This window comes from Paenirhodobacter sp. YD-8, from assembly GCF_056590935.1.
Window position 1 is genome coordinate 2,322,274 of record NZ_CM152649.1, and the last position, 52,575, is coordinate 2,374,848.

The window sequence follows — 52,575 nt, forward strand, 5'->3', positions numbered from 1 at the left end:
AAGATCAGCGGCCGGTCGTGATCGGTGAAGCCCAGCACCCGCCCGTCCCGGCGCACGATCGCCCAGGCCCGCGCCATCGTCGTCGCGCCGCCGGCCAGATGCGCCATCAACTCCTCGGGATAGGCCATCAGATCCGCACCTCCACCACCGGCACCTGCGGCAGGTCGCCCGCCCGGAACGACTGCACCGACACCTGGATCGTGTCGGTGTCGAAGCGCACCGGCACATCGAACTCGAACCCCGCGGTCACCCGCACCCCCTCGACCGGCGGGTCGAAGAAGGTGATGATGCCGGTGGCGGTGTCGATCCCGAAATGCACCGCCTCGGCCAGGCTGTCGCCCTGCACCCCGACGACGACCGTCCCCGCCACCGGCTTGGTGATCGGGCGCACGTAATCGACACCGCCCGAGCTGTAGGTCTTCTTCAGCCCGAAGGCCGTGGTCACCCCGTCGCCGGTGCCGATCAGCTGATCCTCGAACCGCGGCGCGCGCGAGGCCGGACAACTCTTGTAATCGGCCCAGTCCCTCCAGCGAAAGCCATGCAGCTGCCCGGCCCGCGCCTCGAAAAAGGCAATCAGCCGCTCGACGTCATCGAGACTGCGCAGCCCCACCCCCGCGTCATAGCGCCGGCGCGAATGCGCCCAGGGGGTGTTGCGCTCCTCGAAGCCGTTCGCCATCGTGACGATCTCGGTGCGCCGCTCGGGCCCGCCAACTGAGCCGAAGCTCAGGTTCGCGGGGAAACGGATCTCGTGAAAGGCCATCCTCCCCTCCTCAGCTGTTGCGGCTGCCGCGCGCCAAGGCGCGGTTGATCTGCGCCGCGATCTGGCTCTGGCTGCGGGCAAAGCCCGCGACATCGGGCGTGGTCACGTTCATCACCACGTTGACCGTGCGCCCGCCGCCACCCGCCTGCACGCCAAGCCGCCCGTCCGCGCCGCGCGCGAGCGGCAAGATCGCCTCGGGCCCGGCCTCGCCCATCAGCCCGGCCCCACCGCGCATGGGGAAGGAGACCGGGCTGCTCACCACGCCGCCCTTGGCAAAGGGCATCACCCGGCCCTGGCTGAAGGCCGCGCCATTCGCGAAGGGCAAAAGCCCGCTCAGCAGCCCGTTCACCCCCTCGGCAATCGCCGAGCCAAGCGCGTTCTGCACCGGCCGCAGCGCGATCGAATAGGCGCTGGCCGAGATCGTCTGCGCCGCCTCGCTCAGCGCCTCCGACAGCTTCATGCCGTCGAAGATCAGCCCGTCGAAGGCACGCCGCAGCCCGCGCCCGATGCTGCTCGACAGGGTCGAGACCTCGCGCCCGGTGTAGACCATGCTTTCGCGCATCCGCAAAAGCTCGCCACCAAAGCTCGCCGCCACCGCCTCGGCTCCGCCCAGATTGCGCTCAAGCTCGGCCGCCTGCGCGCTCAGCTCATCAAACCCGTCCATCTGCATCCTCCTGATGTTTCGGTCCTGCCGGCGCATCCGACCAGCGCGCAGAAAGCGCCGCCAACCCCGCCCGCGTCAGCGGCGCCCGCGCCGCCCCCTCGCCCAGCATCAGCGCAAGCTCGGCCGGGGTCAGCGCCCAGAATTCATGCGGGCGCAGGCCAAGCCCGCGCAGCCCCGCCCGCATCAGCCCGGGCCAGTCGAGCCCACCCTCGCTCACGACGCCCCCGGCACGGTGAAGGCGCGGGCGAGCAGCTCGGCCGCGATCCGCGCCGCCGCCACCGGCCCGCCGCCGATCTCGACCGTGCGCAGGTCCTCGGCCCGTCCGTCCCAACCGCCGCCGCGCAGCCCCGCGACCACAAGCGCCAGCACGTCGCGGGTGGAAAACGCCCCGCTCTCGAAGCGCCGCACAAGGTCGAGCATCGTGCCGCCGCCAAGCTCCGCCTCAAGCTCGGCCAGCGCCCCAAGCGTCAGCTTCGCCCCCCGTCGCTCGCCGTCGAGCACGACCTCGACCTCTCCCGCCCAGGGGTTCGCCATCACAGCGCCGTAAAGCTCAGCGCCCCGGCCGAGGCGAGGCTCAGCTCATAGGTCGCCTCGCCATTGTGACTGCCCGCATAGTCGATCGAGGCGATCATGAAGGGCCCCTGGACGATGCCGAAATCCGGGATGATGACCTGGAAATCCGGCGCCTCGCCGTCGAAGAAGATCTGCCGCGCGCGCTCGTCCGTCGCCGCATCGCGAAACACGCCCGAACCGCTGATCGCGGCCGAGCGCACGCCCGCGCCGCCCAAAAGCTCGCGCCAGCCGCCCTGACTTTCCAGCGAGGTCACGTCGACCGTCTCGGCGTTGAAGCTGATCCGCGTCGCGCGCAGCCCCGCGATGGTCTCGAACGCGCCCGCCCCGGTCAGGTCGAGCTTGATCAGAAGGTCCTTGCCGTTCTGTGCCGCCATTTTCACTCTCCGATTGCTGAAATTGCCGCGGGTCTCGCGGCCCGCTCAGGTCTCCACCCGGGCGCGAAAGGTCAGGTCGATGCGCCGCAGGCTGCCCTGCGCCGCCCGCGACGCCCGCGCCCGCACGAACCACAGCCCGACCAGACGCCCGCGCGCGAGCACAAGCGGCGCGTCGACCAGCGCATCCGAGACCGCCGCCGCCGCCGCCTTCGCCGCGGCAAAGCCCGCCGCATCGCTGATGACCGACACGGTGAAATCATGCACCGCACCGCCGCCCGTCTTGTCCGAGGCATCGCGCGCCTCCTCGGGGCCAAGGCTCACCCAGGTTCCCGTGGGCGTGCCACTCGGCGCCGCGTCATGGATCGCGCTGCCGACAAGCGCCGCCAGCGCCGCGTCATCGCACAGCGCCTGATAGACCGCGCCTTGCAGCGCGGCCGCCACGCCATAGCTCATCGCACCACCTCCTCGCGGGCAAAACAGGTCAGATAGCGCGCCCCCGGGTCCGTCTCGGCGACCGTCACGATCGCGAAGATCCGCGCGCCATCGCGAAAGCGCTGGCCGGCCTCGGGTCGGCGCGGCGACCCCATGGGCGCGGCACGCACCACGATCGTCCAGGGCGTTGCCCCAAGCGGCATCGCCTCGCCCGCCCGCGCCTGCCCGGTGCCCGCGCGCATCTCGGCCCAAAGCGTGCCGCGCGCGCTCCAACCCGCGGTGAAGCCGCCCGCGCCATCCTCGACGCGCGAGGGCACCTCCAGCACCAGCGGCCGGGTCAGTCGCGGCCCGCTCATCCCCGGCCTCCCAGCACCCGCACCGTGCGCCAGCGCTCGATCAGCGCCATCACCCCGAAGGGCATCGCGCTTGCCGCGCCCGCCCCGTCGTGGCGCAGCTCGAAATACTGCGCCGCCAGCAGGAACACCGCCTGCGCCAGATCGACCGGAAGCTCGGCCCAGGTACCGAAGCCGGCGGTGAAGTCGATCTCGGCCGTGCCCGCCACCGGCACCTCGGGCAGCGCCCCGCCCACAGCCTTGAGCCGCGGCCGCGCCAGATCCTCGACCAACCGCCAACGCGTGGCAGACAGCGCCGTCTCGGCCCCCTCCCGGTCGATCAGCCGCACCCCGGCCACCGCGCTCACCGGCGCCACCGGCAAGGGCACGCTCTCGGCATCGCGCCAACCCGGCAGCACCAGCCGGAACTCATGCGCCAGCAGCACCTTCGCCGTGCGCCCCTCGATCGCTGCGATCGCCGCCCGCAGATAGGCCACCAGCGCCGCATCCTCGGCACCCGTGTCGGCAAAGCCGGTGCCAAGCCGCAGGTGGTCGCGAAATTGCGCCACCGGCAGCGCCGCCTGCGCCACCGCCGTCAGTTCCTTCAGCATCATCGCATCTCTCCGAAAGTCGCTGGGCGCCCTCCGCACGCGCGGCGCGGAGGGCGTTCGGGCGCAGTCCTCCCGCCGCCGCTCGGACGGAGGGAGCAGCTAGGCGACGACGGTCGGCCCGCGCCCGGCCGGGTCGCCCCGGCTCAGGCGGAGGGCACCGCCTCCGCCATCCTCACCGCCCTCACGAGACGGCGAATTTCAGCAGCTTGATCGCGGCGAAGTCGCTCACATCGCCACCGACCCGCTTCGAGGCATAGAAAAGAACATGCGGCTTGGCCGAGAACGGATCGCGCAGCACCCGCAGGTCGGGCCGTTCGGCAATGGTGTAGCCGCTGGCGAAATCACCGAACGCCAGCGCATAGGCGCCCGCGGCGATGTCGGGCATGTCCTCGGCCACCAGCACCGGATAGCCCATCAGCCGCGCGGGTTCCCCCGCCGCCAGCCCGTCGGTCCACAGAAAACGCCCGTCGGCGTCCTTCATCTTGCGCACCGCGCCGGCGGTCTTCGAATTCATCACGAAGCTCGCATTCGCCCGGTATTCGGCCTCGAGCGCATAGACCAGATCGACGATCGCATCGGCGGCGTTCAGCGCGGCGAAATCGCCACTCGCCCCGGTCGCGACATAGCCAAGCGCGCCCCAAGCCCAGGCGTCGTTCGCCACCTTGGAATGGGTCAGGAAGCCGGTCGGCTTGTCGATGCCATTGCCCGAGACGAAGGCCGCCGCTTCGGCACGGGCGAAGCGGTCGGCGATGCGGTTGGCCAGCCAGGTCTCGATGTCGAAGGCGGCATCGTCCAGCAGCCGCTGGCTCGCCTTCGGCATCGCGGCAAGCTCGTGCAGCGGGATCGAGATCCGGTCGATCTGCGGCGTCGCGGTTTCGCTCAGCGTCGCGGTCTCGCTCGCCCAGCCCGAGCCCAGCTCGCTGCGGTCGACCAGCACGTCGTAGGAGGTCGCCTCGACATTGACCACCGTCGCCACCTGGCGAATCGAGGCCGTCGCACGCAGCACGCCGCGGATCGTCTCCGAGGTCTGCGGATCGACGAGATACCCGCCCTCGGCGGCCACCGCGGTGTTCAGCGCCTTGCCCTCGAGGCTCAGCGCGCGCAGCCCGTCATCATCTCCCGAGCGCAGATAGGCCGCAAAGGCCTTCTGGTGCGGCGCCTCCTCGAAGGCCGCGGCGGCAAGGGCGGGACGCCCGGCGAAGGTCTTGCTCTGCAGCATGGTCAAACGCTCTTCCTGTTGTTGCATCCTCGTCTCCACTTCCGCCTGAAAGGCCTTGATCTCTTTCAGGAAACCGGCCAGCGCGGTTTTCACCCCGTCCGCCGGACCCGGCCCCGCGGACGGCTCCGCCCCGGACCGGGCCTTGAACTCGGTCGTCATCCTTGCACCTCTCTTGCGATGGCGCCGGCTCAGCGCCGGGCCAGCTCGGCCGCAGCGCCATCCAGCGCCTCGGCCAGGTCGCGCCAGATCGCGGCCTCGGGGCTGTCGCCCTTCGCCGCCACCCGCGCCTCGCGAAGCATCGGGAAGGTGACAAGCGACACCTCCCACAGCTCCAGATCGGCCAGCAGCCGCTGGCCCTTCGCGTCCTTCGCCGCGCGCACCGTGCGATAGCCGATCGACAGCCCGTCGATCGCCCCCGCGCCGATCAGCGCCGCCGCCTCGCGCGCCTTCGCGACGTCGGGCAGCAGCCGCCCCTTGACGTAAAGCCCGCGCGCATCCTCGAAGATCTCCTCCCACACGCCGATCGGCTGGCCCGGATCGTGCTGCCAGAGCATCTTCACCGTGCCGCCCCGCGCCTTCAGCGCGGCAAGCGAGCGGGCATAGGCACCGGGCGCCACGACGTCGCCGCCCTGATCGGGCAGACCGAAGAGGCTCGCATAGCCCTCGATCGCGGTGCCATCCCGCACCGTCACCGCCTGCCCGCTCGCGCAGAACTTCAGCTCAAGACCGCAATCCGTTGAATTCATGTCGACATCCTCATCTCGGTGCGTATTGCAAAAGGCCCTGCACCGCCTGCGTCAGGATCACCGCGACGACGCCATAGACGGTCATCCACAGCCGTTTCTCGAGCCCGAGGATCATCGCCTCGATCTTCTCGAGCCGTCGTTCGACCTGGGCGAACTGCAGCTCCATGATCCGCTCGGTCGCTTCGAAGCGCTGCTCGTGGACCTCGAAGGGCTCTTTCAGGAAACGCGACCCGCCCGTCGCCATCTCAGCCCTCCGCCAGCGGCGGCAGGCCAAGCGCGGCGCGCTTCTCGGCATCGGTGAGGAAGCTCGCCTCGCCGATCCGTTTCCACTGGGCATCGCGCTCGGCCGCGAGCGCCGGCACCTGGTCGAGATCGGGGCGCAGCTCGATCGTGCTGCCCAGAAACCCCGACAGCCACCACGCCACCGCCGCCGCGACCCGCGTCGCCAGCGGCAGCACCGTCAGCCGGTAAAAGGCCCGGTTCGCCTCGGCGTAATTCGCATAGGTCGCGTCGCCGGGGATACCCAGCAGCATCGGCGGCACCCCGAAGGCCACCGCGATCTCGCGCGCCGCCGCGGCCTTCGTCTCGTGGAATTCCATGTCCGAGGGCGAAAACCCCATCGGCTTCCAGTCGAGCCCGCCCTCGAGCAGCATCGGCCGGCCGGCGTTGCGCGCGCCCTGGTGATGCGTCTCCATCTCGAAGACCAGCCGGTCATATTGCTCGGGCGCCAGCATCCCCTGACCGTCCGCGCCGCGATAGACGATCGCCCCCGAGGGCCGCGCGGCATTGTCCAGAAGCGCCTTCGACCAGCCGGAGGCGGCGTTGTGCACCTCGATCGCCACTGCCGCCGCCTGCAGCGGGCTCAGCCCGTAATGGTCGTCCTGCGGATGAAAGCTGCGGATGTGGCAGATCGGATCGGGATGGCCGGTCATGTCGAAGCGGTGCCGGCGCCCGCCCACGGCATAGTCATAGGCCACCGGCCAGCCATCCGCCCCGGGCACCACCGACATCCGGTCGGCGCGCAGCACATGCAATTCGCGCGGCAGGCCCGGGTCCGGCACCACCGCCTCGAGATAGCCGTTGCCGCTCAGCAGCAGCTGGCCGAACAGCGCCTCGAAGAGCTCCGCCCGCCCCTGGCCCGCATTCGGGCGCCGCAGCAGGTCGAGCACCGGATGCACGTCATAGCGCCGCTCGGCGTCCTGGCAGATCAGCGGCACCGCCGCCGCCGCCTCGGCGATCAGCCGCACCGAGCGAAACCCGACCGGGTTGCCCAGAAAGCCAAGCCGGGTGAGCGAGCTCGTGTCGCGCGGCCCCCAGACCGGCCGGCCGGCCCCCGTCGCCATTGCCGCGATCCGCCCGGTGACCGAGGCCTTGCGCTCGGGCGCCACCTCCGGCCCCTGTCGGCGAAAGAAGTTGATCCCCATCCGGTTCTCCTCGTCTTCGTATGGGCCCGGGCCCCGGGCACGGTCGGAAAAGGGGCCGGGAATGCCCCCGGCCCCTGAACGGTTTCTGTGCGGCTTCTGTCGATGGCGGCGGCGGGGGTTTCACACCCCCGCACCCCCGTGAGGTATTTTCCGCAAGGAGAAAGAGGGGTCAGAGCCCCCGCACCTGCGGGCGTCGCCACTGCAGCGAGGGCTCGATGATGAGCTCGGTCAGCGCCCAGACCAGCGCATCCGCCCGGTCGGGCGAACCGCGGCCCTGATAGCCCTGCACCGTCATCCGGCACAGCTGATCCTCGAGCGCGCCCAGCCGGCCGGCGCGCAGGTGCTTGACCCGGCCCTGCTCGTAGAGCGCCGCGACCGGCTCGGCCCGCGCCGCCTTGCCGCGTGCCGCGCGCAGCGCCTTGAACGGCACCAGCGGGTCGATCTGCCGAAGCACGCTCTCGACCAGATCGCCGCCCTGGTTCACCTCGGCCACCAACCGCTCGGCGCCCCATTTCTCCATCGCCGCGATCGCCGCCCGCGCCCAGTCGGTCGGCCGCCCGCGCGCCGTGCAATCCTCGAGCACATAGGCGCGCCAGTCCTGCGCCGGTCCCGTGCTGACGACGCCCGCGACGATGATCCCGCATTCGTCCGCGCCCGCCCCCGCCGTCACCGCAGGATCGACGGCGACGACGATGCGGTCGAGCGCCGGCGCCGCCTCGACCCGCGCCGCCTCGAGCGCGGCGGTGCTCCACAGCGCGCCCTCGACATCGTCAAGCAGCACGCCGTCGAGTTCCTGCCGGCCAAGCCGCGTGCCGGCATAGCGCCCTCGCACCTCCTCGAGGAAGGAGGCGGCCAGATAGGCCCGGTTCGCCTCGGTCGGGGCATGGGTGACGACGGTCGAGGGGTTGTGCAGGATCGCCTTCAGCACGCCCACGTTGCGCGGCGTGGTGGTGATGACCTGCTGCGGATGATCGCCAAGCCGCAGCGCGAATTGCAGCATGTCCCAGGTCTCCTCGGCCTTCTTCCATTTTGCCAGCTCGTCGGCCCAGGCGGCATCGAACTGCGGCCCGCGCAGCGCCTCGGGCTCATACGCCGAAAACGCCTGCGCGGTCGCGCCGTTCGGCCAGACCAGCCGACGCCGCCCCGCCTCCCACTCGGGCCGCCGGTCGGGCGGCGAACAGGCCAGGATGCCGCTCTCGCCGAAGATCATCACGTCGCGCACCTGATCGAAGGTCTCACCCACCAGCGCCACCCGCGCGGCCCGACCGGGGTCCGCGGGTCCCGCCCCCTCGACCTGCGCGCGCACCCATTCGGCCCCCGCCCGCGTCTTGCCCGCGCCGCGCCCGCCCATGATCACCCAGCTCTTCCAGGCCCCCGCCGGCGGCAGCTGATGCGGCAGCGCCCAGAACTCGAAGATCCAGGGCAGCGCCAGCAACGCGCCGTCGCCCAGCCCCGACAGGAACTCATCCACCTGTTCCGGCGTCGCGGAGGCGAGCCAGGCGGCGCCCGATCTCAGCGCGGGCGGCGTCGAAGTTGAGCTCGCCGGTTCCGACGACCCCGGCAACCTGCTTGCGGAGTTTTTCAACGCGTGTCCTTTCATCCATCACCATCTGGAAGGCGGCCCGAAGGTCCTTCACCGCCTGCGCGGCGACCTTCGCCTCCTTCAGATCCCCCTGGCGAACCCCTCGCATCGCCAGCGCCAGTTCCCCGGCAATTTCCCGATACAGAAGCTCGGTCTCCGTCAGCAGATCCACTGCCGGCGGAGCCCCTCCCGAGAAGGTCATTTCCATCTGTCGTGAACCCGCCTCTCATGCCTGATCCGCACGAGCGAAATGAAAAAGCGCCGACGGTTTCCCGCGGCGCTTGCCCACTTCTCCTAGCATGACAAATCTCTACCTTAGAGCGTTCGCAAAGTCAATCGCTAAATCCAGGGTTGTGCCCGGCAGGCAAAAGGAAACCCCCGGAAGCACCGAGGGTTTCGCTGAAAGATCAGTTATTTGTGCTGTCCGCCGGCGCCGCCTTTTCCAGCGCACGCCACTTCGCGACATTGCGGTTGTGCTCCTCGAGCGTCTCGGCAAACACATGCCCGCCGCTGCCATCGGCCACGAAGAACAGATAGGGCGTCGAATCGGGATGCAGCGCCGCCTCGATCGCCGCGCGACCGGGGTTGCAGATCGGCGTCGGCGGCAGGCCCGCCACGACATAGGTGTTGTAGGGCGTCTCGCGGCGCAGCTCGCTTTGCCGCAGCCCCCGGCCCAGAACGCCCTGGCCCTTGGTCACACCATAGATCACCGCCGGGTCGGTCTGCAGCTTCATCCCCTGCTCGATGCGGTTGACGAAGACGCTCGCCACGCGCGTGCGCTCTTCGGCGATGCCCGTCTCCTTCTCGACGAGCGAGGCCATCACCAGCGCCTCCTCGGGGGTCGAATAGGGCAGGCCCGAGGCACGCCCCTCCCAGGCCGCGGCCAGAATGGCGGCCTGGCGCTTTTCCATCTCGGCGATCAGCGCCCCACGGTCCGAGCCGCGCTTCAGGTCATAGCTTTCGGGCGCAAGGCTGCCCTCGGCCGGCACCGCCTTGATCTCGCCCTGCAGGAAATCGGCCGATTTCAGCGCCTCGACGATCTGCCAGCTGGTCGCGCCCTCGGCCACGGTCACCCGCAGCCGCACATCGGCCTTGCCCGCGGCCTCGGCAAAGCCTTCGGGCGCGGTCTCGGTCTTCGGGTCGAACTTCGCCTGCTCGACATAATCGCCCGTCGCCGGGTCAAGCTCGCGCAGGATCATCTGCTGCCCGGTCACCCCGACGCGATAGTTCAGCTCGGTGCCACAGGTCGACGGCCCGCCCGAGGTCACCTGCTCGACGATGCTCCGCATCGTCGCGCCCGGTTCGATCAGGTAGGAGCCGAACTTCAGATCGCCGCTCTTCTTCGCGTAATCCGCCCCGGCACGGAAGATATAGGCCGACGAGATCGCGCCCTTCGCCCTCAGGTCTTCCGACACCCGCGCAAAGCTCGCGCCCGGCTCGACCTTCAGGCAGACCGCCTGGGCCAGCGGCCCCGGCGCCTCGTACTGCTTCTGCGCCCAGGCGACGAGGCCGCCAAGCGCCACCAGCAGCACGATCAGCACCGTCAGGAAGTTCGAGACGACATGCCGCCACATCAGGCGCGAACCTTGCCGACGATGAGGCTCGCGTTGGTGCCGCCAAAGCCGAAGCTGTTCGACAGCGCCACGTCGATCTTGCGCTTCACCGCCACCTTCGGCGCCAGGTCGATCGTCGCCTCGGCGGCCGGGTTATCAAGGTTCAGCGTCGGCGGCGCCACCTGGTCGCGGATCGCCAGGATGCAGAAGATCGCCTCGACCGCGCCGGCCGCGCCCAGAAGGTGGCCGATCGCCGATTTGGTCGAGCTCATCGTCGCCGTCGCCGCGGCATTGCCGAGGAAGCGCTCGACCGCGCCCAGCTCGATCGTGTCGGCCATGGTCGAGGTGCCATGCGCGTTGATGTAGTCGATATCCCCGGGCGAGATCCCAGCCCGCGCCACCGCGGCCTTCATCGCACGGAAGCCGCCGTCGCCGTCCGAGGCCGGCGCGGTGATGTGATAGGCATCGCCCGACAGGCCATAGCCCAGCACCTCGGCATAGATCTTCGCGCCGCGCGCCTTGGCGTGCTCGTATTCCTCCAGCACGACGACGCCCGCGCCCTCGCCCATGACGAAGCCGTCGCGGTCCGTATCCCAGGGGCGCGAGGCCTTCACCGGGTCCTCGGCCGCGGTCGACAGCGCCTTGCAGGCGTTGAAGCCGGCGATGCCGATCTCCGAGATCGGGCTTTCCGCGCCACCCGCAACCATCACGTCGGCATCGCCGAGCATGATCAGCCGCGCCGCATCGCCGATCGCATGGGCGCCGGTCGCGCAGGCCGTCACCACCGAATGGTTCGGCCCCTTGAAACCATAGCGGATCGAGACCTGCCCCGAGGCGAGGTTGATCAGCGAGGCGGGAATGAAGAACGGGCTCACCCGCTTCGCGCCCTTCTCCTTGATCAGCACCGCGGTCTCGGCAATCGTCGACAGCCCGCCGATGCCCGAGCCGATCATCACGCCGGTGCGTTCGCGGCTTTCCTCGTCCTCGGGCTGCCAGCCGGCATCCTTCACCGCCTGATCGGCCGCGGCCATCGCGTAAAGGATGAACTCGTCGACCTTGCGCTGATCCTTCGGCGCCATCCAGTCGTCGGGATTGAACGTGCCGTTGGTGCCGTCGCCGCGCGGAATCTCGCAGGCGTATTTCGTCGTCACACCGCTCGCGTCGAAACGGGTGATCGGCCCGGCCCCAGATTGTCCGGCAATCAGCCGCGACCAGGTCTCTTCGACCCCGCAGGCCAGCGGCGTGACCATACCCAGACCCGTGACGACAACGCGACGCATGCTCGACCTCTCAGAGTATTGCTCGTTCGGGCCCTGATACACGGGCCGGCGGAACGGCGCAACGTCAAGCACCGCCGCGCTGCGGCAAAGCCCCCGGGAAATCGAGCGGATAGGCCGCCAGTTCCTCGTAGATCGGCCCCTCGGCGCGCAGGTGCGAACGGATCATCGAAAAGCCCGTCACCTCGAAAGGATTGAGCACCAGATCGCCCCGCGCCTGCAGGAAGCGGCCCAGCCGGCCGGCGTCAAGCGCACCGAAATCGCGCCCGAAGCGCGAAAGCGTCACATGCGCGCGGAACCGCCGCCGCGGCAGCACCAGCCCCGCCGCCCGCGCCGCGCCCGCAACCGCGCGCACCAGCGCGTCAAGCCCGGGCTCGGGGCGCAGCCCCACGACCACCGCCTCGGGCCGCTCGGCCGGGCCGAAAACGCTGATCCCGGCCGGGGCGAGCAAGAACCCCGGCAGCCGGATCGTCTCGAGCGCCGCATCCAGCTCGGCCGCCTCGCGGCCGTCGATCTCGCCCGCGAAGGCGAGCGTCAGGTGCAGGTTCTCCTCGGCGACGGGCCGGCCGCAGCCGAGCTCGTCTTGCAGCGCGCCAAGGCGCGCCGCCACCTCTTCGGGCAGCATGATCGCGACGAAGACCCGCATTCCCCCTCCGGAAACGAAAAACGGCGCCCGCAAGGGGCGCCGCTCAGGAAAGTCTGACCGGAAGGATCAGACGGCTTCCGAGATGAATTTCACCGCGTCGCCAAAGGTCTGGATCGTTTCCGCGGCGTCGTCCGGGATCTCGATGCCGAACTCTTCCTCGAAGGCCATCACCAGCTCGACGGTGTCGAGGCTGTCAGCGCCCAGATCGTCGATGAACGAGGCGGTCTCGGTGACCTTGTCCTCTTCGACGCCCAGGTGTTCCACGACGATCTTCTTCACGCGATCAGCGATGTCGCTCATGTCTTTTCCTCAGTTTGAGGGCCTTGGCCCGTCCCGTATTCCGTGCTCGCAAGAGCGGCTTGGCGCCCCCGGCCGGGGGCTGAAAGCCCAGGGCAAAGGCCCTGACCTGTTCCCCCGCGCCTATAGCACAGTCATGCCTCAAGGCAAGCCGTTTCGCAAGCGCGGGCGGCGCGTCAGATCATCGCCATGCCGCCGTTGACGTGCAGCGTGGCGCCGGTGACATAGCCCGCTTCCGGACTTGCCAGATAAAGCACCGCCGCGGCGATTTCCTCGGCAGAGCCCATGCGGCCGGCCGGGATCTGGCCCAGAATCTTGCCCTTCTGCTCGTCGTTCAGCTTGTCGGTCATCGCCGTCGCGATGAAGCCCGGGGCGACGCAGTTCACCGTGATGCCGCGGCTCGCGACCTCATAGGCGAGGCTCTTCGACATGCCGACAAGGCCGGCCTTGGCGGCGGCATAGTTGCCCTGCCCGGGGTTGCCGGTCGCGCCGACGATCGACGAGACCGAGACGATCCGGCCCCAGCGGGCCTTCATCATGCCGCGCAGGCTGCCGCGCATCAGCCGGAAGGCCGAGGTCAGGTTGACGTCGAGCACCGACTGCCATTCCTCGTCCGACATCCGCATGAACAGGTTGTCGCGGGTGATGCCGGCGTTGTTCACCAGGATATCGAGCGAGCCCATGGCCGCCACCGCCGCCTTCGGCAGCGCCTCGACCGAGTCCGCGTCAGAGAGGTTCGCCGGGCAGACATAGGCGCCCTCGCCCAGCTCGGCGGCCAGCGCCTCGAGCGGTTCGACCCGCGTCCCCGACAGCGCGACCTTCGCCCCCGCGCCATGCAGCGCCTTCGCGATCGCCCCGCCAATGCCGCCCGAAGCGCCCGTCACCAGCGCCGATTTCCCCGTCAGATCAAACATCGCTTTCCCCTCGGATTGCCGTCGCGTCTCCTTAGCAGCGTTCCGCCCGCCCCGCCAGCCGTCGCATCCGCCGCAGCACGGCCGCAATCGCGGCCATAATGATGCCGCCTTTGGTTGCAACTGTCGCGACATTGAACACGACGGCACTGATTTCACAAAGTGGCAGATCCATGAATTTCATTACTCCGACCGCCCGCACCGAACCGGCGGGCAGCTCGATTTACGACAGCATTCTCAGCTTCGGCGGCGGCCTCGCGCTGCTCACCCTCCTCGTGCTGACCATCCTGTGCGCCGCAGTGCTGCGCGAATGGGCCCATCCCAGGGAAGAGACCCCGCCCCACGCCCGCGAAGCGCCACGGCGCCGGGAACGCGTCCGCGCATCCTGTCGGCGGACATGAAGAAGGGGCGGTCTCCCGCCCCTTCTTCATGTTGCTGTCGCCGGGCTCAGCCCTTCAGCTTGGCGATGTCCTCGGGCGTGCCCACGGCCGCCTGGGTCGTCTCCTTGGCGATGCGCTTGATCATCCCCGACAGCGCCTTGCCCGCGCCGATCTCCCAGAACTCGGTCACGCCCTGACCGACCATCCACTGCACGCTCTCGCGCCAGCGCACCGAACCGGTGACCTGCGCCACCAGAAGCCTGCGGATCTCCTCGGGGTCGGTGACGGCATGGGCGACCACGTTCGCGACGACCGGCACCACGGGCGCCTGGATCGCGACGCCCGCAAGCGCCTCGGCCATGCGCTCGGCCGCGGGCTGCATCAGCGCGCAATGGAAGGGGGCGGAGACCGGCAGCATCAGCGCCCGCTTCGCGCCCTTCGCCTTGGCGATCTCGACCGCGCGCTCGACCGCGGCCTTCGCACCCGAAACCACGACCTGCGCCGGGTCGTTGTCGTTCGCGGCCTGACAGACCTCGCCCTGCGCCGCCTCGGCGGCGACCGCCGTCGCGGTCTCGAAGTCAAGGCCGAGGAGCGCCGCCATCGCGCCGACACCCACCGGCACCGCCGATTGCATCGCCTCGCCGCGCACCCGCAGCAGCTTCGCCGTGTCGGTGATGCTCAGGCTGCCCGCCGCGCAGAGCGCCGAATATTCGCCGAGGCTGTGACCCGCGACAAAGGCCGCATCGGTCACCGCGAAGCCCTCGGCCTCGAGCGCGCGCAGCGCCGCCATCGAGGTCGCCATCAGCGCCGGCTGCGCATTCGCGGTCAGCGTCAGCGTCTCGATGTCGCCCTCCCAGATCAGCGCGCTCAGCTTCTCGCCAAGCGCCGCGTCGACCTCCTCGAAGACCGCGGCCGCCGCCGGCCATGCCTCGGCCAGCGCCCGCCCCATGCCGATCGCCTGCGCGCCCTGCCCCGGGAAAACAAATGCTCGGCTCATGCCATCCTCCGTATCCGAATTTGTCCACCTCTAGCCCGGCCCTGCCGCCGGGGCAACTCCTGCGCACACCCGCTGTGCACCCACCCGCGTGGCCGGTGGCCGCGCAAGCGGCTATCCTGCGCCCCTCCCGAACAACGGCCCGAGGCCTTCGATGCTTTCCAATACCCCCACGTCCTACGGCACGCCTGCCCGCGCCTTCCACTGGCTCGTCGCGCTGCTGATCCTCAGCGCCGTCGCGCTCGGCCTCTATGGCGAAAGCCTGCCGCGCAGCGCCGAGACGATCGACACGCTGAAGACGCTCTATTCCGCGCACAAGACGATCGGCGTCGCGGCCTTCTTCACCGCGCTCGCCCGCATCCTGTGGGCGCTGGTGCAGCCCCGCCCCACGCCGCTGCACCCCGAGCGCCGGCTCGAGACCTTCGGCGCCGAACTGGTGCACTGGGCGCTTTACGGCGCGATGCTGGTGATGCCGGCCTCGGGCTGGATCAGCCATGCCGCGCAGGCGGGCTTTGCGCCGATCCTGTGGCCCTTCGGCCAGACCCTGCCCTTCGTGCCGCAGTCGGATGCCGTCGCCCATGCCGCCGAGGGCGTGCACAAGCTCTCGGCGCTGGTGCTCTATGCCGCGGTTGCGCTGCATATCCTCGGCGCGCTGAAGCATGTGGTGATCGACCGCGATGCGACGCTCGCGCGGATGACGCGCGGCACCGCGGCGGGCCCGGGTGTGGCCGATCATTCGGCGCTTGCACCGCTGCTCGCCATCGTGGTCTGGGCCGCGGTGATCTCGGTTGCGCTGCTGGTGCCGCCGCCGGCTGAGGACGGCGCCGCCCCCGCCGAAGTCGCCACGACCGCGCCTGCCCCCGCCGCGACGCCGGCCGCCAGCACTGCCGGCAACTGGCAGGTGACGCAGGGCACGCTGGGCTTCACCGTGAAGCAGATGGGCGCCGAGGTCAGCGGCAGCCTGCCGACCTGGACCGCCGACATCGCCTATGACGAGGCGACCGGCACCGGCACCGTCACCGTGACGATCGACACCACCGCGCTGGTGCTCGGCTCGGTCAGCGATCAGGCGAAGGGCGCCGATTTCTTCGACACTGCCGCCCATCCGACCGCCACCTTCACCGCCGCGATCACCCGCACCGAGGGCACGGCCCATACCGCGACCGGCACGCTCACCCTGCGCGGCACCGAGGTGCCGGTGGTGCTGCCCTTCACCCTGGCAATCGCCGGCGACACCGCGACGATGACCGGCGAGACCACGCTCGACCGGCGCGCCTTCGGCATGGGGGCAAGCTATCCCGACGAGGCGACGGTGGGGTTCAATGTCGGCGTGCAGATCGCGCTGACCGCCACGCGCAAGAACTGATCTCCCGCGCCCACTCGAACACAAGGCCGGCGTCCCCGACGCCGGCCTTTCTGCTGCGCTCCGCCCGCAGAAGCGGCGCCGGAAGGGGCGGAACGATCCGGCCGCGCCGTTTCGCCAGTAATCCGCTTCTCGCGGTGATCCCCGGCCCGACGGGCCGGGGAAGCGGCGGCCGGATCAGCTCCAGCCGCACACGCCCTTCACCTCGGTGAAGTCGTGGATGCCCCAGTCGGCATATTCGCGGCCGTTGCCCGACTGCTTGTAGCCGCCGAAGGGCGCGAACAGGTCCCAGGCCGGGCCGTTCACATAGACCGAGCCCGCGCGCAGTTGCCGCGCCACCGTGCGCGCCGTCTCGAGGCTGCCCGACTGGAGATAGGCGGCCAGGCCATAGACCGTGTCATTGGCGATCGCGATCGCCTCCTCGACCGTGTCATAGGGCAGGATCGACAGCACCGGGCCGAAGATCTCCTCGCGGGCAATGGTCATGTCGTTCGTGACATCGCCAAAGACCGTCGGGCGCACGAAATAGCCGGTGTTGCGGCCCGCGGGCTTGCCCGGACCGCCGGTGACGAGCGTCGCGCCCTCGGCGATGCCCGCCTCGATCAGCCGCTGCACCTTGTCGAACTGCAGCGCCGAGACCAGCGGCCCCATCGTCGTCGCCTCGTCGCGCGGATCGCCGATCACCACGCTTTCGGCCGCGGCCTTCGCGATGGCCAGCGCCTCGGCATGGCGGGCGCGCGGCACCAGCATCCGGGTCGGCGCGTCGCAGCTCTGCCCGGTGTTGTTCATCACCCCGATCGTGCCCTCGCGCACCGCCTTTTCAAGATCGGCATCGGGCAGCACGAGATTGGGCGACTTGCCGCCCAGCTCCTGCGCCACGCGCTTCACCGTCTCGGCAGCGGTGCGCGCGACGATGATGCCGGCGCGGGTCGAACCGGTGAAGCTGACCATGTCGACCTCGGGATGGGCGGCCATCACCTGACCGACATCGGGGCCGGTGCCGTTCACCAGGTTGAAGACGCCCTTCGGGGTGCCCGCGGCCGCCATGATCTCGGCGAAGAGAAGCCCGCTCATCGGCGCGATCTCGGAGGGTTTCAGCACCACGGTGCAGCCCGCCACGATCGCCGGCGCGACCTTGCACACGATCTGGTTCATCGGCCAGTTCCAGGGGGTAATCAGCGCGCAGACGCCGATGCCCTCGCGCAGGATCTGCGTGGTGTCGCGGCTTTCCTCCCAGGCGAAGGTCTCGGCGGCGGCGATCGTCGCCTCGAGATGGCCCTGCCCGGCATAGGCCTGCGCCTCGCGCGCCCAGGTGATCGGCGCGCCCATCTCGTGGCTGATCGCCTGCGCCATGTCCTCGTAGCGGGTCTTGTAGACCTCGAGCACACGTTTCAGCAGCGCGATGCGCTCGGCCGGCGGCGTGGCAGACCAGGCCGGGAAGGCCGCGCGCGCGGCCGCGACGGCGCGCTCGACATCGGCCGCGGTGCCGGCCGAGATCACCGCATAGGCGGTCTCGGTCGCCGGGTCGATCACCTCGATCTCGGCCGGGGACACCGGGTCCACCCAAGCCCCGTCGATGAAGAATTTGCGGGAATCGGTCATGTCAGCTCCGTTCTTGGCCGGGGCTCCCGGCCGGGTTCGGGCGGCAAGGGCCGCCGGTTTTGGATGAGTGGCCGGGCGGGCGCGGCATCTGCGCCCCCGCCCGGCCGGGAAGGTCATTTCGAGGCGAAGCCGAGGCTGTCCTTCAGCCAGTACCAGCGCACGCCAAGCCCCATCACCGGGCGGCGCAGCGCGTGCCAGCCGATGCGGGCAAGCCGGGTGCGCGGATAGACCGCCTCGCCCCGCCCGGCGATCTCCTCGGCGAGCATCCGCCCGAAGGCCGAGGCGAGCGCCACGCCGCGCCCGTTATAGGCGAGCAGGCAGATCAGCCCGGGCTCTGGCTCGTGGAAATGCGGCAGCCCGTCGAGCGACAGGCACACATGCCCCGACCAGCGATAGCGCACCGGCACGCCGGCGAGATCGGGGAAGAGCTTGAGCATGCCGCGTTCGAGCGCCGCCATCAGCCGCCCGTCCTCGCCATCGCCCACGGCCCCGCGCCCGCCGATCATGAAACCGCCGCGCGGGGTCTGGCGCATGTAGAAGGCCAGCTTGCGGGTTTCCGACATCATCAGCCCGCCGGGCATGATCCGCGCCGCCAGATCCGCCGGCAGCGGGTCGGTCGCAAGCTGCATGCTCTGCACCGGCAGCACCGATTGCGCGAGGCCGGGCTTCAGCCGGTCGGTATAGGCATTGGTGCCGAGGATCACCCGCTTTGCGGTGCAGCGCCCCTGCCCCGCGCGCAGGCTCCAGCCCGAGGCGGTGCGGACAAGCTCGCGCACCGGGCTTTGCTCATAAAGCATCGCGCCCGCCCGCGCGGCCGCCCGCGCCAGCCCCCGGGTGTAGTCGAGCGGCTGGATCGCCCCCGCCCGCGGGTCGCGCCAGCCGCCGAACTGGTTGGCCGTGCCGGTCCGCGCCGCCACCTCGTCGCGCGACAGGATCTCGACCGGAACGCCGCGGGCCTGCCATTGCCGGGCACGCGTCGTCACCGCCTCGAGCGCATGGGGCGAATGCGCCGCCTGGATCCAGCCGCCGCGCACCGGGTTGCAGCGGATGCCGTGGCGCGCGATCAGATCGAAGGTCAGATCGGCCGCACCGCCCGCCATCTCGGCCAGCCGGCCACCGCGGTCGGGGCCGTATTTCGCCACCAGATCCTCGGGGTCGTATTTCAGCCCCGGGATCACCTGCCCGCCATTGCGCCCCGAGGCGCCGAACCCGATGTGCCGCGCCTCGAAGAGCGCGACGCGCAGCCCCGCCTCGGCCAGATGCAGCGCCGCCGAGACGCCGGTGATGCCGCCGCCCACGATCGCCACGTCGACCTCGCTTTGCCCCGTGTGCGGCGCGAAACCGCACGGCGGTTCCTCGCTCTCGTTCCACCACAGAGAGTCCGCAAAACTCTCCTGACTGCTTTTCACCGTCTCTCTCCTGTCTGCCTGTTGGCCATTTGTCTTGCGCCCGGGTCTGCTCAGCTGGTGCTGTTCACCCAGATCACCTCGGCGGGCACGTCGCCGTCGTTGAAGAAGCGATGGCGCAGCGTGCTCGGGAAGGTGAAGCTGTCGCCCGGGCCGAGCAGATGGATGCGCCCCTCGATCTGCAGCGAGAAGCTGCCGGCGGTGACCACGCCCACCTCCTCGCCCTCATGGGCATAGCTGTTCTCGCCCGAGCTGCCGCCCGGGGCGATGGTGACGACATAGCCCTTGTAGCGCGAATGGCCGATCGGGGTGGCGAGCAGCTTGGTCACGCCATTGGTGTCGAGCACCTTGGGCTGGGCCACGCGGCGCACGATGAAGGGGCTGTCCTCGGGCGCCGCCGCCTGCGCGCCGACCGGGTCGATCACCGAGGCGGGCGAGATGCCCAGCACGCCCGCTATCGCATAGATCGTGCGCACCGTGGGCGAGACGAGGCCGCGCTCGACCTGCGACAGCGCGCCGATCGACAGCCCCGCCTCCTCGGACAGGCGGCCCAGCGTCATGCCCTGCTTCAGCCGCTCCTCGCGCAGGCGCATGCCGATGCTGTCGGCCTCGCTCGGCTCGGCGACGCGGCGGGGCGGAGGCGCGGAGATGTCGCCTTGCGGCTCGACGGGGTCAGTGTCGGAAGTCATGGAGGTCCTTCGGAAACGGATGGGGAGAATGCGTCCAGAGTGCGGGAGCCGGGCCGCGCGGTCAAACCCGACGCGGCCCGGCCGGGCCTCAGCCGGGAATGACGACGAAATCCTCGTCACGCCAGCACAGGGTGACGGCATCGCCCTGCGCCAGCGCCGAGATCCGCGCGAGGTCGCGGCTGCGCACCTGCACCGCCGAGCCGTCGGCCAGGCGCACGATCAGCCGGAATTCGACGCCGAGATAGATCCGGTCCTCGATCGTGCCGGTGAGCGCATTGGCCGGCCGCTCGCCCTCGGCCGCAAGCGCGATCACCTCGGGGCGCAGCACCACCGTCACCGCGGCAGTTTTTGCCGGCGCGCGCGGATCGTCGCCGGGCAGGCTGGCCCGCCAGCCCGCCCCCTCGAGCCGGCACAGGCCCGCCTCGCGCCGCGCGGTGCCGCGCAACAGGTTCGCCTCGCCGATGAAATCGGCGACGAATTCCGAGTTCGGCCGGGTATACAGCTCCTGCGGCGTGCCGATCTGGGCAAGGCGGCCGGCACGGAAGATGGCGATGCGGTCCGACATCACCAGCGCCTCTTCCTGATCGTGGGTCACCGAGACCACCGTCGCACCGACCTTGCGCGCGATGTGCATGATCTCGATCTGCATCTGGCCGCGCAACTTCTTGTCGAGCGCCGCCATCGGCTCGTCGAGGAGCACGATATCGGGGTGGAAGACGAGCGCGCGGGCGAGCGCCACGCGCTGCTGCTGGCCGCCCGACATCTGCTTCGGAAAGCGCTTGGCGAAATCGCCCAGCCCGACGATGCCCAGCATCTCGCGCGCCCGCGATTCCCGCTCGGAGCGCTTCACGCCGCGGGTCTCGAGCGGATAGGCGACGTTCTCGAGCACGGTCATGTGCGGGAAGAGCGCATAGTCCTGGAACATCATGCCGATGTTGCGCCGCTGCGGGGGCACGCCGGTCATGTCGCGCCCGTCGATCAGAAGCGCGCCGCTGCTCGGCTCGACGAAGCCCGCGATCACCCGCAGCGTCGTCGTCTTGCCCGAACCGGACGGCCCGAGCATGGTCAGGAACTCGCCCTTCCTCAGCTCGAAGGAGACGTCCTCGAGCGCCCTCACCTCGCCATAGTGCTTGCTCACGCGGTCGAGCTGCAGCGCCTTGTGCTCAAAGCTCATCGGTCGGACTCCTTCAGGGTATAGGACAGCACCACGCCGATCGCCGAGACCGCGATCAGGATCGCGCCGACGGCGGCGGTGGCGGGATCGAGACTGGTGCGCACCTGGTTCCAGATCATGATCGGAACGGTGCGGGTGCCGGTATTGGCGACGAACATCGCCACTACCACCTCGTCCCAGGAGGTGATGAAGGCGAAGACCGCGCCCGAGATCACCCCCGGCAGAATGAGCGGCAGCGTCACCCGGCGGAAGGTGAAGAGGCGCGAGGCGCCGAGCCCGGCGCTGGCGAGCGCGAGGTTCGGGTTCACCATGCGCAGGCTCGCCAGCACCGAGACCAGCACGAAGGGGATCGCGAGCACGGTATGGGCGGCGATCAGCCCGGCATGGGTGCCCGCCAGCCCCCAGCGCGCGAAGACGAGATAGCTGCCGACGCCGAAGACGATCACCGGCGTCACCATCGGGCTGAGCAGGAAGCCCAGCACCAGCGCCTTGCCGCGGAAGCTCGCCGCGTTCAGCATCATCGCCGCCGCCGTGCCGAGCGCCGAGGCCAGCACCGCGGTCGCGGAGCCCACCAGCAGGCTGTTGCCCAGCGCCGCGCGCCAATCGGGATCGCTCAGCACCTTGCCATACCAGCGCAGCGAGACCCCCTCGGGCGGGAAGACCAGCCGGCTGCCCGCGGAAAAGGACATCGGCACGATGATCAGCGTCGGCACCAGCAGGAAGAGCGCAGTGGCGCAGACGAAGGCCCAGAACAGGGTCTTGCGCAGACGGTCCGTCATCATGCCGCGGCCCTCCGCGCAAGCAGCACCCGGCCGAGGCCGAAGAGCGCGAAGGCAAGCGCCGTCAGCCCCATCAGCACCACGGCGAGCGCCGCGCCGAGGCCGAAGTTCAGCTGCTCCGAGAACTGCCCCGCGATCATCTGCGCAATCATCATGTCGCGCGGACTGCCGAGCAGCGCGGGCGTGATGTAGAAGCCGAGCGCGAGCGTGAAGGTCAGGATCGCCGCCGCCAGCAAACCGGGCAGCGCCATCGGCAGATAGACCCGGCGGAAGCCGTGGAACCAGCTTGCCCCGCAGATCGACGAGGCCTCCATCAGCCGCATGTCGATCTTCTTCATCACCGAATAGAGCGGCAGCACCGCATAGGGCAGCAGCACATGCACCATGCCGAGGATCACCCCGACCTCGGTGCGAATGAGCTTGAGGGGCTTCTCGATCAGGCCAAGGCCCAGCAGCACCTGGTTCACGAGCCCGGTGTTCTGCAACAGCACGATCCACGAGAAGGACCGCAACAGCAGGCTGACCCAGAACGGGATCAGGAGCGCGATGGTCAGGAACAGCAACGCGCGGCGGCCGGCATTGGCCATCGCATAGGCATAGGGAAAGGCCACCAGCACCGTCACCGCCATCACCACCAGCGAGACGCGGAAGGTCTCGGCGATCACCCGCAGGAAGACCGGGCGGGAGAAGATCAGCGCATAGTTCTTGCCGCTGCCGCCGGGCAGCGAGGCGCCGATCAGCTGGGCAAGCGGGTAGACGTAGAACAGCAGCAGGAACAGCAGCGCCGGCACCAGAAGCGCGCTGCCGCGGGGCAGCCGCTCGACCAGTGTCGGGCCGCGGCGGATGGCGGGGGAAGAAAGGGTCATGTCAGGCCTTCGGGGACTTTGCGTCCGGCCCGCCATCGCGCGGGCCGGAGGGTCTGGATGTCAGGCGTGCGGCGCAGGGCTCACTCGAGCAGCCATTCCTGGAAGCGCATGTCGACATCGGCGCCGTTCTTCGCCCACCAGTCGGCATCCATCAGCACCCGGTTGTCGAGGTGATCGGTCGGCAGGTTGCCCTTGAAGGTCTCGCTCACCCCGGCGACCGCGGTCTTGTTCGACGGGCCATAGGGCATGTACTGGGTGAAGGCGATCTGCTGCGCGGGCTCGGTGAAGAACTCGAGCGCCTTCATCGCCGCCTCGCGGTTCTTCGTGCCCTTCGGCACCACCCAGAAGCCGGTCTGCGAGGTCCACTGCGTCCAGTCGATCTTGATGCCCTGCTCGGCACCGCTGACCGCGCGGCCGACCCAGACGAGGCCCATGCTCGCCTCGCCGCTGTCGAGAAGCTGCTCGGATTGCGCACCGGTATCCCACCACACGATGTGGTCCTTGATCGTGTCGAGCTTCTTCAGCGCGCGCTCGACATCCAGCGGATAGAGCTTGTCGGCGGGCACGCCGTCGGCCAGCAGCGCGGTCTCGAAGATGCCGCTCGGGGCGTATTTCCACACCGCGCGCATGCCGGGGAATTTCTCGAGGTCGAAGAAGTCCTTGTAGCCCTGCGGCGCAGTGGAGAACTCGGCCGCGTTATAGGCGAGCACCGTCGCCTCGATGTCCGAGGCGATGCGGTAGGTGCCGGCGGTGCCCGGGATGAACTTGTCGCGGTTCACGATCGTGTAGTCGATCGGCTCGAGCCACTCGGCATCGCTGTCGAGCCCGAAGCTGTCGTCGGTGACCATGATGTCCCAGTCGACCGCGCCGCTCTCGACCATCGCCTTCAGCTTGGCGTTGCTCGAGGGGCTGTCCTGGCGAATGGTGATCTCGGGATGGGCGGCGGCGAAAGGCGCGAAATAGGCCTTGTCCTGCGCCTCCTGATAGCCGCCGCCATAGCTCGACACGGTGAGGGTGGTCTCGGCCAGCGCGGCCCCGGCGGTCAGCACGCAGGCCCCGACCAGCAGCGTGCTCCACAGAGTCTTCTGCATTCTTGTCTCCCTTGTTGGTGACTCGCAGAGTCGTCAGGAAAACGAAATTAGTCAAACAATTTTTTAGTAAAATGAATTATCGTTCCGAAATTCGCCGCATGACGCCGTTTCTTCAGCATTCCACGCGGCAGAACAGACAGAATAATGAAAACGGCAGGCCGGGGCGCGTTACCGAGGCGGAGTTTCACACGGGGAACGCCACCCGGGCGCGCCTTTCAGCCCCCCTGCCCCTGCCGCGGGGCCCGGGCGAAGACATCGTCGATCATGCCGCGCGCCGCCTCGAGCTGGCGCTCGGGCGTCCAGTGCCCCGGATAGAGCAGCGCATAAAGCAGCAACCCGTCGAGCGAGACACACAGCCGGTCGGCGAGGCGTTCGGCCTCCTCGGGAGGAAAGCCGAGCGCGCGGATCCAGTGCAGATGATGGCCGCGCAGTGCCGCATAGACTTCGTCATGGATCTCGTGCAGCCCGGCATCGTGCTGGGTCAGCGCCCAGTAGCCGATCCAGACCGACAGCTGCCGACGCCGGACCGCGTCGAGCGGCAGGAAGAACTTGACCGCCCGCAGCACCGCGGCGCGGTCGGCGGTCTCGGGCCAGACGACGACCGCCTGATCCCTGAGCCAGCTGGCCCGCACCGCGGCCTTCACCATCGCCGCGCGATTCGGGAAGTGGTGGGTGATGAGCCCGATCGTGGCATCGGCGCGCGCCGCGACATTGCGCATGCTGAGCGCGGTCACGCCCTGCTCGGCAAGCACGTCGCAGACCGCATCGGTGATCCGCTCGATCGGGTTCTGTCTGGGCTCTGACATTGGTCTCGTCGCTTCGTTCCGGCGGGTGTGGCGGCCCGCGGCCGCGGGTCCGGCCACATCGTGCCGCCGCCGCCCCGCAGGCGCAAGGTTACATAACGATCGTCTTGTCGATGAGCGGCGCGCCGCGTGCAAAACGGTCGAGTGCGAAGGGTTGCAACCGGCGCTCCACCTTGCCCTCGGTGATCGAGCGGGCAAGCAGCACCCCGGTGCCGGGCCCGCCGGTCCAGCCATAGGACCAGCCGGCCGAGAACCACAGGTCGCGCAGCTCGGGATGCGGCCCGATCATCGGCGCCCAGTCGGGCGTCGCATGGATGAGCCCCGCCCAGTGCCGCAGGATGCGCAGCTCCGCGAGCTGCGGGAACAGCCGGGCATAGACGGCCGCCGTGCGGGCCAGAACCGGGAAATCGGCCGTCAGGCTCATCCGCGGCCGCTCGGGCACCTCGGTGCCGCCCACCACCTCGCCGCGCGCGGTCTGGTGCATGTAGCACAGGCTGTCGATCAGCGCGATACCGGGGCCGATCAGCGGCCGGATCGGCTCGAGTGCCATCGCCTCGATCCGCATCGAATGGCCGGGCACGGTGACGCCGGCCATCTCGGCGACGGTCAGGTTGAAGCCCCCCGCCGCAACGACGATGGTCTCGGCCTCAATCCGGTGATCGCCCACCAGCACCGCCGCGGCACGGCCATTCTGCGTCTCGATCCCGGTCACCCGGGTGCGATAGCGGACATCGACCCCGGCCTCGAGACAGGCGGCATGGAAGGCCTTCATCCCGGCGTGATGCGGCGCGACACCACCATCGGCCAGATGGATCGCGTTCAGCACCTTGTCGTGCCGGATCGCCGGCAGCACCCGCCTCACGCCCGCCCCCGAGATCAGCTCGGCCTTCACCCCGTAGTGGTGGTGCAGCCGGATGGTGTCGTTCAGCACCCCCGCGGTGCGTTCGGTCTCGGCCACCATCGTGTAGCCGCGGCGCGAGAACATGGTGTTGTGGCCAAGCGTGCGCGACAGATCCTGCCAGCAGCGGGTCGAGAACTCGAAAAGCTCGATCCAGGCCTGCGAGCCGAAGCCGCCGCGGATCAGCGTGCCGTTGCGCCCCGAGGCGCCCCCCTGCCAATAGCCCGCGTCGAGCACCAGCACCCCCTTGCGGCCGTTGCGCGCCAGGTTGAAGGCGCAGGCGAGCCCCTGGATGCCGCCGCCCACGATCACCACCGAGGCCTGCGACGGCAGCGCCCTGTCCTGTGCCTGCATCATTCATACCCTCCCTCGGGACCACTTGCCGGGCGGACATCGGGGGCGACAAGCCCCTCCATCCCCGCCGCCTGTGCCACGGTCAGCGCCCGGCGCGGGGCGCGGTGGCTTGGCCTTGGCACGCGCTGCACGGCCTGCGGCGCGAGCTGCGCCACCACCGCAGCCATCGTCTCCCAGCAGGGAAAGCCCTGACACGGCCCCATTCCGCAGGAAGTGAGGCGCTTGAGCACCTCGAGATCGGTGATGCCGCGGTCGATGTGATGGCGCAGCTCGCCCACCGTGACATCCATGCAGGCGCAGACATAGGCCGCATCCTCGAGCACCGCCGGCAGGGCGAGCGGCGCGACCGGCTGCGCACAGCTGCCCGCAAGCGCCACCCGCGGCGGGATCGCGCCCGGGCGCAGCTGCACGCAGCCGGCGGCCGAGGCCTGGAACGGCAGCCCGGGATCGGGCCGCGCATCCCCCGCGAAGATCACGCCATCGCAGCGCAGCCGCGCGCCCACCTCGACGCCCGTCACCCGGCTCCGGCCGAGGATGCGGCGCAGCCCGGCGCGCGGGCCGGCGTGGACGCAGCTCGCCCCCGAGGGCGCAAGGCGACGCGCAAGCTCTGCCGCTGCGCAGGCATCCTCGGCGAAGACCGCGATCCTACGCCCCGGCGCGACGCCATGATCGAGCGCCAGCCGCAGCGCGGCACGCGCGTCGATCACCCCGGGCAGGTGGTTGCCGGGCACCAGCAGCGGCATCGCCCGCCGCCCGGTCGCCAGCACCACCCGGCCCGGCACGAAGACGAGCCCGCCGCGCGTCGTGTCGAACGGCGCCGCCGCCACGATCTCGCCGCCGCGGTAGAGGCCGAAGACCTCGGTCTCGGGGAAGACCTGCACCTGGGGCGCAAGCCGCACCGCGGCCCGGGCCGGATCGCACGCCGTCCCGCCTGCGGCCGATCGGGTCACCAGCGCAACGCGCGCCCCCTCGGCCGCGGCGGCATTCGCCACGCGCCGCCCCTCGACGCCGCCGCCGACGACAAGCAGGTCAACCTCGATCCGCCTGCCCGGCACCGCCTGCCCCGGGCGCGGCGCCGGCGGATCGGCCATGCCGGCCAGATGGCTCATCACCTTTTCCGCCAGACGAAACGCGCGCGGCGAGCGCGGCATCAGCGCGCCATGCTCGAACCCGCCATAGAGCCACGGTGCAGGCACCAGCGACAGCGCCCGCGTCACATCGACCCCCGGCGCCGGCCAGCAGTTCTGCGCCCGCACCTGCGCCCCCGCGCGCAGCGGCACCTGATCGAGCCGCACGTTCGGGATGCCATCGACCCGCGCAAGGTTGCCCGAGACCGAGGCCCCGAGCAGCCCGAGCGGCAGGTGCCGCTTGCGCGTCGTCGCCACCCGGCGGATGCCGTTGCGCCACAGCGCAGCCGCCAGCGTGTCGCCCGCCCGCCCCGTCAGGCGCCGCCCGTTGAAGCTGAAGACGATCGCCTCGCCCCCGGCCGATGCTGTCCCGTCCCTCATTCCCCGTCTCCCCGTGCTGTGCCGCCGCCAGCCGGACAAGCCTCCGGAAAGCGCGACCGCCAGTCTTGCGCGCCGACCATCGGCGACGCGACATAACAGTTGTTATCTTTCATAGAGCGGAGCGCCCTGCCGTCTGTCAACGGATTTCTTGTCGCCGAGATGCTTGATGCCCGATCGGAACGCCGGGGCCAGGAATCGCGCCCGCGCAAAGGCCCCGCCTTCGGACGCACAGCGCCGCCCGAGCCCCATTCCGCCGCCGGATCGATGCTGCAGAAGGGCGAGCCGGCCATCCCGGGCGGCCCCCCTCGCCGCCCATGAGGCCCCGCAGGCAAGCGCCGCGCGCCGCAAGAACCGCCAGATGGCGACGATTGGCGCGAAGGGCATGCCGCATGGCCTCTGGACGACGCTCCGCCTTTCGCGTCGCTGCCGCGCGCTTTCTGTCGACAGGCCGGAATGACCGGAACGGGCGGCGCCGTCCTTCGCTGCGGTGCAGCCTCTTCGCGACGGGCCGTGGCGGGAAGGTCACCCGGCACCTCGGTGCCGTTCAGCTATTCCGCAGGCGGCCACGACGCTCTAAGCTTGAAGCCCTGTCGGGCGAGCGGCCTGCACCCATAGGCTAGAAGGTTTCCGATGGCAGTCAAATCCATGCTGCACCCCCGCAACCAGCACCGGGAGGGGTATGACTTCGAGCGCCTGTTCGTGACATCCCCCGAACTGGAGGCCGTCACGACAAGAAACTCGAGCGGTCGGATGACGATCGATTTTCAGGACGCAAACGCGGTCCGCATGCTCAACCGGGCCCTCCTGAGGGCACATTACGGCATCGAGTTCTGGGATATTCCGGCCTCTTTCCTGTGCCCCCCGATCCCGGGCCGTGTCGATTACATCCACTACCTGGCGGATCTTCTGGCCGAGAGTAACGGCCAGAAGATCCCTCTCGGCCCCGAGATCAAGGCGCTCGACATCGGGACCGGCGCCAGCCTCGTGTATCCGCTGACAGGTCGGCATGAATACGGCTGGGATTTCACCGGCGTCGATATCGACCCGCTCTCGATCAGGTCGGGCCGCGAGATCTGCAAACGCAACGGGCTGAACATCCGGCTCCGACATCAGAAGAACCCGGAGGATATCTTCGAAGGCGTTGTCGGCCCCGATGACATTTTCCATGTCACGCTGTGCAATCCGCCGTTTCACGCATCGCCTGCCGAAGCCGAAGAGGGCACGCGGCGCAAGTGGCGCAATCTTGGCAAGGGACACTCGGCCGAACTGAATTTCGGCGGCCAGAATGCCGAGCTCTGGTGCCCCGGGGGTGAAATCGGCTTCATCGCCCGCATGATCGAGCAGAGCATGGCTTTTGCCGACCAATGCCTGTGGTTCACCTGCCTGGTGTCCAAGAAGGACAGCCTCAAGCCACTTTTCCGGCTGCTGAAAAAGGCGAGGGTTGCCGAGTTCAAGGTCGTCGAAATGGCGCAGGGACAGAAGACCAGCCGGTTCGTTGCCTGGACCTACTATCCCGAACGGCAGAGATCCCTCTAGGGTCAGGTCTCGTTCTCGGGGCAGAGCCAGAAGATGACGGTTGCGGCGAGGACGATGGCGGAGAAGAAGAGCTTTGGGCATCGATCGTAGCGGGTGGCACCCCGTCGCCAGTCCTTCAGTCGTCCGAACATGATCTCGATCCGGTTGCGGCCTTCGTCGCGGCGCTTGTCGTGTTTCACGGGCCTGGCACGCGACTTCCTTCCCGGGAGACTGGTCTTTATCCCTTTGTCTTTCAGTGCTTCCCTGAACCAGGTCGCTCCACCGCTTGCAGCGGTGGTATAGGGTCTTGGGAGGGGCGTATTCCCGGGGGGCATCACACCAGCGTAACCCATTGCGGTTGATGAATATTATGCCACCAAGGGCACGGCGATCATCGACGCGCGGCTTGCCATGGCTCCTCGGAAAGAAGGGCCGGAGCCGCGTCATCTGCGCGTCAGTTAGCCAGAAAACTTTGCTCATCAGTCAGTCTCCTTTCGGAGGCGGAATCACATCGCAAGCGCAACATCAATGGATCCTGACCCTAAGGGCCGGGCACGCAAACCTCGGCTTTGCTGCGCTCACTGTCTCAGCGCGTTCACCACGACCTTGAAGGCGGGCAGGTTCTGATGCCGGCTCGGGTAATAGATGTGATAGCCGGCGAAGCGTGGCGACCAGTCCTCCAGCAGCAGCTCGAGCGCGCCGCTGGCGAGATGCGCCGCGACCATATCCTCGGGCACATAGGCGATGCCCACCCCGTCGAGCGCAGCCGCGACCATCGTCGCCTCGTCGTTCAGCGTCAGCCGCCCCTCGACGCGCACCCGCAGCTCCTTGCCGTCCTTCTCGAACTCCCAGACGTAAAGGCCGCCCGCCGTCACCAGACGCCGGTTGATGCAGTCATGCGCCAGCAGATCCTGCGGATGCCTTGGCCGCCCCCGGGCCGCGAGATAACCGGGCGCGGCCACCGCGACCAGCCGCCAGTCGGGCCCGACGCGCTGCGCGATCATGTCATGCTCGACACTTTCGCCCAGCCGGATCCCCGCGTCGAACCCGTCCTCGACGATATTGCGAAAGCCGCCGTCGACACTCAGCTCCAGCCGGATGTCGGGATAGTCACGCAGCACCGGGCGCAGCTTGGGCCAGATCAGGCTCGTCAGCGCATGATGCGACAGCGTGATCCGCACCGAGCCCGCGGGCCGGTCGCGCAGCTCCATCAGCGCGGCGATTTCCTCCTCGATCTCGCTCACCCGCGGCGCGAGGGTCCGCCGCAGCCGCTCTCCGGCCTCGGTCGTGGCAACCGAGCGGGTGGTGCGCGCCAGCAGCCGCATCCCCATCCGTGTCTCGAGCTTCTTGATCCGGTGGCTCAGCGTCGATTGCACCACGCCGAGCTTCGCCGCGGCCCGGGTGAAGCTGCCCTCCTCGGTGACGGCCAGAAACCACATCAGATCGTTGAAATCGGTCTGCGCCATTGCGCCCCCATTCATGGCATCAGTCGATAGGTGCAAGCGATACCTCGCCTCTAATCAATAAGTCGCGGGCGGCCATATAACAACGGCAACCCACACAGGCTGGAGGTTCCGATGAAAATCACCCGCGCAGGCAGCACGCCCTCGATGAAAGGGCCGGCCGACTGGTTCACCGGCACGGTGCGGATCGACCCGCTGTTTCAGGCAGAGCCGCCCGGTCAGGCGGCCGGCGCCGCCGTGACCTTCGAACCCGGCGCGCGCACCACCTGGCACACCCACCCGGCGGGGCAGACCCTGATCGTCACCGCCGGGCTTGGCCGCGTGCAACGTGACGGCGGCCCGGTCGAGGAGATCCGTCCCGGCGATGTGGTCTGGTTCCCGGCGGGCGAAAAGCACTGGCATGGTGCCGCCCCCGACGTGGCGATGACCCACTTCGCCATTCAGGAAGCGGGCGCGGGCGAGCTCGTCACCTGGCTCGAACCGGTCAGCGATGCAGACTACCGCGGCTGACCCCCCCTCAAGATACGGAAGGGAAATCCAAAGATGAAAGACAAAGTCATCATCATCACCGGCGCCTCGTCGGGCATCGGCGAGGCCAGCGCGAAACTGCTCGCCGCGAAGGGCGCGAAGGTTGTTCTCGGCGCGCGGCGCGCAGAGCGTCTGAAGGCGCTGGCCGAGGAGATCACCGCCGCGGGCGGCGAGGCGATCTGGCAGGTGCTCGACGTCACCCGGCAGGCCGACAACGACGCGCTCGTGAAGCTGGCGACGGACACTTACGGCCGTGTCGACGTGATCTTCCTCAATGCCGGGATCATGCCGAGTTCGCCGCTCTCGGCGCTGAAGACCGACGACTGGCACACGATGGTCGACATCAACATCAAGGGCGTGCTGAACGGTGTCGCCGCCGTGCTGCCCGAGTTCATCGCGCAGAAATCGGGCCATGTGATCGCGACCTCCTCGGTTGCCGGGCTCAAGGCCTATCCGGCGGCGGCGGTCTATGGCGGCACCAAGTTCTTCGTGCGCGACTTCATGGAGATCCTGCGCATGGAATCGGCGATGGAGGGCACCAATATCCGCACCGCGACGATCTTCCCGGCCGCGATCAACACCGAGCTTCTGCACACGATCAGCGAGCCCGGCACGGCGGCCGGCATGGCCGCGCTGTACGAACAGGTCGGCATCACCCCCGACCGGATCGCCGCCGTCGTGGCCTTCGCGATCGAGCAGCCCGCGGACACCAATGTCAGCGAGCTGACCGTCGGGCCGACCGTTCAGGCCTGGTGAGCCGGCGGGCGGCGGAGTGACAGCTCCGCCGTCTTGGCCAAATGCCCCGGAGGGCCCTGTTCGGCGGGCCCCAATCCCCGCGCTGACACCTGGATCTTCTGACCGGCAGTGGTTTGCGACGCGTGCTGGTGTGCCACTTATGTGGTCCGGGCGATTGAACGACGTCTTCGGGCCGGGCGCGACGCCAGCCCGGTGCCAAGCTCGACCGGCCGCTATGGCGCGAAAATTGACGCCTTGATTTCTCCTGCCGAAGATTGACGAAGCCAATCAGAGGCAGGTTTTTGTCCAAACCCTGGTTTGCTCAGCAAGCTCAAGGAGTTGGTCCTCAAGCGTCTTGCCAGTCACCCGTTTCCGGGGCTTCAGGTCGTGATCGCCATCTTCCAGCCAGTGCAGCGTCACAGCATTGGACAGATCGTAGTCCTGCACCTCTTCCCGCGTGCCGAAAGGATCGCGGGTGCCTTGGCAGATGAGGGTTGGACAGGTGATCCCGGCAAGGTTCTCACCACGTCGATTGCCGGGCGTCTTCGGCGGATGGAACGGGAAGCCGAGGCACAGCAGGCCTTTGATCCGCCCCGCGTCATAAAGGTCCTGAGCGATCAGGCTGGCCACGCGGCCGCCCATGCTTTTCCCGCCAATGATCAGCGGACCATCGCAGCCAAGCGCGTCAATGGCGGCAAGGAATTCTGGCGCGTAGGTGTCGGCCTTTGCGGGGGGTCGCTTCGAGCCGCCAGTGCGACGGGCGGACATGTAGCTGAACTCGAAGCGGGCGGCGCGGAAGCCCTGGGCCTCCAGCCTTTCGGCAACCGCATTCATCCAGGGGGTGTCCATCGCAGCGCCAGAGCCATGGGCCAGCAGGATCGTGGTTCGCCCCGTTTCGTCTCCGTTCAGCAGGAAATCCATCGTGCCTTCGGCGAAATCAGGCTGCGGCGCCTGTGCGCTCGGCCTCTTCGACGGCCAGCGCGGCCATCTTCAGGGCTGCCTCACGGCTGCTGGCAACCGCGATGAATCGTCCGTTGTGACAGAACTTTGCCCCCTTCACGCCGCTGGCTTCTTCCAATGCCGCATCGGTCAGGCCAGCCCATGCGGCGGGCAGATCGGCACGTTGTTCAAAGCTGTCGCCGCTGATGCGAATACCACCGATGGACCAGTCAGTGTCACGGGGGGTCACCACGAACAGCAGGTGGTCCGCGCCCGTCGCCTCAATGGCCGAGCGGAAGGGCATGCCCACCGGCAATTCCAGAATCCGCGCGGTGCCCGCATCGTGGATCGCCTTGGTGACAATGGCTTCGGCACGACGCTTGGCGGCTTTCTTGGTGATCGACGCCTCGACAAACGCCCGCGCGATCGGCAGCGCCGCCGCGAAGGCTTTATCGTCCGCGTCAGAGCTGCGGTTGTCGAAGACGGGTTTCAGGCTTTCCAACAGGACGGAGAGGGTCAAAGGCGTCAGCGGACCTGCGACCGAAGGGTTCATCGCGCCGTTGTCCATCAGGTCGATGGGCAGGACAAAGCTCTGCTCAAAGCTGGCGTGGATGTCTTCCAGATCGGCCTCTGGGATCTCCAGGGCGCGCAGGTAGTCAACGCCGTAATGCTTCCAGATCAGACCGAAGGAGCTGTAGGGCTGTTCGTCCTCACGCACGGGATTGGGGCGCTGGTGGTGGTCAAAGATGCCCGCCTCAGCGTCATACGCGCGCCCCACATCATAGATGATCTTGCCCTCGCCGGGGGCGATCCACGCGGCGTCACGGGTGCGCACCACCTCGGCCTGCGGGAACAGGCGGGTCAGGATGACCGAGGACAGAAGTTCGTCCGCGTGAAAACCGCCATTGTGGGTCACGAGGTGGGTAATGATCATGGTGAGCCCTCTGGCAGGTCTGGAAAGACAACGGGCGACCGGTTGGGTCGCCCTGAGGAAGTCGGCTTCGGGAGGATTTCGGCGGCGATGCGGCGAGCATCAACATGTTGCGCGCCGCGTTCACCAATATCTAAATCCGGGGCCCCGCGAAATCCTTGCTCCGATTTCGCGACAACCTTGCCCCGATTTACACCCTCAGTGGGTCCAGTTCGCGCGGCGATCCGAGGCGAAGTTCTCGCCATAGCCGCGGGCGCGGATGTTGGCGGTGCGCTTGTGCGGCTCGGTCACGGCATAGTCGATGCCGTTTTCCTTGGCATAGGCCTCGGCGGCCTCGCGCGTCTCGAACTTCAGGCGCACCTGCGACTGCGTGTCATCGGAACTCGTCCAGCCCATCAGCGGGTCAATCTCCCGCGCATCGGCGGGCTCGAAATCGAGATACCAAACCCTGGTCTTGGCCTGACCGGATTGCATCGCATTGCGGGCCGGCTGATAGATACGCGCGCGCATGGTCTTCCCCTTCTCGGAACTCGCCTTTTTCTAGTCGATCCACGCGAAAGCGCAAGCCTTCACCGCCACCGCCTGCGCATGGGACGAAACGGAGGGCGAAACGCGCAGGCGCACTGCCGGCCAGGTCGCGGGAACGAAGCGTCAAAGGGACTGCCCGGCCGGCAGGCAGACGCGCCTGCACGAACAATCTGCGAACAACGCGCCGGAAAAGCAACGGAATTTTTGCGCCAATATTCTGATTTCATTTCTAAAATTGTCGAAACCCATTCACCCTTGCTTAACCCGCACCGGCAAGGCCTTGAAAGAGAACGAAAAGAGATCAAGTATGGTGGGATTGCCGCGCCCGCGCGAGGAGCCTGCCCATGCCGCACAACAACACCAATCAGCCCAGCGAACGCTTCGACGTGCTCACCCGTCCGAAGCTCGAGGGCGGGCGGCGCTTCGTCATGCACAGCGAATTCTCCCCGGCGGGCGACCAGCCCACCGCCATCGCCGAGCTTTCGGCGGGCGTCGAGGCGGGGGACCGCGATCAGGTTCTGCTGGGCGCCACCGGCACCGGCAAGACCTTCACCATGGCGAAGGTGATCGAGCAGACGCAGCGCCCGGCGATCATCCTTGCCCCGAACAAGACGCTTGCCGCGCAATTATATGGCGAATTCAAGGGCTTCTTCCCCGAGAACTCGGTCGAGTATTTCGTGTCCTACTACGATTACTACCAGCCCGAGGCCTATGTCGCGCGCACCGACACCTATATCGAGAAGGAATCGATGATCAACGAGCAGATCGACCGGATGCGCCACGCGGCGACCCGGGCGCTGCTCGAACGCGACGACGTGATCATCGTCGCCTCGGTCAGCTGCATCTACGGCATCGGCTCGGTCGAGACCTATTCGGCGATGACCCAGGACATGGCGGTAGGGCAGCTCTATGACCAGCGCAAGTTCCTGGCAGAGCTGATCGCGCAGCAATACAAGCGCCTCGACGCCGCCTTCCAGCGCGGCGCCTTCCGGGTCAAGGGCGACACCATCGACCTGTGGCCGGCGCACCTCGAAGACCGCGCCTGGCGCTTCAGCTTCTTCGGGGAAGAGCTTGAGAGCATTACGGAATTCGACCCTCTGACCGGGCAGAAGACGGATAGTTTCAAGCAGATCCGGATCTATGCCAACAGCCACTACGTGACGCCCCGCCCGACGCTGCAGCAGGCGACGAAGCAGATCCGGGTCGAGCTTGCGCAGCGGCTCAAGCAGTTCCACGACGAGGGGAAGCTGCTCGAGGCGCAGCGGCTCGAACAGCGCACGAATTTCGATCTCGAGATGCTCGAGGCGACCGGGATGTGCGCCGGCATCGAGAACTATTCGCGCTATCTGACCGGCCGCGGCCCGGGCGAGCCGCCGCCGACGCTGTTCGAATTCATCCCCGACAACGCGCTGGTCTTCGCCGACGAATCCCACGTCACCGTGCCGCAGATCGGCGGCATGTACCGGGGCGACTACCGGCGCAAGTTCACCCTGGCCGAGCACGGCTTCCGCCTGCCGTCCTGCATGGACAACCGCCCGCTGAAGTTCGAGGAATGGGACGCGATGCGGCCGCAATCGGTCTTCGTCTCGGCCACCCCGGCGAAATGGGAGATGGAACAGGCCGGCGGCGTCTTCGCCGAGCAGGTGATCCGCCCCACGGGTCTTCTCGACCCCGAGATCGAGATCCGCCCGGTCGAGACCCAAGTCGACGACCTGCTCGACGAGATCCGCATCGTCGCGGCGAAGGGGCTGCGGGTGCTGTGCACCACGCTGACCAAGCGCATGGCAGAGGACCTGACCGAATACCTGCACGAACAGGGCATCCGGGTGCGTTACATGCATTCCGACATCGACACGATCGAGCGCATCGAGATCCTGCGCGACCTGCGGCTTGGCGCTTTCGACGTTCTGATCGGCATCAACCTGCTGCGCGAGGGGCTCGACATCCCGGAATGCGGGCTGGTCGCAATTCTCGACGCCGACAAGGAAGGCTTCCTGCGCTCGGAAACCTCGCTGATCCAGACCATCGGCCGCGCCGCGCGCAACGCCGACGGCCGGGTCATCATGTATGCCGACAAGATCACCGGCTCGATGGAACGCGCGATCGGCGAGACCAACCGGCGCCGGGCGAAACAGATGGCCTATAACCTCGAACACGGGATCACGCCGCAGACGGTGCGCAAGAATGTCGAGGACGTGCTGGCGGGGCTCTATCAGGGCGACACCGACATGGCGCGGGTCACGGCGAAGATCGACGCCCCGAAGGTCGGCGCGAATCTCGAGGCGCATCTGGCCGATCTGCGGTCGCGGATGCGCAAGGCGGCCGAGAACCTCGAATTCGAGGAGGCGGCGCGGCTGCGCGACGAGGTGAAGCGGCTCGAGGCGGTGGAACTGACCATCGCCGACGATCCGCTGGCGCGCCAGGAGGCGGTCGACGAGGCCGTCGAGGCGGCAGTGAACGTGCGCGGCCGCTCGACCGCCGGGCGGCCGGGCCAGCGCGGCGGGGTCAAGCGGCCGAAGAAGCGCTGAGGCTCATTCGCCGCCCAGCACCTCGTTGAGCAGTGCCTCGACCTCGTCATGGGCGGGGCCGCGGCGCGCCGCCTCGACCACGCCAAGCCCCTGCCCCAGCGTCTCGGCATAGACGACGCGATGCGCCAGCACCGGCTCCAGCAGCTCGCCCTCGAGCTTCTCGGCCGCCGCCCGCACCTCGCCATCCAGACGCGTGCCGCGTTTCACCCGGTTCAGCACCAGTTTCGGCTGCTTGCCCTCGCGCCGGGCCAGGTCGAGCACGCCTTCGGTGGCCCACAGATCGACAAGGCTGGCCGAGATCGGCACCAGCACCATGTCCGCCTCGCGCAGCGCCGGGCGCAGGTCGCTGTCGACCTTCGGCGGCGTGTCGATGATCACCACGTCGACCAGCTTCTTCAGCTTTTCGACCTCATAGCTCACCCCCCAGGCAGAGGAGGTGGAAAACTCGAGCCCCGCCTCGCCCAGCGTCTCGCGCCGGGTCATGAACCAGCGGCCGAGCGAGCCTTGCGGGTCGGTGTCGAGCAGAGCGACGCGTGCACCGCGCTTCGTCAGCGCCACTGCGAGGTTGACCGCGAGCGTGGTCTTGCCCGCACCGCCCTTCTGCTGTGCGACCGTGATCACCGTGCCTGCCATGTCCGTCCCCCCACTGTCTTTGCCGCACCGCAGCACAATCCCGGGCGCCGCGCAAGGCAGGCGGCGCCCGTTGCGGGGAGAATACGGCGTTTTCGGCCGGCGCGAAGTCAGAAAACGGCGCCGACCTCGTACATCACCGGCTCGAAACTGCGGCACAGCGTGGCGATGTGGCGGTTGCGCGTGATCATCTCGGGGGTGCGCAGCATCGCCTGATAATCGCCGCGCTTTTCCCATTTCGAGTAATTCGCGATCCGGGTCTGCGCGTCGTTCATGTGCAGCCCCGCGCCAAGGAATCCGGGCTGGAGGCGGATGCAGTTCTCATAGGCATCCTCGAGCGCGGCCATCAGCTCGGCCGCGGTGGCGGGGGTCATCTCGAACGTGCAGATCACCGTCTGCCCGTCAAAATCCGTCGTGATTTCGGTCATGTGTCGGTCCTCCCTCGGCCATCCTGCCATGGCTGCGACAAAAAATCACGCATGCTGCCGTGCCGGATGACGACGTGACGGCAGGCGGCACCGGAAGATGACAGTCGCGCAACAGATTTGTTGCAACGCGCCCGGAATCGGGCAAGTCTTGCCCCGCTGGTCAAAACTTGACGGCCCGAAGGCGCCCGTGTCGCGTGACTGTCACAGAAGGCGCCTAGGTGCATCCTGCAGCCCATCCCGGGCCCAGGCTTCCGACACACGGGGAGAGACCGAATGACGATGAAACCGATGCACTGGCTCGCCGGCGCCGCCGCGCTGCTGGCCACCACTGCGCTCGTCCACGCCGAAGACATGTCCGCACTCGAGGCGGCGGCGAAGGCCGAGGGCATGCTGACCACGATCGCGCTGCCGCACGACTGGTGCGGCTATGGCGCGGTGATCGACGGCTTCAAGGCCAAGTATCCCGACATCAAGGTGAACGAGCTGAACCCCGACGCGGGCTCGGCCGACGAGCTCGAGGCGATCCGCGCCAACAAGGGCAACACCGGCCCGCAGGCCCCCGACGTGATCGACGTCGGTCTTTCCTTCGGCCCGCAGGCCAAGGAAGAAGGGCTGCTCCAGCCCTACAAGGTCTCGACCTGGGCCGAGATCCCGGACAACATCAAGGACGCCGACGGCTACTGGTACGGCGACTATTACGGCGTGATGTCGTTCATGGTGAACAAGGACCTCGTCGACACCGTCCCGACCGACTGGGCCGATCTCGCGAAGCCCGAATATGCCGGCCAGGTGGCGCTGGCGGGTGACCCGCGCGCCTCGAACCAGGCGATTCTCGCGGTGCTCGCCTCGGGCCTGTCCGAGGGTGGCAAGGCCGGCAAGGACGCCGGCGAGAAGGGCCTCGGCTTCTTCAAGAAGCTGAACGACGCGAAGAACTTCGTTCCGGTGATCGGCAAGGCCGGCACCCTCGCGCAGGGCGCGACGCCGATCGTGGTGACCTGGGACTACAACGCGCTGGCCGCGCGTGACACGCTCGCCGGCAACCCGCCGGTCGAGGTCGTGGTGCCGGCCTCGGGCGTGCTTGCCGGTGTCTACGTGCAGGCGATCTCGGCCCATGCGCCGCATCCGAACGCGGCGAAGCTGTGGATGGAATACATCTACTCGGACGAGGGCCAGAACCTCTGGCTGAAGGGCTATTGCCACCCGGCGCGCTTCAACGCGATGGCCGCCAACGGCAAGGTTCCGCAGGAGCTGATCGACGCCCTGCCGCCGGCCGAAAGCTATGCCAAGGCCTATTTCCCCTCGCTCGACGAGCAGGCCGCGAACAAGGAAGCGGTCGTCGCCGGCTGGGACAAGGTCGTCGGCGCGAACGTCCAGTAAACCGGGGCCCCTCGCCCCTCGTGCCGCCCCCGATCCCGGGGGCGGCCTTCTCCATTCAGACCGGACCGCCCCGTGAGCGACACCCCTCCCCCCGTGCGCCGGCGCCTGCCATTGACCTGGCTCGGCCTGCTGCCCTTCGCGCTTTTCGTCGCGCTGTTCCTGATCGCGCCGACGATGAAGATCGTTCTGGGCGCCTTCCAGCGTGCCGATGGCAGCTTCACCTTCGAGAACGTCGCAGGGCTGTTCACCGATTCGATCCTGTCGAGCTACTGGATCTCGATCAAGATCTCGGTCGCCTCGGCGGCGCTTGGCTGTCTGGTGGGCTTCCTGATGGCGGCGGCGATGGTGCTCGGCGGTCTGCCGCGGGCGATCCGCTCGCCGCTGCTGACCTTCTCGGGCGTCGCCTCGAACTTCGCCGGCGTGCCGCTCGCCTTCGCCTTCCTCGCCACGCTCGGGCCGCTGGGCCTGGTAACGGTGGCGCTGAAGACGCATCTGGGCATCAACCTGCGGGTCTATGGCTTCAACATCCTCAGCTTCTGGGGGCTGACGATCACCTATCTGTTCTTCCAGATCCCGCTGATGATCCTCATCATCACCCCCGCGCTCGACGGGCTCAAGCGCGAATGGCGCGAGGCGGCGCAATGCCTCGGCGCCTCGGGCGGGCAATACTGGCGGATGGTGGCGCTGCCGATCCTCTTCCCCTCGATCCTCGGCACCTTTGCGCTTTTGTTCGCCAATGCCTTCGGCGCGGTGGCGACGGCGATCGCGCTGACCGGCTCGAGCCTGAACATCGTGCCGATCATGCTGTTTGCACAGATCCGCGGCGACGTGCTCGGCAACCCGCATCTGGGCTATGCCATGGCCTTCGGCATGATCCTGATTACCGGCGTGGCGAACGTGCTCTATATCGTCCTGCGCATGCGCTCCGAGAGGTGGCTGAAATGAAACGCGCTGCCGCCTGGGCGATCCTGCTCCTCGGGATGGCCTATTTCATCCTGCCGCTCCTCGGCATGGTCGAGTTCTCGCTGTCGATGAAGCGCGGGATCTACAGCCTCGAGGCCTATCGCGTCGTGCTGGCCGATCCGCGCTTCCGCGAGACCTTCACCTTCTCGGTGGTGATGGCGCTGCTGACCATCGTCGTCGGCATGGCGATCGTGGTGCCCACCGCCTTCTGGGTGCGGCTGAAGATGCCGGGGCTGCGGCCCTATGTCGAGTTCGTCACCCTGCTGCCGCTCGTCATCCCGGCGATCGTCATCGTCTTCGGCTATATCCGGCTTTACAACACCTCGAGCGCGCTGCCGCTGACCGGCACGATCTTCGGCACCAACCTGCTGCTGGTCTTCGGCTATGTCACCCTGTCGCTGCCCTACATGTATCGCGCCGTCGATACCGGGCTGCGCACCATCGACGTCGCCACCCTGACCGAGGCGGCGCAGTCGCTCGGCGCGGGCTGGGTCACGATCCTGGCCCGGGTGATCCTGCCCAACGTGCTCGTCTCCGTCCTCTCGGGCGCCTTCGTGACCTTCGCCATCGTGATGGGCGAGTTCACCATGGCGGCCCTGCTCAACCGGCCGGCCTTCGGCCCCTATCTGCAGCTGATGGGCGCCAACCGCGCCTACGAGCCCTTCGCGCTGGCGACCATCGCCTTCGTCATCACCTGGGCCTGCATGGGGCTGATCCAGCTCGTCACCCGATTCTCGAAACACGACAAGGCTGCGCGATGACCTTCCTCTCCCTCTCTCACCTCGAAAAGAGCTTCGGGCCGACGCGCGTGGTGAAGGATTTCAACCTCTCCGTCGAGCAGGGCGAGTTCATCTCGCTGCTGGGTCCCTCGGGCTGCGGCAAGACCACGGTGCTGCGCATGGTCGCGGGCTTCGAGACGCCGAGCTCGGGCGCGATCGCGATCGACGGCGCCGACATGGTTCGGCTGCGTCCGAACGCGCGCAACATCGGCATGGTGTTCCAGGCCTATGCGCTGTTCCCGAACCTGACCGTGGCCCAGAACGTCGGCTTTGGCCTGAAGGTGAAGGGCACGCCCGCGAAGGAGATCGCCGGCCGGGTCGAGGAGATGCTCGACCTGATCGGCCTGCCCGATCTCGGCGGGCGCTATCCGTTCCAGCTCTCGGGCGGGCAGCAGCAGCGCGTGGCGCTTGCCCGCGCGCTGGCCCCGCGGCCGCGGGTGCTCTTGCTTGACGAACCGCTCTCGGCGCTCGATGCGAAGATCCGGGTGTCGCTGCGCAACGAGATCCGCGCGATCCAGCGCCGGCTCGGCATCACCACGATCTTCGTGACGCACGATCAGGAAGAGGCTCTGTCGATGTCGGACCGGATCGTCGTCATGCATCAGGGCGTGGCCGATCAGGTCGGAACGCCCTTCGAGATCTACAACACCCCCGCCACCCGCTTCGTGGCGGGCTTCGTCGGCACGCTGAACACGATCGAAGCCGAGGTGAAGGATGGTGCGACCGGGCGCGTGGCGCTGGCCGGCACCGAGGTGGTGCTGCACCGCCCGATGACCGGGGATCGCGTCACGCTGGGGCTGCGCCCCGAGGCGGTGCGCCTGGGTCAGGGGGCGTGCGAGCTGGGTCTGTCGGGCAAGATCACCGAGGTCGATTTCCTCGGCTCGGTGATCCGTCTGCGTGCCGATCTCGGCGGCCAGAGCCTGGCCTTCGACACGTTCAACGCAGCCCATTCGGTGCCGCCGCGGGTCGGCGAGACGGTGGTGCTTGGCCTGAATGCCGCGGATCTGATGGTGATCGGCGCCTGAAGAGAGGGGGCGCTGCCCCCTCGGCCCTTCGGGCCTCACCCCGGGGATATTTGGGGCAATTGGAAGCCAGGAGCCGGGAACACGCGGACAAGCGCGAACCCGCGGACAAGAAGGCCTGTCGCGGCGGGTCGGATCTGCGATGTGCGGGAGAGATGGACGCGGGGCGCGGGCCATCGGGAGGCCGGGCCGTCGCGAGTGGGGTCCCCGGCTGTCGTCGGGGAACCGGATTTCAGCGGATCGCCGGGCCCCTGTTCGGGGCCCGAAGCCGGGGATCAGGCCAGAGCCAGATCGCGCGCCGACTGACGGCCGTCACGGCCGGTCTCGATCTCGAAGGTCACCTTCTGGCCGTCGGCCAGGTGCGGGATGCCGGCGCGTTCAACGGCCGAGATGTGCACGAAGATGTCCTTGTCGCCGCTTTCCGGCTGGATGAAGCCGAAGCCCTTGGTGGCGTTGAACCATTTCACGGTGCCCTTGGCCATCGTGAGATCTCCTTTTATGTTTGCTGCCCACGAAATTGCGGCAGCCCGGCTTGGTCAGATCGAGAAGCAGACTGAAGCCGATAAAGGAGACAGGTGCGGTCAGATTAACGTAGCGATGAACAACATAAGGCCGGTTTCCCATATTGCAAGGGGTTTATCTGTCGCAGGCTTTCCCGCCTGCCACCAAAACAGGCAGGGCGGCCGGAGTTCGCGCAAAGCGCGGCCGGCGCGGATTGTAACGGACGGTCAAAATCCATCGGGCGTTGACAGCCGCGTGAGCGCAGGCCGAGCCTGCCCACAACACAAGAAGAACAGACCACCGACAGGGGATGATGAATGACCGGCTTGTCCGCCCGGCGGCAGAGGCACTGATGCCCGCTGCCTTGAAATCCTATGTGCATCTGGTCGACACGCTGAACCGCTGGCTCGGGCGCGTCGCGATGTATCTGCTCTACGCGATGATGGCGATCCTGCTGTGGTCGTCCTTCACCAAGATCCTGCATATCCCGGCGATCTGGACGCTCGAGATGGCGCAGTTCACCCTGGTGGCCTATTACATGCTGGGCGCGCCCTGGGCGCTGCAGACCGATGCCAATGTGCGCATGGACCTGCTCTATTCGCGCTTCACCACGCGCGGCCAGGCGGGCCTCGACGTGTTCACCGTGTTCTGCCTGATGTTCTATCTGGGCGTGATGCTCTGGGGGGCCTTCGACTCAACCGTCTATTCCTTCGAGGTCGGCGAGCGCAACCCGACCGCCTGGCGCCCGGTGCTCTGGCCGATCAAGGTGATCATCAGCCTCTCCTTTGCGCTGATGCTGCTGCAGGCGGTGTCGATCCTGATCCGCGACGTGGCCACCCTGCGCGGGGAGAAGATCTGATGGATCACAACACCATCGCGCTCCTGATGTTCTCGACGATGCTCCTGATGATGATCACCGGGCAGCGGGTGTTCGGCGCGATCGGCGTCGTCGCCGTGGTCGCGGCGCTGGCCCTTTGGGGGCCGGGCGGCACCGACATGGGCTTTTCCGCGGTGATGAAGCTGATGAAATGGACGCCGCTGCTGACGCTGCCGATGTTCGTCTTCATGGGGTACGTGATGAGCGAGAGCCGGCTCGCCGAAGACCTCTACCGGATGTTCCATGTCTGGTTCGGCCCCCTGCCCGGCGGGCTTGCGATCGGGACGATCCTGCTCATGGTGATGATCTCGGTGATGAACGGGCTCTCAGTCGCGGGCATGGCGATCGGCGCCACCATCGCGCTGCCGGAACTCGTGCGGCGCGGCTATGACCGGCTGATGATCTCGGGGGTGATCCAGGCGGGCTCGAGCCTCGGCATCCTGATCCCGCCCTCGGTGGTGCTGGTGCTGTTCTCGCTGATCGCGCGGCAGCCGGTGTCGAACCTGTGGCTTGCGGGCGTGGTGCCGGGCATGCTGATGGCGGCACTCTTCGTCCTTTACATCGTGATCCGCTGCAAGCTGAACCCCGCCCTCGCCCCGCCGATGCCGGCCGACGAGCGCGCGCAGGTCTCCTGGCCCGAGCGGTTCCGGCTGTTGCGCGCGGGGCTGTTGCCGGTCTTCATCTTCGTCGCGATGATGGTGCCGTTCCTGAACGGTTGGGCGAGCCTGACCGAGGCCTCGGTGATCGGCGCGCTCGCCTCGGTCGCGGCGGCGCTGGTCAAGGGCCGCTTCACCCGGGCGGTGTTCGAGACCTCGACCCGGCAGACACTGATGATCACCGTGATGTTCATGATGATCATCACCGCGGCGCTCTCTTTCGGCGCGGTCTTCGACGGGCTCGGCGCGGGCCGGGCGATCAACAACTTCTTCCTGAACAGTCTGGGCCTTGCGCCCTGGCAGGTGCTGGTGCTGATGCAGGCGAGCTTCCTGGTGATGGGGATGTTCCTCGACGACACCGCGATGCTGGTGATCGTGGCGCCGGTCTTCGTCAGCCTGGCGAAGAGCCTGGGCTTCGATCTGGTCTGGTATGGCGTGCTGTACACCATCACCTGCCAGATCGCCTATCTGACGCCGCCCTTCGGCTACAACCTGTTCCTGATGAAGGCGATGGCGCCGCCCGAGTTCACCCTGCCGGTGATCTATCGCTCGGTCTTTCCCTTCGTCCTCGTGATGGTGGCCACGCTGGTTCTGGTGATGGTCTTCCCCGAGCTCGCACTGTGGCTGCCGCGCGAGGTGCTGGGCCGCTGACCCCCAATTCCAAACGACCCCGAACGGGGCATTCGACCAACAAGGAGAGACAGATGACGACGACCAGACGGAAATTCCTCGCCACCGGCGCCGTGGGGGCCGCGGCGGCGGGGCTCGCCGCGCCTGCGGTGGCGCAGGAGAAGGCGATCAAGTGGCGGCTGCAGACCTATGCCGGTCCGGCGCTGGCCGAAGAGGTGGTGAAGCCCGCGATCGAGGCCTTCAACACCATCGCCAATGGCCAGATGGAGATCGAGCTTTACACCTCGGACCAGCTCGTGCCGACCGCCGAGCTGTTCCGCGCGATGCAGAACGGCACGATCGACGCGGTGCAGTCGGATGACGATTCGATGGCCTCGCCCACCGAGGTCACCGTCTTCGGCGGCTATTTCCCCTTCGCGCTGCGCTATTCGCTCGACGTGCCGGCGCTCTTCAACTCCTGGGGGCTGAAGCAGATCTGGGAAGAGGAATATGCCAAGGTGGGCATCAAGCACATCTCGGCGGGCTCGTGGGACCCGTGCAACTTCAACATGAAGGAGCCGATCAACAGCCTCGCCGACCTGAACGGCAAGCGCGTCTTCACCTTCCCGACCGCGGGCCGGTTCCTGGCGCAGTTCGGCGTGGTGCCGGTCACCCTGCCCTGGGAAGACGTCGAGGTCGCGCTGCAGACCGGCGAGCTGGACGGCCTCGCCTGGTCGGGCATCACCGAGGATTACACCTCGGGCTGGTCGAAGGTGGCGCCCTATTTCCTGACCAACAACATCTCGGGCGCCTGGATCGGCCATTTCTTCGCCAACATGGACCGCTGGAACGAGGTGCCCGATCACCTCAAGCAGCTGATGCAGACCTGTTTCGACCAGTCGCATTACCATCGGCAATGGTGGTACTGGGCCGGCGAGGCGAAGCTGCGCGTCGAGGGGGCGGACATGAAACTGACCTCGATCCCGGCCGAGGATTACGCCAAGATGGAAGCGGCCGCGCACAAGTTCTGGGACGAGATCGCCGCCGAGAGCCCGCTCAAGGCGAAGGTCGTCGAGATCATCAAGAAATACAACGAGACCATGGTAAAGGCCGGCCAGCCCTACCGTTACGGCTGAGCCCGGGGCGGCCCGCCCCGGCGCGGGCCGATCCCGCAGGGACGGGAAGGGAAAAGACACTGGCGCGGCGGCAAGGGACGCAAGACCGCCGCGCCGGCATCTGTCCGCCCTGGCCGGCAGCGCTGGCAAGCCGAGGGTCGGGCGGGCATCCGATTCTCCCTCGGGAACGGCGCTCATGATATCATGTATTTTCGATGCTTCATTGGGGCGGATTGCCGCAACCCCGCCCGGCGATTGCGAAACTGCCGCAAGGTGATGCAGTGGCGCCAGAGACGGCAGGGTTTTGCCACAGGCCACGGCTTTCCTCTCGCTCCGGTGAGAAAAGCCGGTATAACTGGCGCAAAGACGGCGGAGGGAAGCGTGACGGTCTCGAGCATTCAGCGCAAACGCAGACGCAGGGCAAAGGTTGCGGGGGCGCTTGGCGCCTTCTCCGTTGCGGCCGGCATCGCCGCCCCGGCGGGCCACGCAGAGCCGCTTGTCGGGCAGAGCCGCAACACCTTCGGCATGCCCGGCCTGATCGACATGCCCTCGGCCGAGATGCGCCCCGACGGCGAGCTCGGCCTGTCGCTGACGGGGCTGAACGACGGCACCATGCGCAACACGCTGACCTTCCAGATCGCGCCGCGCCTGACCGGCGCCTTCCGCTATTCGAAGGTGCCCGGGCTGATGCCGAAGGACGACGGCACCGGCCGTTACGAGGCGCTTTACGACCGCTCCTTCGACATCCGCTTCCAGTTCCTCGACGAGGGCAAATGGGGCTGGACCCCGGCAATGGCGATCGGGTTGCAGGACTTCATCGGCACCGGCGTCTATTCCTCGGAATACATCGTCGCGACGAAGAGCATCGGCCCGAAACTGCGGGTGAGCGGCGGCCTCGGCTGGGGCCGGCTCGGCTCCTTCGGCTCGATCGGCTCGACCGGCACCCGGCCCGACTACGACGTCACCAGCACCGGCGGCAAGTTCAACTCGGGCTCCTGGTTCAAGGGCGATTTCGCCCCCTTCTTCGGCGTTTCCTATGCCGCGACCGACCGGCTGACGCTGAAGGCCGAATATTCCTCCGACGCCTATGTCAAGGAAACGCTGCTCGACGGGTTCAACCGCAACAGCTCGATCAACTTCGCCGCCGACTATCAGGTGAGCGAGTTCTTCGGCGTGCAGCTTTACTACATGTACGGCGAAAAGGTCGGCTTCCAGTTCGTGCGCAACATCAACCCGCACGAACCGCCCTTCCCCTCCGGGATCGAGAAGGCGCCGCTGCCGGTGCGGCCGCGCCCTGCCCCCGCCGCCGATCCCGAGGGCTGGTCGGGCGCCTGGGCGGCCGATCCCGAGGTGCATCCGGGCATCCAGAAGGCGCTGGCGGCAAGCCTTGCCAAGGACGGCCAGATCCTCGAGTCGATGTCGCTCAGCGCGACCCGGGCCGAGCTGCGGGTGCGCAACGAGACCTACGGTGCCGAACCGCAGGCGATCGGCCATGTCGCGCGCATGGCGACGCGCGCGCTGCCGCCCTCGGTCGAGACGATCGTGGTGACGCCGGTGCAGAAGGGCATGGCGCTGTCCTCGGTCACCTTCCGCCGCTCGGATCTCGAGCGGATGGAGAACACCAATTCCTATGACATGCTGCCGCAGGTCTCGATCACCGCGGCGCCGCAAAACGCCCCCGGCCTCGTGCGCAGCGACGCGCTCTACCCGCGCTTCCAATGGGCGCTGACGCCCTATGCCGAGGCCTCGATCTTCGACCCCGACAACCCGTTCCGCCTCGACGTCGGCGCCGAGCTCTCGGGCCGCTACGAGATGGCGCCGGGCCTCGTGCTCTCGGGCAGCGTGCGGCAGAAGGTGATGGGCAACCTCGACGACACCACGCGCGACTCGAACTCGGTGGTGCAGCATGTGCGCTCCGACCTCGTCGAGTATCAGAAGAACGGTGACCTCGCGATCCAGCGCCTGACGCTGGCGAAATACGGCCATCTGGGCGAGAACCTCTATACCCGCGTCAGCGTCGGCTATCTCGAGCGGATGTATGCGGGCGTCTCGGGCGAAGTGCTCTGGGCGCCGGTCGACAGCCGCCTCGCCCTTGGCGTCGAGACGAACTGGGCCAAGCAGCGCGACTTCGACCAGCATTTCGGCCTGCAGGACTATTCCACCGTCACCGGCCATGTCTCGGCCTATTACGACATCGGCAAGGGCTATACCGCCGAGCTCGACGTCGGCCGCTATCTGGCCAAGGACTGGGGCGCGACGATCGCCATCGACCGCGAGTTCGAGAACGGCTGGAGCGTGGGCGCCTTCGCCACCTTCACCGACATGTCCTCGAAGGATTTCGGCGAAGGCTCGTTCGACAAGGGCATCCGCCTGACGATCCCCGTCGCCTGGACCACCGGCCGGCCCTCGGTCAACAAGCTGAAGACCACGATCCGCCCGCTGATGCGTGACGGCGGTGCGCGGCTCGACATCGACGGCCGCCTCTACGAGACGGTGCGCATGGCGCATACCGGCGACCTTTACGACAGCTGGGGGAGATTCTGGCGATGACGGGCCTTCGGAACCGGGCACTCGCCCTGGCCGCGGTGATCGGTCTGAGCGGGCTCGCCGCCTGTGGCTCGGACACCAACCAGACCGAGAACAGCCGCATGGCGGGCGAGTCGCTCAAGCAGATCTTCTCCGTCTTCAAGCGCGACAAGACCGTGGCCGCCGCCCCCGATGCCGAGGCGATGGCACGTTCGGCGCTCGAGCTGAACAAGGGGCCGCTGATCCTGCTGTCGCAGGAGACGCCGAAGAACGTCACCATCCTCGGGATGATCGGCGAGAACGGCACGATGCGCACCTTCGCCACGCCTTCGATGCAGTCGGTGATTCTGCGCGGCGGGATGCTGGCGGGCACGCGCGGGCTCGGCTTCGACATGATGTCGGCCGAGGTCGAGCAGACCGGCCGGCTGATCCGCGCCCGCACGCCCGGCACCGGCAAGAAGGTGATCCGCTACCTCGACGGGCTCGGGCTCGAGCGGCCGATCCCGCTCGACTGCACCGTCAGCGTCGGCGCCGACACGAGCTATCCCTTCGCCGGGAAGACCTGGTCGGGCCGGCAGGTGGTCGAGCATTGCGAGGGGCTGGGCATGAAGATGGACGACACCTTCATCGTTTCGTCCGCGGGTCAGATCGTCGCCTCGCGGCAATGGATCTCGCCGCAGCTCGGCTATGTCACGATCCAGACCGTGCGCCCCTGAGCGCCACGCACCATCCCCCGAAACGACAAAGGCGCGCCCATGGCGCGCCTTTTGCCTGTCGGGCCCTGCCCTTGCCGCATCGCGCGCTCCGCTCGTCGGGCGGGCAAAATGGACAGGGCCGGGAAGCGATGCTTCCCGGCCCCTTTCGAGATCCCGAAGGATCGTCGAAATTAGTTCGACGACGCGGCGACCGCGATGCCGACGAGCAGCAGCGCCGGGATCAGGATGCCGGCGTTCGACGACGACGACTGCTTCACGACGACCGGCTCGGCTTCGACGACCGGAGCGGTGTAGCCGCCGGCGAAAGCGGTCGAAGCCGACAGGCCGAGGGCGAGAGCGATGGTGGCGAGTTTTTTCATAGTAATCTCCGTCATTACCTTTGGGAGCCGCCTTCTCTGGCAGCATCGGGGCGAGAGTTGCACAGCCGATGCGCGTTGCAAAGATAGAATCTCGCGCCGCGATGCGCGCGCGGTCCGGACTGTTGCACTTTGGCATGAGTTTCACCCGCCCCTCCGCCCCGCGCCATACACGGTCGCGTGATCACGCGGGTTTCCCGGGGAAACCCGCGTGATTCCGGGAGTTTGCCGGCGTGTTTGCGGGCGCGGCGCGACTCAGCCGCGCCGACGCACCAGCAGCGAGATCACGAAGAGAACCGCCGCCGCCGCGACAATCGACGGGCCGGCCGGGGTGTCCCAGCTCAGCGAGGCGGCAAGCCCCGCAAGCACCGAGAGGCTGCCCACCACGGTCGCGCCAAGCGCCATCACCTCGGGGCCGCGCGCAATCTGCCGCGCCGCAGCGGCGGGCAGGATCAGCAGCGCCGAAATCAGCAGGGCGCCGACGATCTTGATCGCCACCGCGACGGTGAGCGCCAGTGCCAGCGTCAGCACCAGCTGCTCGGCCCGCGGGTTCAGCCCCGAGGCCTGCGCCAGCTCCTCGTTCACCGTGGCGGTCAGCAGCCCCTGCCAGCGCCAGGCAAGCAGCAGCGCGACCAGCGCCGACCCCGCCCAGATGATGCCGACATCGGCCCGGCTCACGGCCAGGATATCGCCGAAGAGATAGGCGCTCAGATCGACGCGCAGCCCCGAGATGAAGGAGGCGGCGACAAGCCCGAAGGCGAGCGCCGCATGGGCCAGAACGCCCAGCAGCGTGTCCATCGCATGGCCGCGCCCCGACAGGATCGCCACCGTCACCGCCATGGCGAGCGCCACCGCGAGCGTGCCGACATAGATCGACAGGCCGAAGCCGAAGCTGAGCGCGACGCCCAGAATCGCGGCATGCGCCGTCGCATCGCCGAAATAGGCCATGCGCCGCCACACCACGAAGGAACCGAGCGGCCCGGTGGCGAGCGTCAGGCCGATGCCGGCAAGACCGGCACGCATCAGGAAATCGTCAAGCATGATCGTGCTCGTGGCTGTGGGGATGGGCGCAATGCGGCGCGCTCGGATCGTGGCCGTGGCCCTCGTCCGCCTCGTGGTCGTGATCGTGCTCGTGGCGGTAAAGCGCAAAGGCGCCGCCGGTGCCGAGCCCGAAGAGCGCGCGATATTCCGGCGCCTCGGAGACCACGCGCGGGGTGCCGGCGCAGCAGACATGACCGTTCAGGCAGATGACGCGGTCCGAGGCCGACATCACCACATGCAGATCGTGGCTGACCATCAGCACCGCGCAGCCGGTCTCGCCGCGCACCTCCTCGATCAGCTTGTAGAAGGCCGCGGTGCCGGGCTGGTCGAGGCCCTGCGTCGGCTCGTCGAGGATCAGGATGTCGGGGCGCGCCAGCAGCGCCCGCGCCAGCAGCACGCGCTGGAACTGCCCGCCCGACAGCCGCGCGATCTGCCGCCCGCCAAGCCCCGGCACGCCGGTGCGCATCAGCGCCGCCTCGGCCGAGACATCGTCGACCCGCCGCGGCAGCGACAGGAAGCGGCGCACCGTCATCGGCAGGCTCGGATCGATATGCAGCTTCTGCGGCACATAGCCGATCACCAGATCCTCGCGCCGGCTGACCGTGCCGCTTGCCATCGGTTCGAGCCCGATCAGCGCCCGGATCAGCGTCGACTTGCCCGAGCCGTTCGGCCCGACCACGGTGACGATCTCGCCGGGCGCGATGGTGAAATCGACCTGCGACAGCACTTCGGCGTCGCCGTGGCGGACGCTGAGCCCCGAGGCGGTGATGAGCGGGATCATGGCGTCTCCTTCGCGGCGCAGACGGGGCACAGGCCGAGCGCCTCGATATTCGCGCGCTCGATGGTGAAGCCAAGCGCGGCGGCGGCCTCGTCGAGCGCCGCGCGCACCGGCGCGCCGGGCGCCTCGGCGACGCTGTCGCACTCGCGGCAGATCAGGAACACCGGCGCATGCGCCTCGCCCGGGTGCATGCAGGCAGCAAAGGCGTTGAGCCGCCGCACCCGATGCGCCAACCCGTTCTCGACCAGGAACTCGAGCGCGCGATAGGCCACGGGCGGCTGATTGCCGAAGCCCTCGGCGGCAAGCCGGTCGAGCATCTCATAGGCGCCCATGGCACGGTGCGATTCGAGCAAGATCTCGAGCGTGCGGCGCCGCACCGGGGTCAGCCGCGCCCCACGCCGCGCCGCCTCGGCCTCGGCGCGGGCCAGCGTCTCGCCCATGCACTGACTGTGATCATGCGTCGCGAAGGCCGCGGCGGCGTCGGAATCCGGTTCGGAGCTCATGTTATCTTATCACATTTCTCTTGACGCGTTACGATATAACATAAATAACCGAGGCCCCGATCACAAGAGATGAAGAGGTGCCCGATGCGCTCTCCCCTGATGCTTGCCGCCCTGCTGGGGGGCACCGCCCTGCCCGGCCTCGCCCTGGCCGAGGTGCCGAAGGTGGTGACCGACCTGCCCGCGGTGCAGTCGCTTGCGCTGCAGGTGATGGGCGATCTCGGCCCGGTCGACGTGCTGCTCGAACAGGGCGCGAATGCGCACAGCTATCAGCTGAAACCCTCGCAGGCGCGCGCGCTTGAACGGGCGGATCTGGTGCTCTGGGTCGGGGCCGAGATGACCCCCTGGCTCGACCGCGCCATCACCTCGGTCGCCCCCGACGCGCATGCGCTGTCGCTGCTGCATGCCGAAGGGACGCATCTCCAGAATTTCGCCGCGGCCCATGACCATGGCGCGGACGAACATGCGACCGACGCGCATGACCATGCCGCCGAGGGCGCCGATGCACAGGCCGACGAGGATGGCCATGTCCACGAGGGCGTCGACCCCCACGCCTGGCTCGACCCGGCGAATGCCGAACTGTGGCTGGGCCTGATCGCGGATGAGTTCAGCCGCCTCGACCCCGAGCATGCCGCGACCTATGCCGCCAACGCCGCGGCCGCAAAGGCGAAGATCGAAGCACTCGACGCCACGCTGACGGCAGAGCTCGCCCCGGTGAAGGATCGTCCCTTCGTCGTCTTCCACGCTGCCTATGGCTATTTCGCCGATCATTACGGGCTGAAGGTCGCCGGCGCGATCGCGCTTGGCGATGCGACGGATGCCGGCGCGGCGCATCTGAGCGAACTGCGCGCCGATCTGGTCGCGGATGGCGTCGTCTGCGCCTTCCCCGAGGCCCAGCACGACACCCGCCCGGCCGAGCGGCTGATCGAGGGCACGGGCGTCAGGCTTGGCGGGGCGCTCGATCCCTCGGGCAGCACGCTGAGCTATGGCGCGGACCTCTACGAGCGGCTGATGCAGGGGCTCGCCGGCACGATCTCGGGCTGTCTCGCCGGCTAAGCCGCGATGCGGCATCAGGGTGCAGGGCAGAGGGCGACAAGCCCGCAAAGCCCTGCTAGAACCGGGGGCGAAGGAGACCGTGAATGCCCGCCACCCCGCCCCCGGACCTTGCCCGCCTCTTTGCCGAAGCGGCCCCCCGCTTCGGTCTCAGCCGCCCCGCCGGCGCCTGT

60 protein-coding genes and 1 pseudogene (2 of these 61 cut by a window edge) are annotated in these 52,575 nt (G+C 68.2%); 17 read left to right on the plus strand and 44 right to left on the minus strand.

Annotated features, from left to right (window positions below; genetic code table 11):
• The 21 genes from AC0QTQ_RS11230 to AC0QTQ_RS11330 all read right to left on the minus strand — a co-directional run.
• Positions 1-128 carry the beginning of a DUF2163 domain-containing protein gene (locus AC0QTQ_RS11230; RefSeq protein ID WP_480256655.1) on the minus strand. Its footprint begins 763 nt before the window's first position, so the window shows 128 of its 891 coding nt (coding positions 1-128); it begins with the start codon at positions 126-128; its stop codon lies off the left edge, out of view.
• Positions 128-760 carry a phage distal tail protein, Rcc01695 family gene (locus AC0QTQ_RS11235; RefSeq protein ID WP_480256656.1) on the minus strand — a complete coding sequence of 211 codons (633 nt, stop codon included), beginning with the start codon at positions 758-760 and terminating at the stop codon, positions 128-130. The genes AC0QTQ_RS11230 and AC0QTQ_RS11235 overlap by 1 nt, the downstream gene beginning before the upstream one ends.
• 10 nt (positions 761-770) lie before the next feature.
• Positions 771-1,424 (minus strand): phage tail tape measure protein, encoded by a 654-nt coding sequence (locus tag AC0QTQ_RS11240; RefSeq protein ID WP_480256657.1) that lies wholly within the window; start codon positions 1,422-1,424, stop codon positions 771-773.
• Complete coding sequence (locus tag AC0QTQ_RS11245) at positions 1,411-1,608, minus strand: rcc01693 family protein (protein WP_480259221.1); 198 nt, start codon at positions 1,606-1,608, stop codon at positions 1,411-1,413. Before AC0QTQ_RS11245 ends, AC0QTQ_RS11240 begins: the two co-directional genes overlap by 14 nt.
• A 29-nt stretch (positions 1,609-1,637) precedes the next feature.
• Positions 1,638-1,958: a gene transfer agent family protein gene (locus tag AC0QTQ_RS11250; RefSeq protein WP_121534160.1), complete on the minus strand. Its 321-nt coding sequence runs from the start codon at positions 1,956-1,958 to the stop codon at positions 1,638-1,640.
• Positions 1,958-2,371 (minus strand): phage major tail protein, TP901-1 family, encoded by a 414-nt coding sequence (locus AC0QTQ_RS11255; protein WP_113898802.1) that lies wholly within the window; start codon positions 2,369-2,371, stop codon positions 1,958-1,960. Before AC0QTQ_RS11255 ends, AC0QTQ_RS11250 begins: the two co-directional genes overlap by 1 nt.
• 45 nt (positions 2,372-2,416) lie before the next feature.
• Positions 2,417-2,824: a DUF3168 domain-containing protein gene (locus AC0QTQ_RS11260; protein ID WP_480256658.1), complete on the minus strand. Its 408-nt coding sequence runs from the start codon at positions 2,822-2,824 to the stop codon at positions 2,417-2,419.
• Positions 2,821-3,159, minus strand: a complete 339-nt coding sequence (locus tag AC0QTQ_RS11265) for a head-tail adaptor protein (RefSeq protein ID WP_480256659.1) — start codon at positions 3,157-3,159, stop codon at positions 2,821-2,823. Before AC0QTQ_RS11265 ends, AC0QTQ_RS11260 begins: the two co-directional genes overlap by 4 nt.
• A complete protein-coding gene (locus AC0QTQ_RS11270) occupies positions 3,156-3,749 on the minus strand; it encodes a head-tail connector protein (RefSeq protein WP_480256660.1) in 594 nt (197 codons plus the stop codon). The genes AC0QTQ_RS11265 and AC0QTQ_RS11270 overlap by 4 nt, the downstream gene beginning before the upstream one ends.
• Before the next feature lie 178 nt (positions 3,750-3,927).
• A complete protein-coding gene (locus AC0QTQ_RS11275; RefSeq protein ID WP_480256661.1) occupies positions 3,928-5,124 on the minus strand; it encodes a phage major capsid protein in 1,197 nt (398 codons plus the stop codon).
• Between the two features lie 29 nt (positions 5,125-5,153).
• The gene (locus AC0QTQ_RS11280; RefSeq protein WP_480256662.1) at positions 5,154-5,711 is read right to left on the minus strand and encodes an HK97 family phage prohead protease; all 558 of its coding nucleotides are present in this window, start codon (positions 5,709-5,711) and stop codon (positions 5,154-5,156) included.
• A gap of 10 nt (positions 5,712-5,721) precedes the next feature.
• Positions 5,722-5,955 carry a GTA head formation protein, RCAP_rcc01685 family gene (locus AC0QTQ_RS11285; RefSeq protein ID WP_480256663.1) on the minus strand — a complete coding sequence of 78 codons (234 nt, stop codon included), beginning with the start codon at positions 5,953-5,955 and terminating at the stop codon, positions 5,722-5,724.
• A gap of 1 nt (position 5,956) precedes the next feature.
• Positions 5,957-7,135 carry a phage portal protein gene (locus AC0QTQ_RS11290; RefSeq protein ID WP_480256664.1) on the minus strand — a complete coding sequence of 393 codons (1,179 nt, stop codon included), beginning with the start codon at positions 7,133-7,135 and terminating at the stop codon, positions 5,957-5,959.
• A 169-nt stretch (positions 7,136-7,304) separates the two neighbouring features.
• A complete protein-coding gene (locus AC0QTQ_RS11295; RefSeq protein WP_480256665.1) occupies positions 7,305-8,606 on the minus strand; it encodes a DNA-packaging protein in 1,302 nt (433 codons plus the stop codon).
• The gene (locus tag AC0QTQ_RS11300) at positions 8,599-8,889 is read right to left on the minus strand and encodes a hypothetical protein (protein ID WP_480256666.1); all 291 of its coding nucleotides are present in this window, start codon (positions 8,887-8,889) and stop codon (positions 8,599-8,601) included. Before AC0QTQ_RS11300 ends, AC0QTQ_RS11295 begins: the two co-directional genes overlap by 8 nt.
• A 235-nt stretch (positions 8,890-9,124) precedes the next feature.
• Positions 9,125-10,291, minus strand: a complete 1,167-nt coding sequence (gene mltG / locus AC0QTQ_RS11305; RefSeq protein ID WP_480256667.1) for an endolytic transglycosylase MltG — start codon at positions 10,289-10,291, stop codon at positions 9,125-9,127.
• The gene (fabF, locus tag AC0QTQ_RS11310) at positions 10,291-11,550 is read right to left on the minus strand and encodes a beta-ketoacyl-ACP synthase II (RefSeq protein ID WP_480256668.1); all 1,260 of its coding nucleotides are present in this window, start codon (positions 11,548-11,550) and stop codon (positions 10,291-10,293) included. Before fabF ends, mltG begins: the two co-directional genes overlap by 1 nt.
• Positions 11,551-11,614: 64 nt before the next feature.
• Entirely contained in the window at positions 11,615-12,193 is a 579-nt protein-coding gene (gene thpR, locus AC0QTQ_RS11315) for an RNA 2',3'-cyclic phosphodiesterase (protein WP_480256669.1), read from the minus strand.
• Between the two features lie 66 nt (positions 12,194-12,259).
• Positions 12,260-12,493, minus strand: coding sequence for an acyl carrier protein (locus tag AC0QTQ_RS11320; RefSeq protein ID WP_068765186.1), 234 nt, complete (start codon positions 12,491-12,493; stop codon positions 12,260-12,262).
• A gap of 173 nt (positions 12,494-12,666) precedes the next feature.
• The gene (fabG, locus tag AC0QTQ_RS11325) at positions 12,667-13,404 is read right to left on the minus strand and encodes a 3-oxoacyl-[acyl-carrier-protein] reductase (RefSeq protein ID WP_480256670.1); all 738 of its coding nucleotides are present in this window, start codon (positions 13,402-13,404) and stop codon (positions 12,667-12,669) included.
• Between the two features lie 31 nt (positions 13,405-13,435).
• Positions 13,436-13,576: a hypothetical protein gene (locus AC0QTQ_RS11330; RefSeq protein WP_480256671.1), complete on the minus strand. Its 141-nt coding sequence runs from the start codon at positions 13,574-13,576 to the stop codon at positions 13,436-13,438.
• Between AC0QTQ_RS11330 and AC0QTQ_RS11335 the strand changes: the two genes are divergently transcribed.
• Positions 13,575-13,802, plus strand: a complete 228-nt coding sequence (locus tag AC0QTQ_RS11335; protein WP_480256672.1) for a hypothetical protein — start codon at positions 13,575-13,577, stop codon at positions 13,800-13,802. The genes AC0QTQ_RS11330 and AC0QTQ_RS11335 overlap by 2 nt on opposite strands.
• A gap of 46 nt (positions 13,803-13,848) precedes the next feature.
• Here AC0QTQ_RS11335 and fabD read toward each other — a convergent pair whose 3' ends face one another.
• A complete protein-coding gene (fabD, locus tag AC0QTQ_RS11340; RefSeq protein WP_121534146.1) occupies positions 13,849-14,778 on the minus strand; it encodes an ACP S-malonyltransferase in 930 nt (309 codons plus the stop codon).
• Between the two features lie 151 nt (positions 14,779-14,929).
• Here fabD and AC0QTQ_RS11345 point away from each other — a divergent pair, with 151 nt between their 5' ends.
• Complete coding sequence (locus AC0QTQ_RS11345; protein WP_480256673.1) at positions 14,930-16,141, plus strand: cytochrome b/b6 domain-containing protein; 1,212 nt, start codon at positions 14,930-14,932, stop codon at positions 16,139-16,141.
• Between the two features lie 174 nt (positions 16,142-16,315).
• Here the strand turns inward: AC0QTQ_RS11345 and AC0QTQ_RS11350 are convergent, their stop codons facing one another.
• The 10 genes from AC0QTQ_RS11350 to AC0QTQ_RS11395 form a co-directional block, all read right to left on the minus strand.
• Positions 16,316-17,740, minus strand: a complete 1,425-nt coding sequence (locus AC0QTQ_RS11350) for an aldehyde dehydrogenase family protein (RefSeq protein ID WP_480256674.1) — start codon at positions 17,738-17,740, stop codon at positions 16,316-16,318.
• Between the two features lie 113 nt (positions 17,741-17,853).
• On the minus strand, positions 17,854-19,149 hold the full coding sequence (locus tag AC0QTQ_RS11355) for an NAD(P)/FAD-dependent oxidoreductase (RefSeq protein WP_480256675.1): 1,296 nt from the start codon (positions 19,147-19,149) through the stop codon (positions 17,854-17,856).
• A 50-nt stretch (positions 19,150-19,199) separates the two neighbouring features.
• Entirely contained in the window at positions 19,200-19,835 is a 636-nt protein-coding gene (locus AC0QTQ_RS11360) for a cupin domain-containing protein (protein WP_121534131.1), read from the minus strand.
• An 88-nt stretch (positions 19,836-19,923) separates the two neighbouring features.
• Positions 19,924-21,009 carry an ABC transporter ATP-binding protein gene (locus AC0QTQ_RS11365; RefSeq protein ID WP_480256676.1) on the minus strand — a complete coding sequence of 362 codons (1,086 nt, stop codon included), beginning with the start codon at positions 21,007-21,009 and terminating at the stop codon, positions 19,924-19,926.
• Complete coding sequence (locus AC0QTQ_RS11370; protein WP_480256677.1) at positions 21,006-21,791, minus strand: ABC transporter permease; 786 nt, start codon at positions 21,789-21,791, stop codon at positions 21,006-21,008. Before AC0QTQ_RS11370 ends, AC0QTQ_RS11365 begins: the two co-directional genes overlap by 4 nt.
• Positions 21,788-22,654 (minus strand): ABC transporter permease, encoded by an 867-nt coding sequence (locus tag AC0QTQ_RS11375; protein WP_480256678.1) that lies wholly within the window; start codon positions 22,652-22,654, stop codon positions 21,788-21,790. The genes AC0QTQ_RS11370 and AC0QTQ_RS11375 overlap by 4 nt, the downstream gene beginning before the upstream one ends.
• Positions 22,655-22,734: 80 nt before the next feature.
• Entirely contained in the window at positions 22,735-23,745 is a 1,011-nt protein-coding gene (locus AC0QTQ_RS11380) for an ABC transporter substrate-binding protein (RefSeq protein WP_121534128.1), read from the minus strand.
• Between the two features lie 215 nt (positions 23,746-23,960).
• Positions 23,961-24,551: a TetR/AcrR family transcriptional regulator gene (locus AC0QTQ_RS11385; protein ID WP_480256679.1), complete on the minus strand. Its 591-nt coding sequence runs from the start codon at positions 24,549-24,551 to the stop codon at positions 23,961-23,963.
• An 88-nt stretch (positions 24,552-24,639) separates the two neighbouring features.
• A complete protein-coding gene (locus AC0QTQ_RS11390; RefSeq protein WP_480256680.1) occupies positions 24,640-25,803 on the minus strand; it encodes an NAD(P)/FAD-dependent oxidoreductase in 1,164 nt (387 codons plus the stop codon).
• A complete protein-coding gene (locus AC0QTQ_RS11395; RefSeq protein WP_480256681.1) occupies positions 25,800-27,308 on the minus strand; it encodes a 2Fe-2S iron-sulfur cluster-binding protein in 1,509 nt (502 codons plus the stop codon). The genes AC0QTQ_RS11390 and AC0QTQ_RS11395 overlap by 4 nt, the downstream gene beginning before the upstream one ends.
• A 630-nt stretch (positions 27,309-27,938) precedes the next feature.
• On the opposite strand from AC0QTQ_RS11395, the gene rlmF reads away from it, so the two are divergent.
• Positions 27,939-28,844, plus strand: a complete 906-nt coding sequence (rlmF, locus tag AC0QTQ_RS11400) for a 23S rRNA (adenine(1618)-N(6))-methyltransferase RlmF (protein ID WP_480256682.1) — start codon at positions 27,939-27,941, stop codon at positions 28,842-28,844.
• A gap of 2 nt (positions 28,845-28,846) precedes the next feature.
• Here the strand turns inward: rlmF and AC0QTQ_RS11405 are convergent.
• Together AC0QTQ_RS11405 and AC0QTQ_RS11410 are read right to left on the minus strand one after the other, a co-directional pair.
• Positions 28,847-29,303: pseudogene (locus AC0QTQ_RS11405) on the minus strand (transposase).
• Positions 29,304-29,401: 98 nt separating this feature from the next.
• Positions 29,402-30,289 carry a LysR family transcriptional regulator gene (locus tag AC0QTQ_RS11410; protein WP_480256683.1) on the minus strand — a complete coding sequence of 296 codons (888 nt, stop codon included), beginning with the start codon at positions 30,287-30,289 and terminating at the stop codon, positions 29,402-29,404.
• Between the two features lie 111 nt (positions 30,290-30,400).
• Between AC0QTQ_RS11410 and AC0QTQ_RS11415 the strand changes: the two genes are divergently transcribed.
• A complete protein-coding gene (locus AC0QTQ_RS11415) occupies positions 30,401-30,796 on the plus strand; it encodes a (R)-mandelonitrile lyase (RefSeq protein WP_480256684.1) in 396 nt (131 codons plus the stop codon).
• Positions 30,797-30,829: 33 nt separating this feature from the next.
• Positions 30,830-31,570, plus strand: a complete 741-nt coding sequence (locus AC0QTQ_RS11420; RefSeq protein ID WP_480256685.1) for an SDR family oxidoreductase — start codon at positions 30,830-30,832, stop codon at positions 31,568-31,570.
• A 267-nt stretch (positions 31,571-31,837) separates the two neighbouring features.
• Here AC0QTQ_RS11420 and AC0QTQ_RS11425 read toward each other — a convergent pair whose 3' ends face one another.
• The 3 genes from AC0QTQ_RS11425 to AC0QTQ_RS11435 form a co-directional block, all read right to left on the minus strand.
• Positions 31,838-32,470, minus strand: a complete 633-nt coding sequence (locus AC0QTQ_RS11425; protein WP_480256686.1) for an alpha/beta family hydrolase — start codon at positions 32,468-32,470, stop codon at positions 31,838-31,840.
• A 16-nt stretch (positions 32,471-32,486) separates the two neighbouring features.
• Complete coding sequence (locus AC0QTQ_RS11430; protein WP_480256687.1) at positions 32,487-33,422, minus strand: MYG1 family protein; 936 nt, start codon at positions 33,420-33,422, stop codon at positions 32,487-32,489.
• A 195-nt stretch (positions 33,423-33,617) separates the two neighbouring features.
• The gene (locus AC0QTQ_RS11435; RefSeq protein ID WP_121534721.1) at positions 33,618-33,929 is read right to left on the minus strand and encodes an ETC complex I subunit; all 312 of its coding nucleotides are present in this window, start codon (positions 33,927-33,929) and stop codon (positions 33,618-33,620) included.
• Positions 33,930-34,291: 362 nt separating this feature from the next.
• Between AC0QTQ_RS11435 and uvrB the strand changes: the two genes are divergently transcribed.
• Positions 34,292-36,475, plus strand: coding sequence for an excinuclease ABC subunit UvrB (uvrB, locus tag AC0QTQ_RS11440; RefSeq protein WP_480256688.1), 2,184 nt, complete (start codon positions 34,292-34,294; stop codon positions 36,473-36,475).
• 3 nt (positions 36,476-36,478) lie between these two features.
• Here uvrB and parA read toward each other — a convergent pair whose 3' ends face one another.
• Entirely contained in the window at positions 36,479-37,108 is a 630-nt protein-coding gene (gene parA / locus AC0QTQ_RS11445; RefSeq protein WP_480256689.1) for a ParA family partition ATPase, read from the minus strand.
• 107 nt (positions 37,109-37,215) lie between these two features.
• Positions 37,216-37,533 carry an antibiotic biosynthesis monooxygenase gene (locus tag AC0QTQ_RS11450; RefSeq protein WP_121534724.1) on the minus strand — a complete coding sequence of 106 codons (318 nt, stop codon included), beginning with the start codon at positions 37,531-37,533 and terminating at the stop codon, positions 37,216-37,218.
• A 273-nt stretch (positions 37,534-37,806) separates the two neighbouring features.
• On the opposite strand from AC0QTQ_RS11450, the gene AC0QTQ_RS11455 reads away from it, so the two are divergent.
• The 4 genes from AC0QTQ_RS11455 to AC0QTQ_RS11470 all read left to right on the plus strand — a co-directional run bounded on the left by AC0QTQ_RS11455 (position 37,807) and on the right by AC0QTQ_RS11470 (position 41,677).
• Positions 37,807-38,910 carry an ABC transporter substrate-binding protein gene (locus AC0QTQ_RS11455; protein WP_480256690.1) on the plus strand — a complete coding sequence of 368 codons (1,104 nt, stop codon included), beginning with the start codon at positions 37,807-37,809 and terminating at the stop codon, positions 38,908-38,910.
• 72 nt (positions 38,911-38,982) lie between these two features.
• Positions 38,983-39,855 carry an ABC transporter permease gene (locus AC0QTQ_RS11460; RefSeq protein ID WP_480256691.1) on the plus strand — a complete coding sequence of 291 codons (873 nt, stop codon included), beginning with the start codon at positions 38,983-38,985 and terminating at the stop codon, positions 39,853-39,855.
• A complete protein-coding gene (locus tag AC0QTQ_RS11465) occupies positions 39,852-40,634 on the plus strand; it encodes an ABC transporter permease (RefSeq protein WP_480256692.1) in 783 nt (260 codons plus the stop codon). The genes AC0QTQ_RS11460 and AC0QTQ_RS11465 overlap by 4 nt, the downstream gene beginning before the upstream one ends.
• A complete protein-coding gene (locus AC0QTQ_RS11470; protein WP_480256693.1) occupies positions 40,631-41,677 on the plus strand; it encodes an ABC transporter ATP-binding protein in 1,047 nt (348 codons plus the stop codon). The genes AC0QTQ_RS11465 and AC0QTQ_RS11470 overlap by 4 nt, the downstream gene beginning before the upstream one ends.
• 272 nt (positions 41,678-41,949) lie before the next feature.
• On the opposite strand, the gene AC0QTQ_RS11475 is transcribed toward AC0QTQ_RS11470, so the two are convergent.
• Complete coding sequence (locus tag AC0QTQ_RS11475; protein WP_121534728.1) at positions 41,950-42,156, minus strand: cold-shock protein; 207 nt, start codon at positions 42,154-42,156, stop codon at positions 41,950-41,952.
• 371 nt (positions 42,157-42,527) lie between these two features.
• Between AC0QTQ_RS11475 and AC0QTQ_RS11480 the strand changes: the two genes are divergently transcribed.
• The 5 genes from AC0QTQ_RS11480 (at position 42,528) to AC0QTQ_RS11500 (ending at position 48,674) form a co-directional block, all read left to right on the plus strand.
• Positions 42,528-43,034 carry a TRAP transporter small permease subunit gene (locus tag AC0QTQ_RS11480; protein WP_480256694.1) on the plus strand — a complete coding sequence of 169 codons (507 nt, stop codon included), beginning with the start codon at positions 42,528-42,530 and terminating at the stop codon, positions 43,032-43,034.
• A complete protein-coding gene (locus AC0QTQ_RS11485) occupies positions 43,034-44,359 on the plus strand; it encodes a TRAP transporter large permease (protein ID WP_480256695.1) in 1,326 nt (441 codons plus the stop codon). Before AC0QTQ_RS11480 ends, AC0QTQ_RS11485 begins: the two co-directional genes overlap by 1 nt.
• Positions 44,360-44,412: 53 nt before the next feature.
• Positions 44,413-45,453 (plus strand): TRAP transporter substrate-binding protein, encoded by a 1,041-nt coding sequence (locus AC0QTQ_RS11490; protein ID WP_480256696.1) that lies wholly within the window; start codon positions 44,413-44,415, stop codon positions 45,451-45,453.
• 360 nt (positions 45,454-45,813) lie between these two features.
• A complete protein-coding gene (locus AC0QTQ_RS11495) occupies positions 45,814-47,982 on the plus strand; it encodes a YjbH domain-containing protein (protein ID WP_480256697.1) in 2,169 nt (722 codons plus the stop codon).
• A complete protein-coding gene (locus AC0QTQ_RS11500) occupies positions 47,979-48,674 on the plus strand; it encodes a YjbF family lipoprotein (protein WP_480256698.1) in 696 nt (231 codons plus the stop codon). The genes AC0QTQ_RS11495 and AC0QTQ_RS11500 overlap by 4 nt, the downstream gene beginning before the upstream one ends.
• 170 nt (positions 48,675-48,844) lie before the next feature.
• On the opposite strand, the gene AC0QTQ_RS11505 is transcribed toward AC0QTQ_RS11500, so the two are convergent.
• From AC0QTQ_RS11505 to AC0QTQ_RS11520, 4 genes are all read right to left on the minus strand, one after another.
• Positions 48,845-49,033 carry a hypothetical protein gene (locus AC0QTQ_RS11505; RefSeq protein ID WP_164879952.1) on the minus strand — a complete coding sequence of 63 codons (189 nt, stop codon included), beginning with the start codon at positions 49,031-49,033 and terminating at the stop codon, positions 48,845-48,847.
• 252 nt (positions 49,034-49,285) lie between these two features.
• The gene (locus AC0QTQ_RS11510) at positions 49,286-50,071 is read right to left on the minus strand and encodes a metal ABC transporter permease (protein ID WP_121534733.1); all 786 of its coding nucleotides are present in this window, start codon (positions 50,069-50,071) and stop codon (positions 49,286-49,288) included.
• A complete protein-coding gene (locus AC0QTQ_RS11515) occupies positions 50,064-50,852 on the minus strand; it encodes a metal ABC transporter ATP-binding protein (protein ID WP_121534734.1) in 789 nt (262 codons plus the stop codon). Before AC0QTQ_RS11515 ends, AC0QTQ_RS11510 begins: the two co-directional genes overlap by 8 nt.
• Positions 50,849-51,352 (minus strand): Fur family transcriptional regulator, encoded by a 504-nt coding sequence (locus AC0QTQ_RS11520; protein ID WP_480256699.1) that lies wholly within the window; start codon positions 51,350-51,352, stop codon positions 50,849-50,851. The genes AC0QTQ_RS11515 and AC0QTQ_RS11520 overlap by 4 nt, the downstream gene beginning before the upstream one ends.
• An 84-nt stretch (positions 51,353-51,436) precedes the next feature.
• Here AC0QTQ_RS11520 and AC0QTQ_RS11525 point away from each other — a divergent pair, with 84 nt between their 5' ends.
• Both AC0QTQ_RS11525 and AC0QTQ_RS11530 read left to right on the plus strand, forming a co-directional pair.
• On the plus strand, positions 51,437-52,405 hold the full coding sequence (locus AC0QTQ_RS11525; RefSeq protein ID WP_480256700.1) for a zinc ABC transporter substrate-binding protein: 969 nt from the start codon (positions 51,437-51,439) through the stop codon (positions 52,403-52,405).
• 83 nt (positions 52,406-52,488) lie between these two features.
• A protein-coding gene (locus AC0QTQ_RS11530; RefSeq protein ID WP_480256701.1) for a GbsR/MarR family transcriptional regulator crosses the window boundary here: on the plus strand, positions 52,489-52,575 show its start. 417 nt of this gene lie beyond the right edge of the window; 87 of the gene's 504 nt are visible here — the first part of the coding sequence; it begins with the start codon at positions 52,489-52,491; its stop codon lies off the right edge, out of view.

Coding starts and splice junctions, on each gene's coding strand:
- AC0QTQ_RS11235 (WP_480256656.1), bottom strand. CDS start 760: ATGGCCTTTCACGAGATCCGTTTCCCCGCGAACCTGAGCTTCGGCTCA.
- AC0QTQ_RS11240 (WP_480256657.1), bottom strand. CDS start 1,424: ATGGACGGGTTTGATGAGCTGAGCGCGCAGGCGGCCGAGCTTGAGCGC.
- AC0QTQ_RS11245 (WP_480259221.1), bottom strand. CDS start 1,608: ATGCGGGCGGGGCTGCGCGGGCTTGGCCTGCGCCCGCATGAATTCTGG.
- AC0QTQ_RS11250 (WP_121534160.1), bottom strand. CDS start 1,958: ATGGCGAACCCCTGGGCGGGAGAGGTCGAGGTCGTGCTCGACGGCGAG.
- AC0QTQ_RS11255 (WP_113898802.1), bottom strand. CDS start 2,371: ATGGCGGCACAGAACGGCAAGGACCTTCTGATCAAGCTCGACCTGACC.
- AC0QTQ_RS11260 (WP_480256658.1), bottom strand. CDS start 2,824: ATGAGCTATGGCGTGGCGGCCGCGCTGCAAGGCGCGGTCTATCAGGCG.
- AC0QTQ_RS11265 (WP_480256659.1), bottom strand. CDS start 3,159: ATGAGCGGGCCGCGACTGACCCGGCCGCTGGTGCTGGAGGTGCCCTCG.
- AC0QTQ_RS11270 (WP_480256660.1), bottom strand. CDS start 3,749: ATGATGCTGAAGGAACTGACGGCGGTGGCGCAGGCGGCGCTGCCGGTG.
- AC0QTQ_RS11275 (WP_480256661.1), bottom strand. CDS start 5,124: ATGACGACCGAGTTCAAGGCCCGGTCCGGGGCGGAGCCGTCCGCGGGG.
- AC0QTQ_RS11280 (WP_480256662.1), bottom strand. CDS start 5,711: ATGAATTCAACGGATTGCGGTCTTGAGCTGAAGTTCTGCGCGAGCGGG.
- AC0QTQ_RS11285 (WP_480256663.1), bottom strand. CDS start 5,955: ATGGCGACGGGCGGGTCGCGTTTCCTGAAAGAGCCCTTCGAGGTCCAC.
- AC0QTQ_RS11290 (WP_480256664.1), bottom strand. CDS start 7,135: ATGGGGATCAACTTCTTTCGCCGACAGGGGCCGGAGGTGGCGCCCGAG.
- mltG (WP_480256667.1), bottom strand. CDS start 10,291: ATGTGGCGGCATGTCGTCTCGAACTTCCTGACGGTGCTGATCGTGCTG.
- fabF (WP_480256668.1), bottom strand. CDS start 11,550: ATGCGTCGCGTTGTCGTCACGGGTCTGGGTATGGTCACGCCGCTGGCC.
- thpR (WP_480256669.1), bottom strand. CDS start 12,193: ATGCGGGTCTTCGTCGCGATCATGCTGCCCGAAGAGGTGGCGGCGCGC.
- AC0QTQ_RS11320 (WP_068765186.1), bottom strand. CDS start 12,493: ATGAGCGACATCGCTGATCGCGTGAAGAAGATCGTCGTGGAACACCTG.
- fabG (WP_480256670.1), bottom strand. CDS start 13,404: ATGTTTGATCTGACGGGGAAATCGGCGCTGGTGACGGGCGCTTCGGGC.
- AC0QTQ_RS11335 (WP_480256672.1), top strand. CDS start 13,575: ATGAATTTCATTACTCCGACCGCCCGCACCGAACCGGCGGGCAGCTCG.
- AC0QTQ_RS11330 (WP_480256671.1), bottom strand. CDS start 13,576: ATGGATCTGCCACTTTGTGAAATCAGTGCCGTCGTGTTCAATGTCGCG.
- fabD (WP_121534146.1), bottom strand. CDS start 14,778: ATGAGCCGAGCATTTGTTTTCCCGGGGCAGGGCGCGCAGGCGATCGGC.
- AC0QTQ_RS11345 (WP_480256673.1), top strand. CDS start 14,930: ATGCTTTCCAATACCCCCACGTCCTACGGCACGCCTGCCCGCGCCTTC.
- AC0QTQ_RS11350 (WP_480256674.1), bottom strand. CDS start 17,740: ATGACCGATTCCCGCAAATTCTTCATCGACGGGGCTTGGGTGGACCCG.
- AC0QTQ_RS11360 (WP_121534131.1), bottom strand. CDS start 19,835: ATGACTTCCGACACTGACCCCGTCGAGCCGCAAGGCGACATCTCCGCG.
- AC0QTQ_RS11365 (WP_480256676.1), bottom strand. CDS start 21,009: ATGAGCTTTGAGCACAAGGCGCTGCAGCTCGACCGCGTGAGCAAGCAC.
- AC0QTQ_RS11370 (WP_480256677.1), bottom strand. CDS start 21,791: ATGATGACGGACCGTCTGCGCAAGACCCTGTTCTGGGCCTTCGTCTGC.
- AC0QTQ_RS11375 (WP_480256678.1), bottom strand. CDS start 22,654: ATGACCCTTTCTTCCCCCGCCATCCGCCGCGGCCCGACACTGGTCGAG.
- AC0QTQ_RS11380 (WP_121534128.1), bottom strand. CDS start 23,745: ATGCAGAAGACTCTGTGGAGCACGCTGCTGGTCGGGGCCTGCGTGCTG.
- AC0QTQ_RS11385 (WP_480256679.1), bottom strand. CDS start 24,551: ATGTCAGAGCCCAGACAGAACCCGATCGAGCGGATCACCGATGCGGTC.
- AC0QTQ_RS11390 (WP_480256680.1), bottom strand. CDS start 25,803: ATGATGCAGGCACAGGACAGGGCGCTGCCGTCGCAGGCCTCGGTGGTG.
- AC0QTQ_RS11395 (WP_480256681.1), bottom strand. CDS start 27,308: ATGAGGGACGGGACAGCATCGGCCGGGGGCGAGGCGATCGTCTTCAGC.
- rlmF (WP_480256682.1), top strand. CDS start 27,939: ATGGCAGTCAAATCCATGCTGCACCCCCGCAACCAGCACCGGGAGGGG.
- AC0QTQ_RS11410 (WP_480256683.1), bottom strand. CDS start 30,289: ATGGCGCAGACCGATTTCAACGATCTGATGTGGTTTCTGGCCGTCACC.
- AC0QTQ_RS11415 (WP_480256684.1), top strand. CDS start 30,401: ATGAAAATCACCCGCGCAGGCAGCACGCCCTCGATGAAAGGGCCGGCC.
- AC0QTQ_RS11420 (WP_480256685.1), top strand. CDS start 30,830: ATGAAAGACAAAGTCATCATCATCACCGGCGCCTCGTCGGGCATCGGC.
- AC0QTQ_RS11425 (WP_480256686.1), bottom strand. CDS start 32,470: ATGGATTTCCTGCTGAACGGAGACGAAACGGGGCGAACCACGATCCTG.
- AC0QTQ_RS11430 (WP_480256687.1), bottom strand. CDS start 33,422: ATGATCATTACCCACCTCGTGACCCACAATGGCGGTTTTCACGCGGAC.
- AC0QTQ_RS11435 (WP_121534721.1), bottom strand. CDS start 33,929: ATGCGCGCGCGTATCTATCAGCCGGCCCGCAATGCGATGCAATCCGGT.
- uvrB (WP_480256688.1), top strand. CDS start 34,292: ATGCCGCACAACAACACCAATCAGCCCAGCGAACGCTTCGACGTGCTC.
- parA (WP_480256689.1), bottom strand. CDS start 37,108: ATGGCAGGCACGGTGATCACGGTCGCACAGCAGAAGGGCGGTGCGGGC.
- AC0QTQ_RS11450 (WP_121534724.1), bottom strand. CDS start 37,533: ATGACCGAAATCACGACGGATTTTGACGGGCAGACGGTGATCTGCACG.
- AC0QTQ_RS11455 (WP_480256690.1), top strand. CDS start 37,807: ATGACGATGAAACCGATGCACTGGCTCGCCGGCGCCGCCGCGCTGCTG.
- AC0QTQ_RS11465 (WP_480256692.1), top strand. CDS start 39,852: ATGAAACGCGCTGCCGCCTGGGCGATCCTGCTCCTCGGGATGGCCTAT.
- AC0QTQ_RS11470 (WP_480256693.1), top strand. CDS start 40,631: ATGACCTTCCTCTCCCTCTCTCACCTCGAAAAGAGCTTCGGGCCGACG.
- AC0QTQ_RS11475 (WP_121534728.1), bottom strand. CDS start 42,156: ATGGCCAAGGGCACCGTGAAATGGTTCAACGCCACCAAGGGCTTCGGC.
- AC0QTQ_RS11480 (WP_480256694.1), top strand. CDS start 42,528: ATGCCCGCTGCCTTGAAATCCTATGTGCATCTGGTCGACACGCTGAAC.
- AC0QTQ_RS11485 (WP_480256695.1), top strand. CDS start 43,034: ATGGATCACAACACCATCGCGCTCCTGATGTTCTCGACGATGCTCCTG.
- AC0QTQ_RS11490 (WP_480256696.1), top strand. CDS start 44,413: ATGACGACGACCAGACGGAAATTCCTCGCCACCGGCGCCGTGGGGGCC.
- AC0QTQ_RS11500 (WP_480256698.1), top strand. CDS start 47,979: ATGACGGGCCTTCGGAACCGGGCACTCGCCCTGGCCGCGGTGATCGGT.
- AC0QTQ_RS11505 (WP_164879952.1), bottom strand. CDS start 49,033: ATGAAAAAACTCGCCACCATCGCTCTCGCCCTCGGCCTGTCGGCTTCG.
- AC0QTQ_RS11510 (WP_121534733.1), bottom strand. CDS start 50,071: ATGCTTGACGATTTCCTGATGCGTGCCGGTCTTGCCGGCATCGGCCTG.
- AC0QTQ_RS11515 (WP_121534734.1), bottom strand. CDS start 50,852: ATGATCCCGCTCATCACCGCCTCGGGGCTCAGCGTCCGCCACGGCGAC.
- AC0QTQ_RS11520 (WP_480256699.1), bottom strand. CDS start 51,352: ATGAGCTCCGAACCGGATTCCGACGCCGCCGCGGCCTTCGCGACGCAT.
- AC0QTQ_RS11525 (WP_480256700.1), top strand. CDS start 51,437: ATGCGCTCTCCCCTGATGCTTGCCGCCCTGCTGGGGGGCACCGCCCTG.